General features: G+C 32.7%; 51 protein-coding genes and 1 tRNA gene (1 of these 52 only partly in view). 33 read left to right on the forward strand and 19 right to left on the reverse strand.

Annotated features, from left to right (window positions below; genetic code table 11):
• The first annotated feature begins 522 nt into the window (after positions 1 to 522).
• The gene (gene rpiB / locus M890_RS0105320) at positions 523 to 957 is read left to right on the forward strand and encodes a ribose 5-phosphate isomerase B (RefSeq protein ID WP_028282539.1); all 435 of its coding nucleotides are present in this window, start codon (positions 523 to 525) and stop codon (positions 955 to 957) included.
• 73 nt (positions 958 to 1,030) lie between these two features.
• Entirely contained in the window at positions 1,031 to 1,474 is a 444-nt protein-coding gene (locus M890_RS0105325) for a GNAT family N-acetyltransferase (RefSeq protein WP_028282540.1), read from the forward strand.
• Here M890_RS0105325 and M890_RS0105330 read toward each other — a convergent pair whose 3' ends face one another.
• The 9 genes from M890_RS0105330 to M890_RS0105370 all read right to left on the reverse strand — a co-directional run bounded on the left by M890_RS0105330 (position 1,475) and on the right by M890_RS0105370 (position 10,589).
• On the reverse strand, positions 1,475 to 2,341 hold the full coding sequence (locus M890_RS0105330; RefSeq protein WP_028282541.1) for an OmpA family protein: 867 nt from the start codon (positions 2,339 to 2,341) through the stop codon (positions 1,475 to 1,477). It abuts the gene before it with no gap.
• A 59-nt stretch (positions 2,342 to 2,400) separates the two neighbouring features.
• The gene (locus M890_RS0105335; protein ID WP_028282542.1) at positions 2,401 to 4,035 is read right to left on the reverse strand and encodes a S41 family peptidase; all 1,635 of its coding nucleotides are present in this window, start codon (positions 4,033 to 4,035) and stop codon (positions 2,401 to 2,403) included.
• A 49-nt stretch (positions 4,036 to 4,084) separates the two neighbouring features.
• Positions 4,085 to 4,450, reverse strand: coding sequence for a ribonuclease P protein component (rnpA, locus tag M890_RS0105340; protein WP_028282543.1), 366 nt, complete (start codon positions 4,448 to 4,450; stop codon positions 4,085 to 4,087).
• 2 nt (positions 4,451 to 4,452) lie between these two features.
• On the reverse strand, positions 4,453 to 5,268 hold the full coding sequence (locus M890_RS0105345) for a S24 family peptidase (protein WP_028282544.1): 816 nt from the start codon (positions 5,266 to 5,268) through the stop codon (positions 4,453 to 4,455).
• Positions 5,269 to 5,346: 78 nt separating this feature from the next.
• Positions 5,347 to 5,832, reverse strand: coding sequence for a hypothetical protein (locus M890_RS0105350; protein WP_028282545.1), 486 nt, complete (start codon positions 5,830 to 5,832; stop codon positions 5,347 to 5,349).
• Between the two features lie 101 nt (positions 5,833 to 5,933).
• Positions 5,934 to 7,760 (reverse strand): M1 family metallopeptidase, encoded by a 1,827-nt coding sequence (locus M890_RS0105355; RefSeq protein WP_028282546.1) that lies wholly within the window; start codon positions 7,758 to 7,760, stop codon positions 5,934 to 5,936.
• Positions 7,761 to 7,824: 64 nt separating this feature from the next.
• Positions 7,825 to 9,441: a S8 family peptidase gene (locus tag M890_RS0105360; protein WP_028282547.1), complete on the reverse strand. Its 1,617-nt coding sequence runs from the start codon at positions 9,439 to 9,441 to the stop codon at positions 7,825 to 7,827.
• Positions 9,442 to 9,460: 19 nt separating this feature from the next.
• Positions 9,461 to 10,321 carry an MBL fold metallo-hydrolase gene (locus tag M890_RS0105365; RefSeq protein WP_028282548.1) on the reverse strand — a complete coding sequence of 287 codons (861 nt, stop codon included), beginning with the start codon at positions 10,319 to 10,321 and terminating at the stop codon, positions 9,461 to 9,463.
• Between the two features lie 73 nt (positions 10,322 to 10,394).
• Complete coding sequence (locus tag M890_RS0105370) at positions 10,395 to 10,589, reverse strand: hypothetical protein (protein ID WP_028282549.1); 195 nt, start codon at positions 10,587 to 10,589, stop codon at positions 10,395 to 10,397.
• 254 nt (positions 10,590 to 10,843) lie between these two features.
• Between M890_RS0105370 and M890_RS0105375 the strand changes: the two genes are divergently transcribed.
• Positions 10,844 to 12,688 (forward strand): cation:proton antiporter, encoded by a 1,845-nt coding sequence (locus M890_RS0105375; RefSeq protein ID WP_028282550.1) that lies wholly within the window; start codon positions 10,844 to 10,846, stop codon positions 12,686 to 12,688.
• A gap of 64 nt (positions 12,689 to 12,752) precedes the next feature.
• Here the strand turns inward: M890_RS0105375 and lepA are convergent, their stop codons facing one another.
• Positions 12,753 to 14,549 carry a translation elongation factor 4 gene (gene lepA, locus M890_RS0105380; RefSeq protein WP_028282551.1) on the reverse strand — a complete coding sequence of 599 codons (1,797 nt, stop codon included), beginning with the start codon at positions 14,547 to 14,549 and terminating at the stop codon, positions 12,753 to 12,755.
• Positions 14,550 to 14,706: 157 nt separating this feature from the next.
• Between lepA and M890_RS0105385 the strand changes: the two genes are divergently transcribed.
• The 8 genes from M890_RS0105385 (at position 14,707) to M890_RS0105420 (ending at position 22,740) form a co-directional block, all read left to right on the forward strand.
• Positions 14,707 to 17,109, forward strand: coding sequence for a TonB-dependent receptor domain-containing protein (locus tag M890_RS0105385; protein ID WP_028282552.1), 2,403 nt, complete (start codon positions 14,707 to 14,709; stop codon positions 17,107 to 17,109).
• A gap of 85 nt (positions 17,110 to 17,194) precedes the next feature.
• The gene (locus M890_RS16395; protein ID WP_051437455.1) at positions 17,195 to 18,412 is read left to right on the forward strand and encodes a POT-type proton-dependent oligopeptide transporter; all 1,218 of its coding nucleotides are present in this window, start codon (positions 17,195 to 17,197) and stop codon (positions 18,410 to 18,412) included.
• Positions 18,413 to 18,484: 72 nt separating this feature from the next.
• Positions 18,485 to 19,006 carry a hypothetical protein gene (locus M890_RS0105395; protein ID WP_157243260.1) on the forward strand — a complete coding sequence of 174 codons (522 nt, stop codon included), beginning with the start codon at positions 18,485 to 18,487 and terminating at the stop codon, positions 19,004 to 19,006.
• Positions 19,007 to 19,138: 132 nt separating this feature from the next.
• Complete coding sequence (locus tag M890_RS0105400) at positions 19,139 to 20,089, forward strand: hypothetical protein (RefSeq protein ID WP_028282554.1); 951 nt, start codon at positions 19,139 to 19,141, stop codon at positions 20,087 to 20,089.
• 158 nt (positions 20,090 to 20,247) lie between these two features.
• Positions 20,248 to 20,691 (forward strand): lipocalin-like domain-containing protein, encoded by a 444-nt coding sequence (locus M890_RS0105405; protein WP_028282555.1) that lies wholly within the window; start codon positions 20,248 to 20,250, stop codon positions 20,689 to 20,691.
• Positions 20,692 to 20,861: 170 nt separating this feature from the next.
• A complete protein-coding gene (locus tag M890_RS0105410; protein ID WP_028282556.1) occupies positions 20,862 to 21,371 on the forward strand; it encodes a GNAT family N-acetyltransferase in 510 nt (169 codons plus the stop codon).
• Between the two features lie 155 nt (positions 21,372 to 21,526).
• Positions 21,527 to 22,066 carry a TPM domain-containing protein gene (locus M890_RS0105415; protein ID WP_028282557.1) on the forward strand — a complete coding sequence of 180 codons (540 nt, stop codon included), beginning with the start codon at positions 21,527 to 21,529 and terminating at the stop codon, positions 22,064 to 22,066.
• A 122-nt stretch (positions 22,067 to 22,188) separates the two neighbouring features.
• The gene (locus M890_RS0105420; protein WP_028282558.1) at positions 22,189 to 22,740 is read left to right on the forward strand and encodes a GRAM domain-containing protein; all 552 of its coding nucleotides are present in this window, start codon (positions 22,189 to 22,191) and stop codon (positions 22,738 to 22,740) included.
• 108 nt (positions 22,741 to 22,848) lie between these two features.
• Here M890_RS0105420 and M890_RS0105425 read toward each other — a convergent pair whose 3' ends face one another.
• A complete protein-coding gene (locus M890_RS0105425; protein WP_028282559.1) occupies positions 22,849 to 23,961 on the reverse strand; it encodes a TolB family protein in 1,113 nt (370 codons plus the stop codon).
• A 60-nt stretch (positions 23,962 to 24,021) separates the two neighbouring features.
• Between M890_RS0105425 and M890_RS0105430 the strand changes: the two genes are divergently transcribed.
• Together M890_RS0105430 and M890_RS0105435 are read left to right on the forward strand one after the other, a co-directional pair.
• Positions 24,022 to 25,248, forward strand: a complete 1,227-nt coding sequence (locus tag M890_RS0105430; protein ID WP_028282560.1) for a M28 family peptidase — start codon at positions 24,022 to 24,024, stop codon at positions 25,246 to 25,248.
• Positions 25,248 to 25,646 carry a DUF4345 domain-containing protein gene (locus M890_RS0105435; protein ID WP_028282561.1) on the forward strand — a complete coding sequence of 133 codons (399 nt, stop codon included), beginning with the start codon at positions 25,248 to 25,250 and terminating at the stop codon, positions 25,644 to 25,646. The genes M890_RS0105430 and M890_RS0105435 overlap by 1 nt, the downstream gene beginning before the upstream one ends.
• Here the strand turns inward: M890_RS0105435 and M890_RS0105440 are convergent.
• From M890_RS0105440 to M890_RS0105455, 4 genes are all read right to left on the reverse strand, one after another.
• Positions 25,617 to 25,835 (reverse strand): hypothetical protein, encoded by a 219-nt coding sequence (locus tag M890_RS0105440; RefSeq protein WP_051437456.1) that lies wholly within the window; start codon positions 25,833 to 25,835, stop codon positions 25,617 to 25,619. The genes M890_RS0105435 and M890_RS0105440 overlap by 30 nt on opposite strands.
• Positions 25,832 to 26,026, reverse strand: a complete 195-nt coding sequence (locus tag M890_RS0105445) for a hypothetical protein (protein ID WP_198018199.1) — start codon at positions 26,024 to 26,026, stop codon at positions 25,832 to 25,834. The genes M890_RS0105440 and M890_RS0105445 overlap by 4 nt, the downstream gene beginning before the upstream one ends.
• A 62-nt stretch (positions 26,027 to 26,088) precedes the next feature.
• Positions 26,089 to 27,480 (reverse strand): radical SAM protein, encoded by a 1,392-nt coding sequence (locus M890_RS0105450; RefSeq protein WP_028282564.1) that lies wholly within the window; start codon positions 27,478 to 27,480, stop codon positions 26,089 to 26,091.
• A 138-nt stretch (positions 27,481 to 27,618) separates the two neighbouring features.
• On the reverse strand, positions 27,619 to 28,368 hold the full coding sequence (locus M890_RS0105455; RefSeq protein ID WP_028282565.1) for a prolipoprotein diacylglyceryl transferase: 750 nt from the start codon (positions 28,366 to 28,368) through the stop codon (positions 27,619 to 27,621).
• 70 nt (positions 28,369 to 28,438) lie between these two features.
• On the opposite strand from M890_RS0105455, the gene dusB reads away from it, so the two are divergent.
• Positions 28,439 to 29,434, forward strand: coding sequence for a tRNA dihydrouridine synthase DusB (dusB, locus tag M890_RS0105460; RefSeq protein ID WP_028282566.1), 996 nt, complete (start codon positions 28,439 to 28,441; stop codon positions 29,432 to 29,434).
• A gap of 139 nt (positions 29,435 to 29,573) precedes the next feature.
• On the opposite strand, the gene M890_RS0105465 is transcribed toward dusB, so the two are convergent.
• Entirely contained in the window at positions 29,574 to 30,779 is a 1,206-nt protein-coding gene (locus M890_RS0105465; RefSeq protein WP_028282567.1) for an ABC transporter permease, read from the reverse strand.
• Positions 30,780 to 31,175: a 30S ribosome-binding factor RbfA gene (gene rbfA, locus M890_RS0105470; protein WP_028282568.1), complete on the reverse strand. Its 396-nt coding sequence runs from the start codon at positions 31,173 to 31,175 to the stop codon at positions 30,780 to 30,782. It abuts the gene before it with no gap.
• Between the two features lie 83 nt (positions 31,176 to 31,258).
• Between rbfA and mce the strand changes: the two genes are divergently transcribed.
• The 16 genes from mce to argH all read left to right on the forward strand — a co-directional run bounded on the left by mce (position 31,259) and on the right by argH (position 48,905).
• On the forward strand, positions 31,259 to 31,660 hold the full coding sequence (gene mce / locus M890_RS0105475) for a methylmalonyl-CoA epimerase (RefSeq protein ID WP_028282569.1): 402 nt from the start codon (positions 31,259 to 31,261) through the stop codon (positions 31,658 to 31,660).
• 56 nt (positions 31,661 to 31,716) lie between these two features.
• Positions 31,717 to 31,793 (forward strand) — tRNA-Ile (locus tag M890_RS0105480).
• 375 nt (positions 31,794 to 32,168) lie between these two features.
• Complete coding sequence (gene ilvD / locus M890_RS0105485; protein ID WP_028282570.1) at positions 32,169 to 33,848, forward strand: dihydroxy-acid dehydratase; 1,680 nt, start codon at positions 32,169 to 32,171, stop codon at positions 33,846 to 33,848.
• A gap of 30 nt (positions 33,849 to 33,878) precedes the next feature.
• On the forward strand, positions 33,879 to 35,612 hold the full coding sequence (ilvB, locus tag M890_RS0105490) for a biosynthetic-type acetolactate synthase large subunit (protein WP_028282571.1): 1,734 nt from the start codon (positions 33,879 to 33,881) through the stop codon (positions 35,610 to 35,612).
• Between the two features lies 1 nt (position 35,613).
• Positions 35,614 to 36,144: an acetolactate synthase small subunit gene (ilvN, locus tag M890_RS0105495; protein WP_028282572.1), complete on the forward strand. Its 531-nt coding sequence runs from the start codon at positions 35,614 to 35,616 to the stop codon at positions 36,142 to 36,144.
• A gap of 12 nt (positions 36,145 to 36,156) precedes the next feature.
• Positions 36,157 to 37,659 carry a ketol-acid reductoisomerase gene (gene ilvC / locus M890_RS0105500; RefSeq protein ID WP_028282573.1) on the forward strand — a complete coding sequence of 501 codons (1,503 nt, stop codon included), beginning with the start codon at positions 36,157 to 36,159 and terminating at the stop codon, positions 37,657 to 37,659.
• Positions 37,660 to 37,700: 41 nt separating this feature from the next.
• Positions 37,701 to 38,969 (forward strand): threonine ammonia-lyase IlvA, encoded by a 1,269-nt coding sequence (ilvA, locus tag M890_RS0105505; RefSeq protein WP_028282574.1) that lies wholly within the window; start codon positions 37,701 to 37,703, stop codon positions 38,967 to 38,969.
• Between the two features lie 431 nt (positions 38,970 to 39,400).
• The gene (locus M890_RS0105510) at positions 39,401 to 40,027 is read left to right on the forward strand and encodes a GNAT family N-acetyltransferase (RefSeq protein WP_028282575.1); all 627 of its coding nucleotides are present in this window, start codon (positions 39,401 to 39,403) and stop codon (positions 40,025 to 40,027) included.
• The gene (locus tag M890_RS0105515; protein ID WP_028282576.1) at positions 40,020 to 41,207 is read left to right on the forward strand and encodes an argininosuccinate synthase; all 1,188 of its coding nucleotides are present in this window, start codon (positions 40,020 to 40,022) and stop codon (positions 41,205 to 41,207) included. Before M890_RS0105510 ends, M890_RS0105515 begins: the two co-directional genes overlap by 8 nt.
• Positions 41,208 to 41,252: 45 nt before the next feature.
• A complete protein-coding gene (gene argC, locus M890_RS0105520; RefSeq protein WP_028282577.1) occupies positions 41,253 to 42,236 on the forward strand; it encodes an N-acetyl-gamma-glutamyl-phosphate reductase in 984 nt (327 codons plus the stop codon).
• A 156-nt stretch (positions 42,237 to 42,392) separates the two neighbouring features.
• On the forward strand, positions 42,393 to 43,193 hold the full coding sequence (gene proC, locus M890_RS0105525) for a pyrroline-5-carboxylate reductase (protein ID WP_028282578.1): 801 nt from the start codon (positions 42,393 to 42,395) through the stop codon (positions 43,191 to 43,193).
• Positions 43,190 to 44,317: an aspartate aminotransferase family protein gene (locus M890_RS0105530; protein ID WP_028282579.1), complete on the forward strand. Its 1,128-nt coding sequence runs from the start codon at positions 43,190 to 43,192 to the stop codon at positions 44,315 to 44,317. The genes proC and M890_RS0105530 overlap by 4 nt, the downstream gene beginning before the upstream one ends.
• A 238-nt stretch (positions 44,318 to 44,555) precedes the next feature.
• Positions 44,556 to 45,491: an N-acetylornithine carbamoyltransferase gene (locus tag M890_RS0105535; RefSeq protein ID WP_028282580.1), complete on the forward strand. Its 936-nt coding sequence runs from the start codon at positions 44,556 to 44,558 to the stop codon at positions 45,489 to 45,491.
• Positions 45,492 to 45,657: 166 nt separating this feature from the next.
• Positions 45,658 to 46,434, forward strand: coding sequence for an acetylglutamate kinase (gene argB / locus M890_RS0105540; RefSeq protein ID WP_028282581.1), 777 nt, complete (start codon positions 45,658 to 45,660; stop codon positions 46,432 to 46,434).
• Positions 46,431 to 47,492 carry a M20 family metallo-hydrolase gene (locus M890_RS0105545; protein ID WP_028282582.1) on the forward strand — a complete coding sequence of 354 codons (1,062 nt, stop codon included), beginning with the start codon at positions 46,431 to 46,433 and terminating at the stop codon, positions 47,490 to 47,492. The genes argB and M890_RS0105545 overlap by 4 nt, the downstream gene beginning before the upstream one ends.
• Before the next feature lie 138 nt (positions 47,493 to 47,630).
• A complete protein-coding gene (argH, locus tag M890_RS0105550) occupies positions 47,631 to 48,905 on the forward strand; it encodes an argininosuccinate lyase (RefSeq protein ID WP_028282583.1) in 1,275 nt (424 codons plus the stop codon).
• Positions 48,906 to 49,020: 115 nt separating this feature from the next.
• Here the strand turns inward: argH and M890_RS0105555 are convergent, their stop codons facing one another.
• Together M890_RS0105555 and gltB are read right to left on the reverse strand one after the other, a co-directional pair.
• Complete coding sequence (locus M890_RS0105555; protein WP_028282584.1) at positions 49,021 to 50,487, reverse strand: glutamate synthase subunit beta; 1,467 nt, start codon at positions 50,485 to 50,487, stop codon at positions 49,021 to 49,023.
• A gap of 3 nt (positions 50,488 to 50,490) precedes the next feature.
• On the reverse strand, positions 50,491 to 54,987 hold the full coding sequence (gltB, locus tag M890_RS0105560) for a glutamate synthase large subunit (protein ID WP_036597179.1): 4,497 nt from the start codon (positions 54,985 to 54,987) through the stop codon (positions 50,491 to 50,493).
• A 446-nt stretch (positions 54,988 to 55,433) separates the two neighbouring features.
• On the opposite strand from gltB, the gene M890_RS0105565 reads away from it, so the two are divergent.
• The 3 genes in view from M890_RS0105565 to M890_RS0105575 are tightly spaced (at most 12 nt apart) and all read left to right on the forward strand, a layout consistent with a single transcriptional unit that may run on beyond the window.
• Positions 55,434 to 56,420, forward strand: a complete 987-nt coding sequence (locus M890_RS0105565; RefSeq protein WP_028282586.1) for an outer membrane beta-barrel protein — start codon at positions 55,434 to 55,436, stop codon at positions 56,418 to 56,420.
• Positions 56,421 to 56,432: 12 nt separating this feature from the next.
• Positions 56,433 to 56,771 (forward strand): P-II family nitrogen regulator, encoded by a 339-nt coding sequence (locus tag M890_RS0105570; protein ID WP_028282587.1) that lies wholly within the window; start codon positions 56,433 to 56,435, stop codon positions 56,769 to 56,771.
• Between the two features lie 6 nt (positions 56,772 to 56,777).
• Positions 56,778 to 57,671, forward strand: the 5' portion of a protein-coding gene (locus M890_RS0105575) for an ammonium transporter (RefSeq protein ID WP_028282588.1). Its footprint extends 339 nt past the window's final position; 894 of the gene's 1,233 nt are visible here — the first part of the coding sequence; its start codon is at positions 56,778 to 56,780; the stop codon falls past the right edge of the window.

Below are 57,671 nucleotides of genomic sequence, written 5' to 3' on the forward strand. Positions count from 1 at the left end.
TTTTAAATTTTAAAAAAAAAATAGTGATTATTATAGCTTGTTAATAACGGTATAACTTTTTTATATTTTAATTTGATTTGGTTAATAATAGAGTCTATTAACAAGTTATTAGCTATCTAAAGTATTTGGTTTTAAAGTAAATACTTATGTTATTAACAACTGTTAATAACGACTGTTGACAATAGATTTTTAATAAGTATTTTTAAAATTGATGTTGGTATGTGTAAATTTTTTAATGATAAGTATCCAAAAAAAAAGGGTTAACTTTTTTGGTTGTTAATAACCAATTTTGGTTTGGAAAATTAACTGGATAATCCTAATAAAAGTTTTAAAAAACAATCACAAGATATTAACAAGTAATGAATACTAAATCATGAGAAGTTAACAATCCTTTAATACTATTTGATTTTTGAAATAAATACCAAGTTAATTTTTATGAATAAGTTAATACCTATTACTTATTAATACTTGTAATCAATTATTAACTTTGAAATCTAATAATACAATAACACAACTACTACTATGAAAATATCAATTGGTAACGATCATGCAGGCACAGACTATAAGTTTGCTATCGTTAAGCATTTAGAAGCAAAAGGCTACACTGTTAATAACTATGGTACAGACCAAATAGACAGCGTAGATTATCCAGATTTTGTACATCCTGTTGCAAACGATGTTGCAAATAATACTGTAGATTTTGGGATTTTAATTTGTGGTAGCGCAAATGGTGTGGCTATGACTGCTAATAAACACCAAAAAGTTAGAGCTGGTATTTGCTGGACTAAAGAGATTACAGAGTTAACAAGACAACATAATAATGCTAATATAATTTGTATTCCTGCACGTTATACAGCTGTACAGCAGGCAATAGCTATGGTAGATACATTTTTAGAAACTAAGTTTGAAGGTGGACGTCACCAAAACCGAGTAGATAAAATACCAGTTAATTGTTAATAACCCTATTTTAGACTACAAGCTTAATAAGCTTGTAGTCTAATTTATAATTTTACTTTAATTATTTACTATTATGTTAGACATACAAACTAAAACTTTTGACCAATTAACAACACAAGAGTTGTACGATATTTTACAATTACGAAGTGAAGTTTTTGTGGTTGAGCAAGATTGTGTGTATCAGGATATTGATGGTAAAGACCAAAAAGCATTGCATATTATAGGATTTAAAAATGGTAAAGTTGTGGCTTATACACGTGTTTTTAAACCAGGTGATTATTTTGAATTTTCTAGTATTGGTAGAGTAGTGGTTGCCCATAATGAGCGCCAACATAAATATGGTTTTGATATTATGAAAGCCTCAATTGATGCTATTAAAACACACCATAATGAGACTAAAATAAAAATATCTGCACAGTGTTATTTAAAACGTTTTTATAACAGTTTAGAATTTTTTGAAATAGGTGAGGAGTACCTAGAAGATGGTATACCACACGTAGCGATGATTAAAGGTTAATTACTCTGCTTTACCTACATAAGTTACTAAAATCTCTACACGTCTGTCTAGTTCTGGAGCTCCACCAAGTGGAAATTTACGACGCATACCAACGTATTTCATTCGTTTTTTATCAACCCCTTTTTTAGCTAAATAGTCATAAATATATTTGGCTCTGGCTACAGATAAATTACGTTTTTTTGTCTTTTTATCTACAGCATCACGACTCATTTGTGTGCAACATACATGACCTTGTATTGTAAAATAGATGTTTTTTTTAGCGACTAAAATTTTAGCCAAATCCTCTAAAGTCTTTTTAGACTCTGAGGTTACATAACTATAACTGGTTTTAAAATAAATTTTGTCAAGCGTTATTTTATCTCCTTTTTTTATAGTGCCTTTTGCTATATCATCTGTAGTTTTTTTACTGTTATCTGTTCTATTATCAGTGACTTCTTCAGGTTGAGTAATGGTCTTTTTTTCGGGAAGTTTTGGTGTTACAATGATTTCTACCTTACGGTTTAAACCTCTTATTTGGTGGACTTCTTCTTCGTTTAAAACCTTTAATAATATTTCGCCTTTACCGTTTACATTGGTAATTAAACTTTCGTCAATACCATAACCAGCAAATAGCTCTTTGATAGTATTTGCTCTGTTTTGTGATAACTCTAAATTATAGTCATTTGATCCTCTATCATCCGTAAAACCATAGATAGAAATTTTTTGAATTGCTATGGTATCTAGGTTAGAAATAAATAGTAAAATACGGTTTTCTTCAGTTAAAGGAACGTCGTATTCGTCTGTATTAAAATACACATCATGTGTTAATTCGCTTTGCGAAAAACCTAATGTTGTACTTAATAGTATTATTAAAAATAAATGCTTCATGATTTTAAACTAGCATTAAATATACCAAAAATTTAATATGTTAAAATGTGTAGGCTTAATTAGTTTAAATATCTATTATATTTAGATGGGTTTGATAATATATCTGTAGCTGTTTTAATCTCTTCGTTATGAGTTTTGTAGTACTCGTATAATCCTTCTCTGTAGACGTAACGTTTAACTATTTCGTCTGTTAATAAGTTGATCAATTGTTTTTTATTGTTCTCAACTGCTTTAGCTTTAGAATTGTCTAAATTAGTTATTAAGGTTTTGTAATCTTTACTAATATCATCATCTAAATTTTCTGATTTTGAAACTTCTAATGCTTTTTTAAGTGCTTTTTCTGTTTCGGTTTCAAACTCAAAACCTGATGTGTTTAAGTAATTTTTAAAGCTATTAAAGTCAGCATCTGTTAATTTAAATTTAGAAATATCTTCTACTTTATTGGTGTAATAGTATTTAGTAGCAAAATCAAAAATGCTTTGACTGTTTAAAATAGCATCTGTTATTGCTGTATTTTTAGTTACTTCTAAAGCTTCGTCAGGAAACACACCACCACCATCAAAAACCTTACGACCATTTTTAGTTTTAAATACATTATAATTTTCTTGTTTAACTCTAACAGCGTTACCGTTGTCATCTCTGTTCCAATAATCTAAAGCCTGTATACATCTTCCAGAAGGTGTATAATATCTTGATATTGTTACTTTAAGTTGCGTCCCATAGGTTAATTTTTTTGGACGTTGTACTAATCCTTTTCCAAAACTTCTAGAGCCTACTATTACAGCACGATCTAGGTCTTGTAATGTACCAGAAACAATCTCTGATGCTGATGCGCTACGACCATCAATTAAAACTACTACTGGAATGTTAACATCTATAGGATCTTTTTTAGTATAGTAAGTTTGATTGTATTTTGATACTTTGGATTTTGTGGTAACTACTAATTGTCCTTTAGGAACAAATAAGTTAACAATATTAACCGCTTCGTTTAATAAACCACCAGGATTACCTCTTAGATCTAAAATTATTTGTGTTGCACCTTGCGCTTTTAAATCCTTTAATGCATAACCTGTTTGTAAAGATGCTTTTTCGTTAAATTTTTGAAGTACTATATAGCCTGTTTGCGCATCTATCATAGAAAAATGAGGTACAGCATCTATTTCTATCTCAGATCGTGTTACAGTAGTGTTATTTGTTTTTCCTTGGCGTTTATAGGTAATTTCTAGTTTAGAGTTTGGTGTCCCTTTTAATAAATCTGAAGCATCACCTTCAAATCCATCAATTACTGTTCCATCTACAGCTATAATTTCGTCTCCTGCTTTTAATCCTGCTTTATCTGCTGGATAGTCTTTATAAGGCTCTATAACTAGTAACTTGTCTTTTAAGGTCTTAATTCTAGCTCCAACACCTGTATAATCTCCTGTACGACGTATGCGCTCTGCTTCCACATCTTGCTCGTTATAAAATTTTGTATATGGATCCAAGTCGTTAAGCATATTTTTAATGGCATTATCCATTAATTCTGCAGGATTAGTTTCGTCAACATAGTTCATATTTAGCTCTTTAAAAAGTGTTGTGAATATTTCTATTTGTTTAGCTATTTCAAAAAAATCACTTTTAAAAGCAGTTCCTGTAAACAGAATAGTAAGTGCTAATATTGGAATTATAAGACGTTTTTTTAATAAGTTTTTCATGATGTATATTTTGAACTAAATGCAATAAGAATTTAAAAAATAAAAGTCTTTATTGTTTAGAAATTTGGTCATTAAATTTAGATAATAACGTTTTCATTTTTTGATTAATTACCTCAAAATCTGGCATTTCTTTACTAAGATATAAAATCATAAGCGTGAAATGGTCATTATTATTGTCTATTAATAGATTTTTATTTAATCTGTAGCCTTCCCTAAGTAAGCGTTTAACACGAATCCTATCTACAGCTTTTTTAAAATTACGTTTACTTGCAGATACACCAACTTTTAAAGTAGTATCATTTTTTAAATATACCATACGTAATGGATAAGCAGACACTGATTTACCTTGTTCAAACAATTTTTCGATTGCTTTTTGGCTTTTAAGTTTTTCGTGTTTGTTATAAGTAAGACGCATTATTAATTATTTTTTAAACTTTTTTTTAATACAGAATCTTGAAGTTGTACTAATTTAGTTTCAAGTTCATGTAACCTATCATACACATCCACAGGTTGAGCTATTTGTTTGGATGCATACATTTTTACGTGCCAAATTTCCATAATATCTTCAATATTTATTGAAAAATCTGGATAATTTCCGTCTTTGTTATCACTTTTTAAAATTAGTTTTTTATCCTTTGTAGTGGTGTTAATAACACGCTTTAATACAATACCATCATTTTTGCTAATTACAACATAAATTTGATCGTTTTTAATATCTACTAATTGTTCTACATATTTAGCAAAAACTAAATCTCCATCAAAAAATGTACTAACCATAGAGTGACCTTGGACCTCAAAACATCTAAACGTACCATTGGTAAGATTAGGCATGTAAAATGAGGGAAGGGTTTGAATATACTGTGCATCTGCATATCCATTTAAATATCCAGCACGTGCTTTTATAGGTACATAAATAATATTTTCGGTATTATCCTGATTTACCGAAATGACTTGAGGTACACTAGAAAATGTTGGGTTATTTGGTAAATCTTGATTTAACATGATTTTACTTTTTCCAAATAGATAATTAGGATTGATATTAAAAACTTCAATAATGGCGTTTAATACATCATAACCAGGTTTGGTTTTTTTGCGTGTACCATCCTTTTGTAAACGTCCATTTATAATACTATCAATAGTTGTACCTGTGACACCTATACGTTTTGAAAACGCATAATTATTAAGATTAAAATGGTTGATTATTGTGGTGATTTTTTCATCAATCTGCTGCATAACTCAAGAGGTAATCCTATTTAAAATCAAATTAAAGGCTAATATACAAATTAATAAAAGTTAAACATTTTTACTACTTTAAAACAGGTATAATATACGTTCTTGGTTATCTGGTAATCCAATGATATTATTGGAATAGTCGTTTTGGTAAATTAGGTCTCCTTTTTTAATATAACCTTCTGCTTTTGGCATACAAGCATCCCAAGCATTAGAAGGTTTACAATCTTGTAAATTTAACTTGATTATAGTATGATCTTCTACAGTAATAACTGCATAGTCATGTTTTTTAGCTAAGTTTAAACTAGTTTTAAGATTGTCATTAGTTATATATATCACTTCTTTTGCTTCTGTTGTTGCAGATTTTTTAAAAGCCTCTATTGGATTAGTTGCAACATCCTTTTCTAAATTTTTTACATTAACAAGAAAAGCTAGCGTTGTATTAGGTCTAGTGTTTTTTTCATTATTGTTAGTGGTCTTGTTGCTGTTAGGTGTGATTGTTTCGTTAGAATTATTTTTACAAGATAGGACTACGACACATAGGGTAAGCAGTATAATTTTTTTCATAATAATGTATTGCTCAAAGTTTATCAAATATATCGTTTTAAAAACCAAAAAAGCTACAACCTAAGTTGTAGCTTTTATAAAATAGATTAATCTATATCTATTTACTGTTTTACAATATTATTTGTTTTATCTATATCTGCCATTAATTGATTTGGATCTATGGTAATAGATTTAATCATGCTTTTTGGCTTACTAATACTAAAGCTGTAGGTTGGATATGCCCAAGCCCAATCGTTTATAATTTTAGTGGTTGTTGCTACTGGTTTTTCACCACGCATCATTTGTAACGGAATGTAATATTGTTCTGTTGTTCCGTCTGTATATTCTACTTCTAAGTCTAAAGGCATTGGCATTAGCCCAATACGCTCTAAATTAACCGTTGTAATGCTATTGTTTTCTTCTAGAGATGTAATAGCATAGTCAATGGTATTTGTAGTCTGTGTCCAGTCCATTAAGTACCAATCAAGCTCTAGACCAGAAATCTTTTCAGCAGTTCTAATAATATCAAGTGGTCTGGGGTGTTTAAAAGAAAAATCATCAAAATATTTTTTAAGCGTTTTCTTTAGGTTATCCTCTCCAATAATATATCCTAATTGAGATAAAAATACAGACCCTTTATTGTAAGCAGTAATACCGTAAGCCATGTTTGTTTCATAACGATCTGCATGAGTTGACTGTGGTTTTTCTTTACCTGATTTTACTAAATAGTAATACCCATTATATGCTCCAGCAGCTGGATTTTTTAGGTTAGTGTTATTAATAGCGTCCATTGCATAATCACTAATATAACTTGTAAAACCTTCGTCCATCCATTCATGTTTAGCTTCATTAGAAGCTAATAAAAATTGAAACCAAGTATGTGCCAATTCGTGTGCAGTAACACCAACTAAACTACCAAAACTACGTTTTCCTGTAATTAAAGTACACATAGCATACTCCATTCCGCCATCTCCACCTTGTATAACAGAGTATTGATCGTATGGATATTGTCCTACGTTTTCAGAAAAATACTGCATTAATTGTACTGTTTTAGGCTGTAAATCTTTCCAAAACTGTAAGTTTTCCGCAGGTAAATCGTTTTTGTAATAAAAGTGCAACATAGGACCATTAGGAACTTGCATAGTATCGTGAATGTAATCAGGATCTGCAGCCCAAGTAAAGTCATGTACTCTAGGTGCTTTAAAACGTAACGTTTTTTTGTTTCCTTTTACTTCAGCTTCGCCTTGTTGGTAACCTGTACCACCAACAACGTAATTTTTATCAATAGTTAAATTTACTTCAAAATCTCCCCAAACACCATGAAACTCACGTCCAATGTATGGGTCAGCATGCCATCCTTCAAAATCATATTCTGCTAATTTAGGATACCATTGCGTCATAGATAAAGCAACACCTTCTGCATTATCACGACCAGAACGTCTAATTTGTTGTGGTACTTGTGCATCAAAGTCCATTGTAAAAGTTACACTTTCTCCTGGCTGAATAGGTTTTGCTAAGTCAACTTCTAGAACTGTTCCAACAGTTTCATGGCTTAATGTTTTACCATCTTGCTTTAAGCTTTTTACTTTAATGTAACCAATCTCGTTTGGAGCCAATTTACTAATACGATCTCCAACACGTCTATCTGGATCTTCAATAGTACGAGAACGTACATCCATCTCGCTACCAGGTTGGAAGGCATTAAAATATAAATGGTAATACACGCGATTTAAAACATCTGGCGAGTTGTTAGTATACACTAACGTTTGTTTACCATTGTATTGATAGGTGTTTACATCCATATCAATATCCATTTTATAATCTACATGTTGTTGCCAGTAGGTAGATTTGGAATCTGTTGCGTTACTAGATGAACTAGCAACTTGTTTGGTAGAATTACATGACGATAAAATACCAAAAGCGGAAATTAAAAGAAATAATTTTTTCATTGTTTTAAATTGAAATAAAAAAGCCTCAACATAATAGGTTGAGGCTTTTTTGAATTATTAATTGTTATTTAGAAATTTGTGAAGCCATAACTAAAGCGTTATATGCATTTACAATTTTAGCCGATTGACTTAGCTGAGAAAATGGTTGAATGTTTTTAGCATCTCCACCAACAATTACTTTTGATGGTACAGCTAAACCAGAATCCATAATAATTTGTTTTACTTGTGCTCCTGTTAGTTTTGGATATTGTGACCAAACTAGTGCTGCAACACCAGCAACTGCTGGAGCAGCCATACTTGTTCCTCCTTTGGTATCATATTCGTTTTCTGGTGTTGTAGAATATACTTGAGCTCCTGGAGCAAAAACATCTACGTTTTTCTTACCGTAGTTAGAAAAACCAGCAACCAATTTTGTACCATAACTTGGTGCTAATGCACCAACACGAATGTAAGTGTTTGATAACTCTACATAATCAATATTGTCATCAGGGAAGTTTGCTTCAACATCTACATCTTTACTATCGTTACCAGCAGCATGTACAAAAATTACACCTTTATCACTTGCATATTTAATCGCGTCTCTTACCCATTCTGGGTGCATAGAAAAGCTTTTACCAAAACTACCGTTAATTACTTTAGCGCCATTGTCTACAGCATATCTTATCGCTTTTGCAATATCTTTATCGTACTCGTCACCATTTGGTACTGCACGAAGCGCCATAATTTTTACGTTATTAGCAACACCATTTGCTCCTAAACCATTGTTACGCTCTGCAGCGATAATACCTGCAACGTGTGTACCATGACTTTCAGATTTTTTTACTGGCATAACGTTTCCGTTTCCGTAACCTGGCTTATCGTTAAAATCGTTTGGATTATCTCCTGTTTTACGACCATTAAAGTCTTTGTTTAAGTTAGCATTTAATTGGTCTGTAAAATACTCAACACCACCTTTAATTTGCTTTTCAGCTTCAGAAATAGATGTCATCCCGTTAGCATACATAAATTTAGCTGTAGCTACTGCTGTTGCTAATTCAGATCCTTCTTCTGCAGTGATTGCATTAACTTCTGCAGGTGTATAATCTTCTTTTTTAAAGTGTGCTGTTAATACTTTATTTGCGCTGCTTACTTGACCATATATTTGGTCGTAACGTTGCTTACCACTTAAGGCTTGTTGGTAATCTTTTTCTAGTTTTTCTGCTGCTTCAGCATATCTTGGGATACTTGTGTCTCCAGTTGCAACAATACGTGTCATTTCTAACTGCTCGTCATAACCATCACCTAAAAAGTTCCAACCATGGATATCGTCTACATAACCGTTACCATCATCATCTTTTCCGTTTCCTGCAATTTCTTTAGGGTTAGTCCAGATTACACCATCTAAATCTTCGTGTGTAATGTCTATACCAGAGTCAATAACAGCAACAATTATTTGCTGTCCTTTTTTACCTTTAATAATTTCGGCGTAAGCCTTATCAACACTCATACCTGGAATAGTATCTTTTACTAAATCTAAGTGTCCCCAATTGTGTGCTTCTGCTTCTGTTAAGGCAGACTCTTTCATTGGTGTGTTATCAATATTTTCTATAGGTGTAGATAATATTGGAGCACTTCCACCACAACTAGATAAAACTATCGCAGCAAAAGCCGAAAATAAAATTGGTTTATAGGTAATCTTCATTATAAATTGTTTTGAATTGTTAATTAAAAATATCGTTACAAGTAAAGGTGTCTTTTAATCGTACGCCTTTTTCTGTGTGTTGCACAGTAATTATTTCGTTGTGTGCATCGTGTTCCAAAAATAAGTAATAATTGTTATCTGCTGCTAGATTCAGGAATTTTTCTTTTTCGTCTAACGTCAACAATGGTCTTGTATCATAACCCATTACAAAGGGTAAAGGTAAATGCCCTACAGTTGGTAATAGGTCTGCCATAAAACAAATGGTTTTACCGTTGTAATTAATCATAGGTATCATTTGTTTATCTGTATGCCCATTAGCATAAAATATATCGAAACCTAAAGCTGAATTTTTTAAAATATCATCCTGCGGAAGGTCTGTAAATTTTAGTCGTCCACTTTGTTCCATTGGTAATATGTTTTCTTTTAAAAACGAAGCAACTTCACGTCTGTTAGGTTCTGTTGCCCATTTCCAATGGTCTTTATTGCTCCAAAAATGTGCGTTTTTAAAGGCAGATTCTAATTTTGTTCGGTCTTTATTATAATTAAAAGCACCTCCAGAATGATCAAAATGTAAGTGCGTTAAAAATACATCTGTAACATCGTCTGTAGAGAAGCCTACTGCTTTTAAAGATTTTTCAATGGTATCATCTCCATATAAGTTGTAATGGCCATAAAACTTTTCGCTTTGTTTGGTTCCCATTCCTGTGTCAATTAATGTCAAACGGTTTCCGTCTTCAATTAGTAAACAACGTGCAGCAATATCAATTAAATTATTTGCATCTGCTGGATTGGTTCTGGTCCATAATGATTTTGGGACAACACCAAACATGGCACCTCCATCTAGTTTAAAATGACCTGCTTGTATTGGGTATAATTTCATTATAAAATATAGGTTTTAAAACTACCTGCAAATTACTAAATAAGTGTTAAACACTTAAAATATTAAGGTTTTATTAAGAAATAACCGCTTTTAGGCGTTTACCAAAATCGTAAAGTGCTTTAATTTGTTTTATACTAGCTAATCGCTCTCGTCTAAAAACTAGTAAATCTTCACCATTAGACTCGATATGATAATATGGGTTACTTTCAAAAAAGTGTGTGATTTTATCTGTAAAAAACTGTTGTATAACTTGTGTAAGTTCACCCAATAAATAAAAGCGGTTGGAAAAATCGGTATGGTTTTTAATAGGAATATCTTTAAAACCTGCAAAAGCAAAGACTTTAAAATTTTATAGTTAGTGTATTAATTTTTGGATGAAAAATTATAAGTCACTGTTTTTTAAGTATAAAAATTAGGTTAAAGCTTGGTTTAAGATTAAAAATTTAACTTTTTAATCTAAATTTGGGTTAAATTATAGATGTAGAATTTTAGTATTACTATTTTTACCAAAACGATAATTGAATGATAGAATTAGGAGGAATCATTATTTTAGGAATACTAGCACAATGGGTTGCTTGGAAATTAAAAATACCAGCAATTTTACCTTTAATATTAATTGGCTTGTTGGTTGGTCCAATAGCTGCCGAGTTTTTAAGTGAAGATGGGACCAAATGGATAGAACCAATATGGAATGGCGACGAAGGTTTATTTCCTGGCGAAAGCTTATTTTATTTTGTCTCCTTAGCCATTAGTATTATTCTTTTTGAAGGTGGATTAACCTTAAAAATGAGCGAAATTAAAAATGTTGGACCTGTAATTACCAAGTTAATATCTGTTGGGTCTTTGGTTACCTTTTTTGGTGCTGGTATTGCAGCACATTACGTTTTTGGGTTAACATGGGAGATTTCATATTTATTTTCAGGATTAATTATTGTTACAGGTCCAACAGTAATTACACCTATTTTAAGAAACATTCCGCTTAAAAAAGACATTTCTGCTGTTTTAAAATGGGAAGGTATTTTAATTGACCCAATTGGTGCTTTAGTAGCTGTATTGGTTTTTGAGTTTATTAGTGTTGATGCAGGAGGAGAGTTTACTAAAACCGCATTAATTGAGTTTGGAAAAATTGTGTTATTTGGAGCTACCTTTGGATTTACTTTTGCACATGCTTTAAACTTTATAATTAATAAAAAATGGGTACCTCATTATTTATTAAATGTCTTTGCATTAGCTGCTGTATTAGGTGTTTTTGTATTGTCCGATGTATTTGCACACGAGTCTGGATTACTTGCAGTAGTGGTCATGGGAATGGTGTTAGGTAATTCAAACTCACCTTACTTAAAAGATTTATTGTATTTTAAAGAATCTTTAAGTGTATTATTAATTTCAATACTATTTATTTTACTAGCAGCTAATATTAATTACAGCGAGCTATTACTAATTTATAACTGGAATACAGTAGCGCTTTTTGCTATAATAATACTAGTTATTAGACCTATTGGTGTGTTTTTAAGTACCTATGGCTCTAAACTTAAATTAAACGAAAAATTATTTATTAGTTGGGTTGGACCACGTGGTATTGTTGCTGCTGGTATCGCTTCGCTTTTTGGTTTAAAATTAGCAAGTAAAGGTATTGAAGGAGCCGAGTATATTACACCTTTAGTATTTGTAATAGTTTTAGGGACAGTCCTTTTAAATGCGACAACAGCTAGACTTTTTGCTAAGCTAGTAGGTGTGTTTTTAACACAATCTAACGGAATATTAATTGTTGGTGCATCTAAAGTATCTAGACTAATTGGACATTACTTAGAGGCTCATGGTAGACATGTCGTTTTAATTGATAGTAACCAAAATAACATTAATAAAGCTAAAGAGCTTGGTCTTGAAGCTATAAATACTAACATATATTCTGAAACATTAACCGATAATATCGAGTTAAATGATGTTGGATATCTAATGGCACTTACAGGTAACAGCGATATAAATCAATACGCAATCAACAAGTTTTCAAAACAATTTGGAGAAAATGGTGCATTTAGATTAGTGTCTACCGAAGAAATGTTAGATGCAAATAATAATCCTCAGGAAGGTTTATTTTCTCATACAGACGATTTTAGCACTTTAACTGATGTGACTAGAAAGTTTCCTAGTATTCAAGAAATTGAAATTATTGATAAAGCACATTTAATGGATTTAATAAAAACCACTAACGAAGACAAAGAAATTGTCCCTTTATTTATAAAAGATGACGAGGGAGAATTACATATAATATCATCTTATAACACTAATTTTGAAGACGTAAGTGATGGTTATTATTTGGTCTATTTAGGAAAACCTTTAGATGTTGAAAAAGTAGACACAGTATAATTTTAAAGCATAAAAAAAACCTTCATTATTTAAATGAAGGTTTTTTTTATATCTAATAATGTAATTAATCGTTAAGCTTTAAAACAGCCATAAATGCTTGCTGAGGTATTTCTACATTACCTACTTGACGCATACGTTTTTTACCTTTTTTCTGCTTCTCTAAAAGTTTACGCTTACGCGAAATATCACCACCATAACATTTTGCAGTAACATCCTTACGTAAAGCTTTAACGGTTTCTCTAGCAATAATTTTTGCTCCAATTGCAGCTTGAATAGGAATATCAAATTGTTGACGCGGAATTAATTCTTTTAACTTTTCACACATCTTTTTACCTATGTTATGTGCGTTATCTGCGTGTATTAAAGCAGACAATGCATCTACAGGCTGAGCGTTTAATAACACGTCTAATCTAACCAATTTAGAAACTTTCATCCCTATTGGATGATAGTCAAAAGACGCATAACCTTTAGATACTGTTTTTAATCTATCATAAAAATCAAATACAATTTCTGCTAAAGGCATTTCAAAAGTTAACTCAACACGTTCTGGAGTTAAGTAGGTTTGATTAATAATCATCCCACGTTTTTCTATACATAAGCTCATAACGTTACCAACAAAGTCTGACTTTGTAATTATCGTTGCTTTAATATAAGGTTCTTCAACTCGATTTACGGTTGAAGGATCTGGTAAATCCGAAGGGTTATTAACTATAAAAGCGTCTTCTGGATTTTTGTTAGTATACGCATGGTACGATACGTTAGGTACAGTAGTAATTACAGTCATGTCAAACTCACGCTCTAAACGTTCTTGGATAATTTCCATGTGTAACATTCCTAAAAATCCACAACGAAAACCAAATCCTAATGCTGCAGAGCTTTCTGCCTGAAACACTAAGGAAGCATCATTAAGTTGTAGTTTTTCCATACTGTTTCTAAGCTCTTCATAATCCTCTGTATCTACTGGATAAATACCAGCAAAAACCATTGGTTTAACATCCTCAAAACCTTCGACAATATTAGTTGTTGGATTAGCAAAGTCTGTAATAGTATCTCCTACTTTTACTTCTTTAGCAGTTTTAATACCTGTAATTAGGTAACCAACATCTCCTGTTTTAACGCTTTGTTTTGCAACCTGAGTTAGTTTTAATGTACCAACCTCGTCTGCATTATACTCTTTATCTGTAGCGACAAATTTAATTTTTTGACCTTTTTTAATTTCTCCGTTAAACACTCTAAAGTAGGTTTCAATACCTCTAAAAGTATTATAAACCGAGTCAAAAATTAAAGCCTGTAAAGGTGCATCAGGATCCCCTTTTGGTGCAGGAATACGCTCAATAATTGCTTTTAAAATGTTTTCTACTCCAAAACCTGTTTTACCACTTGCGTGGATAACATCTTCTGGATTACAGCCTAATAAGTCAACAATATCATCTGTTACTTCTTCTGGATTAGCACTTGGTAAATCCACTTTATTTAAAACAGGAATAATCTCCAAATCATTCTCTAAGGCTAAATAAAGGTTAGATATAGTTTGCGCTTGTATACTTTGGGCAGCATCTACAATTAGTAAAGCACCTTCACAAGCTGCGATAGATCTTGAGACTTCGTAAGAAAAATCTACGTGACCAGGTGTGTCAATTAAGTTTAAAACAAATTTTTCGCCTTCATAGACATAGTCCATTTGGATAGCGTGCGACTTAATGGTAATACCACGTTCGCGTTCTAGATCCATACTATCTAATAATTGGGCTTGTTGTTCTCTTGCTGTTACAGAGCCAGTAGCATCTAATAATCGATCGGCAAGTGTACTTTTTCCGTGATCAATATGTGCAATGATGCAAAAATTTCTAATGTTCTTCATAGTCAAATCTCTTTATAAATAAAGATATTGCAAATATATAGTAATTATTGGGCTTTTTTTCTTTTTTCTTAGGAATACAAACACATGTAAAATTGTGGTTTTTCCCACAACAAAAAGTCTAATAGTATTATTATATTGCGAGCCTAAGTTATTTTAAATGAAGCACTTTATATTTTTATTTTTTTTATGTCTTTCTATTTCAGGTTTTAGTCAAGACCTATCCATTTCCGGAAAGGTAGTAGACCAGAGTAATCAACCTATGCCTTATGTAAACATTGTATTGTCTAACGTAGATGATGAAACGGATTTGAAAGGCGTTAGCACTAATGAAGAGGGAATGTTTTTATTTGCAGATTTAACTAAAAATGCAACATACCAACTTAAAGCTTCTTTTATGGGTTTTACCTCGTTTGAAAAGACGGTAGATTTAAATCAAAGCTTAACAGAAAATATAATATTAAATGAAGCTTTAGAAACATTAGACGAAGTAACCATTACAGCCAATAAACCAATTTTGAAAAAAGAAATTGATCGTCTAGTTTTTAATGTAGCCAATACTGCCTTAACGGAAGGTACGATGTTAGACGTTTTAAGAAGCACACCAAGCGTTTTAATTTTAGGAGAAGATATTGTAGTAAAAAGCACAACACCTACAGTTTATATTAACGATAGAAAAGTACATTTATCGTCTAGAGAATTAACACAGTTATTAAGCAGCTCAACCGCAAATGCAATTCAAAAAGTGGAAGTTATTACAAATCCTCCTGCAAAATATGACGCAGAAAGTGGTGTGGTTTTAAACATAATAATGAGCAAAAACCTTATAACAGGTTATAGAGGCAATGTGTTTACTAATTATACACAAGGTGTATTTCCTAGGTATAATGCTGGAATTAATCAGTTTTATAAAACTAATAAATTAAATATTAATTTAAATTATAGTTATAACCATAGTAAAATTAACAGAGACAACCATCAAGTTATAAATTATTTAAACAACGATGATATTTCTGAAATTTGGACCACAGATTTAAATCGAAACACCACGACAAAAACACATAACGCTAACCTTAATTTTGATTATTTTATAACAGATAATAGCACGTTAAGCTTAACCTCAAATCTGTTATATCTTCCTTATTTTAATTACCACACCAATGGATTTACAAATATTGAGGACTTACAAGCGAATAATGATTACTTTTTTAATTCTAGAAATCACTCACAAGACGATAAATATAATTTAGGAACAGATTTAGACTTTAAGCAGGTTTTTAAAAATGGTTCTAGATTATTGCTTAATGCGCATATAACTAAGTACGATTATAATAGAAACCAAGAAGTTAATTCCAACTACTTTTTTCCAGATAATACTTTAGATTATGGCACTGCGTTTAATACAGTTAACAATCAAGCTACAGACATTTTTACGTCACAAATAGACTATGAAGCGTTTTTAAGTGATACTGCTAATTTATCATTTGGGTTTAAAACATCAAAAGTATCTACCAATAGTGATATTGTACAATTGGACATAGATCAAGTTTCTGGTAATGCAACTATAAATACGTTTAATACAAATGCCTTTAATTATGACGAAGCTATTTATGCAGGTTACATATCCTATGATAAATCATGGGAAAAATGGGCTTTTACAGGAGGATTAAGAGTAGAACAAACTAATATAGATGGGCAATCTCCTATGACAAGCTTAAATAATACACAAGAGTATTTTGAGTGGTTTCCAACTATAAATTTAAGTTGGCAAGCGTTTAATAAAGCAAGTTTATATAGTAATTATAAACGTTATATAGCACGTCCAAATTATCAAGATTTAAACCCATTTAACTTCTTTTTAAACGACCAAACAATTGTTACTGGTAATCCAAACTTACAACCATCTTTTACCAACCACTATGTTGTTGGAACAGAGATAAGTCAGCGTTATACCATTGAAGCCTATTATAAAGCTATAACTAATCAAATTAACGAATTACCATTACAAGACAACACAAACACCGTATTAGTGTACTCACCAACTAATATTGGAAATACTAGAGAGTTTGGGTTTGATTTTATAACGTATTTTGATATGCTAGATAAGTGGTCCATTTATTTTGTGACGTCATTTTATAATATTCAAGACGACGCTTATTTTAATGATCAACAAATAAAAACTAATCAATGGAGTAATTACTCTGTTTTAAGTAACGATTTTTCATTATTAAAGGATAACAGTCTAAATGCAAATTTTACTTTAACATATGCTAGTAAAAACCAACAAGGATTTCAGATTGTAGATTCTCGACTAATTTCAGATTTATCATTTAGTAAAAAAATGTTTAAAAATAAAGCAACTTTATCTTTAGCATTTGCAGATCTATTTAATCAGCAAGATTTTGCAGTACGTTCTAAATACGCTAATCAAAACAGTCAAAACTTTAATAATCAAGATAACCGTTACGTTAAACTAGGCTTTAGTTATAAGTTTGGAAACACAACGTTACAAACTAATGAGCGTACTAAATCGCTAAAAGAACGTGACCGATTAGAAAAGTAGTATAACCAACTACTTTTTATTATGTTTATGGTTTCTAGGCATTTTATTTAATTGTTGTAGGTAATTTACCAATTCAAGAAACTGAATGGAAAAAATTCAAAATCAGAAACACACAAAAGAGACTTTCTACTACTCTATTTCACGAATGTTGGAAAGAGCATCTTATTATGGTTTTCGTGCTCTTGTGGCACTTTATATGGTTGGAGAAACGCTGAAAATGGAAAGAACTGAAGCATTAACTATTTATGGCTGGCTTGTAGGTTCTTTAGTTTTTTCTCAAATCATCGGTGGAATATTAGGGGACTTGCTTATTGGAAATAAAAAATCAATAATAATTGGTGGAATCATTCAAGCAATCGGAGCATTTAATTTATGTATACCTTCAACAACTGGACTTTATTTAGGATTATTTCTTGTGGTTTTAGGTAGCGGATTTTTCACACCAAATCTTATCTCAAATTTCGGAAAATTATATTTGAATAAAACTAAACTGTTAGATTCAGGGTTTACGATATTTTATCTTGCAATAAATTTAGGTTCGTTTCTTGGTATTTTACTAATTGGTTATTTAGGAGAAACATATGGTTACAATATTGGATTTGTCATATCTGGAATACTAATGCTATTATCAATAATTCCTATGCTTCTTTCAAAAGAAAAAACATTAAAAGAAATTGAAAAAAGTGAATTCCCAATAAGTAAAAGAGTTATAAGTATTTTAATTGCATTTATTGTTGTTGGTCTATTTTGGGGCATTTACGAAATATCAAACATTCGGATTTTTGATTTACAATTACAATTCAGCGAAATATCAACTTTGGGTATTCCAAAACATTTATGGCAATCTGTCAACGCTATCTTTATTTTACCAATTAGTATAATCGCAATTGTTTTATGGACATACTTTTATAGCTCTCAATTTTTTAAATTAATGCTTGGTTTCATTTTTGGAATAATATCATTTGGAATATTGTTTTTAATTCCAGACGTTCCAACCGATAAACACACAGTAATCTATTTGGTGTCCTTACTTTTTCTTGGGATTTCAGAAATTCATATTGCACCTATAATTCATTCAATATTAACAAAATATTCAAACCCGAAATATTTAGCAATCCTAATAAGTATAGCATTTATTCCGACAAGATTATTTTCTATGATTTTTGGATTGTTTAACGATAGATTTTATGACAATCCAATGTTAGGGCTGAAATTCGGAATTATTGCAATGACAGTTATTGGAATCGGACTTATAGGATATGTATTGTGGAATAAAAAAAACTACCTACAACAACGTGTATAATTAATGGCTGGTTCTCGCCTACTTACGAAAATCCTCGCGGATTTTCTATCTGTGATTTATTTGCTAAATTAGGTGCTTAAACACGCCACTAATCATACACAAAACCGTTGTACACAATTTGAAAAAACAATGAACATTAGAATTTTAATGATATTATTTTTAGTTTTTATCAGTTGCAAAAATGTGACTGAAAATAAAACTGAAGAAGCTCAAATTGTAGTTAATTCGACTGGATTGGAAATTAAAACTATCGAAAAACAAAAGGAATATTCAATTAGTAATGGAATTTGGATAAGCACCATAGATTCTTTATCGACTGTTGAGATTAAAGAGAATAAGTGGATATTTAAATATGAAAACGAGAAAACTGAATTAGATGACAATTATGTTTATCTGATTACTGAAAGTGTTTTTGATAATGAAAATTCTATTATTGATGGTGGTTTAATCCTAACCAATGAATCTGATACTTTGAAATACGGAATTGATTACATTTCTGATAAAAATATGACTCTGATTTATTTACCAAGAGGAAATTTTCATCACTATGTAAAAAAAAGAATAAAAACGTTGTACAACAACGTGTATAATTAATTGCTTTGGTCGTTGCTTATTTGGAAAATTCCTTCGGAATTTTCTCGCGCTCGTTTTTGTTTACTAAATTAGTTGCTTAAACACGCCACTAATCATACACAAACACGTTATACCTCATTTGAAAAAAACTGAATGAAAAAAATTGAAACCCAGAGACATCCATTAAAATTCTACGCAACAATAGTATTTGGTTTCCTTTTTTTATTTGCTTTAGGATCATTTACGATTTTCATTGGCTTGGAAAATGAAGCAAGTGACCAATCTAAACACAAACATATCGTTTTGCCAATTATGGGTAGTATTGTTTGTTTTTTAGCGATTTGGATGGTCTATTCATATTGGAAAAACTCACCGAAAATCATTATTGACAAGACTAATGTGAAAATTGGAAATGAAACTTTTAGATTAAACAGTATCAAAGATGTAATACTAACAGGTAAAATGCCTTTTCGCTTCATAATAAATTTTCCAATGGAAGGAACAGCAATTTTATTTGACAATGGTAGAGAAAAGATTTTGTTTGATGATATGTATTCAAATAGTTACGAAGTGAAATCATTTCTTGAACAAGTTATAATCAACAAACAAGAATTTAAAACCAACACAATAAAGAAAATTAACAAAAACGAACTTCGATTTGAAAACACAGAAAAATTTATAGGAAATCAGTTTACAAGTTTAAGAGGGATTTCACTTTGGGGATTAATAGGATTTTTTACTATTCTAATCATAGGCAAAGAAACAAGTATGAAATTAGGTGGTGTAATATTTTTTAGTCTTTTAGGTGCTTTTTGGTTTTTATTACATTATTGGTTAATGCATTATTTTGAACTGACAAGAAAATTCTTAATCGTTCGCAACCATATTTTTATTTGGAAAATGAAGATTTATGATTTATCAGATATAAAAGAAGTTGTATTCGAAACCCAAGGTAATCAACCAAACTGTATGAGAATTATAACAAATAATTTTAAAAATAAACTTTATCCAGCAGGAACATTAAGAAACAAAACTTGGTTGGAAATGAAAAAGAGATTAGAAACAAGAGGAGTGAAAGTAAGAAATGAATGTATTTACGAATAAATAACGTTGTACAACAACGTGTATAATTTATTGCTTGGTTCGAGCCTACTTACTAAAATCCTCGCGTATTTTCTATTCGGTTTTTATTTGCTAACTTACATGCTAAACCACGCAACAAACCATATACAAACCGTTGTACCTCATTTGAAAACTGAACTATGAAAAATAATTTTATCTTAATTTTATTATCAGCACTGCTAATATCTTGTGGTAATGATGATTCATCTGACTTAAACGAAATAATAAGTATAGTTGGTCAGTGGGAAATAACACAACGGACTATTGATGGAAATGAAAATTCTCTAGGAGAATGTGAACCATTCAGTATTTACACATATAACGAGAATGGAACTTATTCTGAATTACATTACGCTGCAGATGTTAATACAGAATGTTTAGATAACCCAAGTATTGAATTTAATGGAACTTGGCAAAAAAATAGTGGAACAAGTTATACTTTTACAAACTCTAATAACGAAACTTCACAATTTCTAATTGAATTTGATTCCAATAACACTTTTACAAAAACATTTTCCGCATCATCAAACCCAAATGACCCAATTGTTCAAACTATAGCCGAAAAATATACAAGAATAGATTAAAAACCGTTTTACAGCAACGTATGTAATCAATTGCTTGGATATCGTCTACTTTTAAATTCCTTCGGAATTTTCTAGGTTAGTATTTGTTTACTAAATTAGTTATTGTAACATCTAGCAAACCATACACAACAACGTTAGCAGTCAGCTAAAAAACCAACGTAAACAAAAAAATGAAAGCAGTTGAGTATATAGAAACGGAAAGAACTATTATGCGTAAACTGACAAAAGAAGATGCTATTGATTTCTACACTTTAAATCTTGACGAAGAAGTATTAAAATTTACAGGAGATAAGCCATTTAAAAATATACAGACTGCTGTTGACTTTTTGACTAACTATGACCAATATGAAAAGTACGGAGTTGGACGACTTGCTGTTATTGACAAAACAACTTTAAAATTTATTGGTTGGTGCGGACTTAAATATAGTCAAGACAAAAACCAATATGATATTGGATTTAGATTTTACAGAAATTATTGGAATAAAGGCTATGCGACTGAAACCGCAAAAAAATGTCTTGATTTTGGGTTTAGCAAACTTAAAATTGAAAAAATAGTTGGTAGAGTAATGAAAGAAAATATTGGATCAATTAAAGTTCTTGAGAAAATTGGAATGACATTTAAAGAAAATTTTGACTTTGATGGACAGCAAGGAGTAATTTACGAACTAATAAGAAGATAAATAAAGCCAGTTGCCAATAACACATAAAATTAATTGCTAAGTAAGAGCCAACTTACTAAATACTCGCTTACTTTCTATCTGTGATTTATTTGCTAACTTTAGTACTTAAATACGTAATAAAACCAGATAAAATCACGTTGCCAATAATACGAAAAATGAAAATCGGTACTAAAATATTAATCCTTTTCTTGACCTTCAATTTTCTTTCATGCAAAGGAATTTCTCAAGAAACGGAAACTGAAAAAACAAGAACAGAAATTCATTTTTCTGACACAGAAAAAAGCTCTATTCCAAAACCAATAGGAATTATAAATGATTACGGACAAATTTTCACGGAATTACAACGCACTGAATTATCCAAAATTCTGTATGATTACGATATTGAAACGTCAAGACAAATTGTGGTCGTTACAGTTGACAGTATAAAACCATATAACGACATCCAAAAATTTGCAACAGATTTAGGACAAACTTGGGGAGTTGGAACAGCCGAAAAAAATAACGGTTTAACAATAGTTGTGTGTAAGCCTTGTAGACAAATCGGAATTGCAACAGGAACTGGAACTGAATTGATTTTGACTAGTGAAATTTGCAAAAAAATAATTGAAGAAAAAATTATACCTGATTTTAAAAATGGAGAATTTTATAACGGAATTAAAATAGGCGTTATAGAATTAATAGAAAAGTGGAAATAAGTACAATTAGCAACACCATGTATAATTTATTGTTAGTGCTTGCCTATTTACTATAATCCTCAAAGATTTTCTATTCAGTTTGTATTTATTAAATTAGGTCTTTAACCACAAAACAGTCCATCATGGAAATAGGAACAAAATTAATTAAAATCAATTGGAAATATCGAGTGCTATTTGCAATAGGTACAGGTCTATTATACGCTTTTATACTCTGGCTTTTTGATTATTTTTCCGATGAAAAAATTTACACAACTAACAGCATTATTTTTCAAGGTGTTTTCTTTGGTTTATTTTTTGGTATCGGATTTCCGTATATAAATCAAAAGCTTGCTGGCAAGTTTTCTAATAAAATAGGACATTTAATTAAACCTGATTTATCACCAGACGAAACTGTTGAAGTAGAAGGTCCTGCTAATTTATTTCGTGGTATGGAAGGTGTAGGCGGAAAAATATTTTTAACTAATAAAAAGTTAATCTTTAAATCGCACAAAATTAATATCCAAACAGGACAAACAGATATTGCCTATGCTGATATTAATCAAATTATAAAACGTAAAACAGCAAAACTAATCGATAACGGAATTAGGATAATTACTAAAGACGGTAAGCAATTTGATTTTGTAGTTAATGAACGTGCAGTATGGTTGGACCACATTAACAATCACCTAAAATAAGATTTTAAGACATTTTAAATTGCCAATAATGTAAATGTGTACAACCTACATTATTAGTGCCTAAAATCACCTTAAAAATTAGTTTAAAACCGTTTTAAACAAAGTAGATTAATCTACCCATTCTGCAATAAACAAATTAGTATCGCGTCCACCACCATTATTTCGGTTAGACGAAAATGCTAACTTTTTACCATCGTTAGAAAACACCGGAAACGCATCAAAAGTTTCACTATGTGTCACACGTTCTAGGTTTTTACCATCAATATCAATTAAGTATAAATTAAACGGAAAACCACGTTCTGCTTCAAAGTTAGAAGAGAATAATACCTTTTTACCACTTGGGTGAAAAAACGGACTCCAATTGGCGTTTCCTAAATCTGTTAATTGGCGTAAATTACTACCATCTGCATTACAAATGTAAAGTTCCATATCTGTTGGTTCTACTAAACCTTCAGCTAATAAATCTTTATAGTCTTTAATTTCTTGTTCTGTTTTTGGTCTAGACGATCGGAAAATAATTTTTGTTCCATCAGGAGAGAAAAACGCACCTCCATCATAACCTAATTCATCTGTAATTTGTTTTACATCACTACCATCCAAATTCATGGTGTATAACTCTAAATCGCCACTTCTAGTAGATGTAAATACAATTTTATCTCCTTTTGGAGATACCGTTGGCTCAGCATCATAACCAACCTCATTGGTCAATTGCTTAACAATATTACCTTCTAAATCTGCTACAAAAATGTCAAATGTATCATAAACAGGCCAAATGTATTTTCCGTTTTTACGTAAAGGTGTATCTGGACAATCTTTGTCTGCTAAATGTGTTGACGCATAAATAATATGTTTATTATCTGGCATAAAGTAAGAGCATGTAGTACGTCCCATTCCTGTACTTACCATTGGTGGTGCAATACTATCAAAGGTTTGATTGGCGTCCATTAAAAACATTTGGTCACAACCAACATTCCATTTTTTGTAATTAGATTGAAACACTAATTTACTATCATCAAAACTCCAATAGGCTTCGGCATTATCTCCTCCAAAAGTCACTTGGCGTAAATTTTTAAAATGAGTTTCTTCTGGATAAATCAAAGGGTTTTTTACTTCAGTAACTTCAGGTTTTACAGTGGTATTAGTAACGTCAGTTTTAGTCTCATTTTTACAAGAAAAAAGAACAGCAGTAACTAGTAAAATTCCGAATAAGCGTGTTTTCATAATAGGTTTTATTAAATGGCTTTAATTGCCTAATTTTGAGTAAAATTAATACTTCTTATCATGAAATTAATAAAACTACTTGTTTTTTTACTTGTTTTTACCTCATGTAAACACGAAATTATTAAAGAAATAACCATTCAAGAGGATGTCCAGTTTTTAGCTGATGATGCTTTGGAAGGTCGTCAAACAGGTACTATTGGCGAGCAAAAAGCTGCAAAATACATTGCAGAGCGTTTTAAAAATTTAGGCTTAACACCAAAAGGAACCGATGGTTATTTTCAGGCGTTTTCGTTTAAACCAAAAACAGATCCACATCAAGAAGTAAAGTATAATGTAAAAGATGGTGACAGTACAATTACTGGTACAAACGTGCTTGGTTTTATTGATAACAAAGCCCAGAACACTGTAATTATTGGCGCACATTATGACCACTTAGGTTATGGTGCAGAAGGAAGTTTATTTAGAGGCGAAAAAAAAGAAATCCATAATGGAGCAGATGACAACGCAAGTGGAGTAGCAGTACTACTAAATTTAGCACAAAAGCTAAAGGCTAAAAACAAAAATAATAATTATTTATTTATCACATTTTCTGGCGAAGAAATGGGCTTATTAGGCTCTAATTATTACACAAAAAATCCAACAATAGATAACAAAAAAGCCAATTATATGATTAACATGGATATGGTTGGTCGTTTAAAAGCAGACAGTACATTGGCAGTTTATGGTGTTGGTACGTCACCAATTTTTAAGCAAACCTTACAAGCGCATAATAACCGTTTTAAGTTGGTACAAAAAGAGTCTGGAGTTGGACCAAGTGATCATACTAGTTTTTATAATTCTGACATACCTGTATTGCACTTTTTTACAGGTCAGCATGAAGATTACCACAAACCATCTGATGATACAGAGCGTTTACATTTTAATGGTATGCAAATCATTTCTAATTACATTTTTGAAATCATTACAGATTTAGATAATAACGGAAAACTACCTTTTAGAAAAACAAAAAATGAAAGCGAAGAAGTGCCTCGATTTAAAGTAGGACTTGGTGTAATACCAGATTATTTATTTGACGGAAAAGGCATGCGTATTGATGGTATTAGCGAAGACAAACCAGCACAAAAAGCAGGCCTACAAAAAGGTGATATAGTTGTTAAACTTGGTGATAGTACTGTTTTTGATATGATGAGTTATATGAAAGTTTTAGCAACCTTTAAAGCAGGTGATAAAACTAATGTTACAATAGATAGACAAGGGAAAATGGTTGATGCTGTAATCCAGTTTTAATGCAATTAACAAACAAGGACATAATAACAAAAATACACTTAATCATATCTGTGTGTATTGTTGTTCCTGTGTCCTTTTTTTATGGTTTTAATCAAAGCTCTCAGTTCGATATTCATTTAGACACTATTGACGAGCATAATTTTTTCAAAGCCATTATGGGTCTGTATTTAGGGTTTTCTATCCTCTGGATTTTAGGCGTTTTTAAAGCCAATTATCTTAAAATAGCATTAGTAACCAATATGATATTTATGCTGGGTTTAGGTTTTGGAAGGATGCTAAGTATGATATTAGATGGTGTGCCAACCTTTGGTTATCAATTCGGGACTTTTGCAGAGTTATTTTTAGGGTTTTATGGATTGTGGGTATTGCTAAGCCATCATACTACCACAAATACCTAAACTAACTATTACATAAACAGCAGCTAGTATAAATAATACTTTAGCTGCTTTTTTGTTTTTTTTAAGTAAAGCAAAACCAATAATAGCTAATAAAATAGCTGGTCCAAACATAATAGCAGCAAAAAATAAGACTATTCCGTCGTAATTTCCACCTCCTCCAGTAGCTTCTATTAAAAAAAATGTATTCATAAAATTCCGCAATAGCCTAAGCTAATTAATACATAAATAGCAGTTAAAATACCAATAACTTTAGCTGTTTTTCGCTTTTTGTTTCTTAAAGATAACGCAATAATTGTTGCAATTATTGGAACACCATAAAAGATAAAAAGCAGCAGTAATATAGTACTTCCGCTAATATTCAAAATCATTACTTGAAGCATATTTTATTTTTTATGATTAAAAATAGTAGTAGTATAACTCTATTTTTATTTGTACTTAGTAATTACATCTGGTTTCTAAGTTGTTCTAAGCGTGCTTTTTTATCATCACGATAAAACAAATTCATGGTTTCAAAAGGGATAATTTTATTGTCTTTATCTACAATATGCACACACGATTTTTTAATAGCTCTAACATCAAAGTTATAAGCATCAATAAACTGCATAACAATCACTCTAAATAAATTATCATACCCTAACTCTGGAGCATCAATATTAGGCAAGCAACACATGATAGATTTTAGGTTTTCTTCTGCTACCTCAACCGAGTTTCCTGTGCTAAATAACTCTATCATTTTACCTTGCAGTGCTTCATCTTGCTCGTAAATAATAGTGTTTTTGCTATTATCTAATAAATCGTTTGGATTAATATAACGCGTTAACGGAAACACTTCATCGCCTAGTTTAAGTGCGTAACCCATAACCAGAGCATCAGGATTACAAGGTACAGGAAGTAAATCGTCCGCATTAAAAATAGTGGTTTGTTCCATTATTTTTCGACGTACCTCAGTAATGGTCATCCGATCCGTTTCTGGATTAAAATTATCTAATCGACCAGCAATTTGAGTTGGTTGTAAGGTCACACCTCTAACACATTTTTGTTTTAAAGCGTAGTCAATAATTTTACCAATTTCGCCATCATTTAATCCCTTTTGTAGTGTGACCACTAAAGTTGTTGATAGGTTTAATTTGTTTAGGTTTTCAATAGCCTGTTTACGGATATCATTTAAATCGGCACCACGAAGCTCGCGCAGCACACTGTTTTCAAACGAATCAAATTGTAAATAAATTTCAAAGTCAGGAGCGTAGGTTTTTAGTCTTTCCGCGAAAGCAAAATCTTTAGCAATTTTAATCCCATTAGTATTCAACATTAAATGCCTAATCGGTAACGTTTTAGCATAGTCCATAATTTCCCAAAACTGAGGATGTATTGTTGGCTCTCCACCAGAAATTTGCACTACATCAGGTTCCTTTTCGTTTCTAACAATAGTATCCAACATAGCTTTAACCTCTTCTAAAGTACGATGCCTTCCATATGTCGGAGACGATCCTGCATAACAAGTTGGACACGTTAAATTACAACGATCCGTCACCTCAACAACCGTCAAACAACTGTGCTGCTCGTGGTCTGGACACAAACCACAATCGTAAGGACAACCATAATCCGTTTTAGTATTAAAAGTATAAGGTGTTTCGCTAGGCTTATTGTAGTTGCGTATGTTTTTATAATACTCAATATCATCAGCAATTAACACCTTGCTATTGCCATGTTCCTTGCAACGTTTTAACATGTAAACATTATCATTTTCAAAGACAATTTTAGCATCCACACGTTTTAAACACTCGGGACACAAGCTTAATGTAAAGTCGTAATAGGTATAATTTCTAACTGGCATTTTCTGTAATTTATGTTATTTGAGCGTTACCACAAGGGTCGCGCTATCCACTAAATCTTTTTTACTTGTTTTCGATACATTTTGCTCATGCTTCACAAAACACTCAAACTGACGTAAAAAAGGATACCGTTTCTATCGCTAACGCTGGTGTTTGCTAAGTAAAAGACTAGCAATAAACTTGCTGTAATACAACCAACAAATTACACATAATATTTGGATACTACTTAAACCAATAGTATAAAATACATTAGGTTTTAAAAACTCGATACAAAACCTAAAGCCAAAATAACTGAGCATAAAAATCTTAAACAAATCTCCGTTTTTTAACTGTAATCTATTGTTTACAGTTTTTAAAGCTATAAATAAAAAGATTAAAAAAAACAGTTCATATAAAGACGTTGGATGTCGCAGTAAGCCATCACCTAAATCCATTCCAAAAGCAGAAGTAGTGACCTTACCATAAGTAAACTCGTTAATACCAGATAAAAAACAACCAACACGACCAATAAAAATTCCTAAAATTATAGGGAAGACAAATAAATCTCCAGACGATTGCTTTTCGTTAATTATTTTCTTAGCCAATTCCACACCAAGTAAACCGCCAAATAAACCACCCATTATGGTTTTTGTGTTTAGTAATGTAATGGCATTTTTTAATGTAAATTCAATTAAAGGATTTTCCAAAAATCCAACCAATCTTGAGCCAACTAAAGCACCTAAAGCTGCACCTAAAATAATAGAGAGTCGGTTATTGGTGTTAATAATATCTGTATTGCGTCTTCTTAAAAACACATAATATCTATACGCTATAAAAAAGGCGAGATATTCTAATATAAGGTGAATATTTATGTTAACGCCAAAAAGCTCAGGGTTGAAGGGTAGGTCCAAATAATGATAGATTATTAGTTAAATATACACAATTACCTAAAAAACACTAATTTTGCACCAAAATTGTATCGTGGTAAAAATAGGTAATATAGAACTTCCAGACTTCCCGTTGTTGTTAGCACCAATGGAAGATGTGTCAGATCCACCATTTAGAGCGTTGTGTAAAGAGCAAGGAGCAGATGTGGTGTATACAGAGTTTGTAAGTAGCGAAGGTTTAATACGTAATGCAGCAAAAAGCGTTATGAAATTAGATATTTACGAAAAAGAACGTCCTGTAGGTATCCAAATCTTTGGAGCTAATTTGGATAGTATGTTACAAACCATTGATATAGTAGCAGAGTCTAAACCAGATATTATTGACATCAATTTTGGTTGTCCTGTTAAAAAGGTTGTTAGTAAAGGTGCAGGAGCAGGAATCTTAAAAGATGTCTGCTTAATGGAACAACTAACTGCAGAGATGGTTAAACGTACCAATATTCCAATTACTGTAAAAACACGTTTAGGTTGGGATCACGATTCTATTAGAATTGTTGAGGTGGCAGAACGACTTCAAGATGTAGGTTGTAAAGCTATTGCAATACATGGTCGTACCAGAGCACAAATGTATAAAGGTGAAGCAGACTGGAAACCAATTGCACAGGTAAAAAATAATCCACGTATGCATATTCCTGTTTTTGGAAATGGTGATGTCGATACACCAGAAAAAGCAATGTTAATGCGTGATCAATTTGGTTTAGATGGTTGTATGATTGGTCGTGCAACCATTGGTAATCCTTGGTTTTTTAAACAAGTAAAACACTTTTTTGAAACAGGAGCGCATTATAGACCAATTACTATGCAGGAGCGTGTGGAAGCAGCTAGAAGACACTTACAAATGTCTATAGATTGGAAAGGAGAAATCCTTGGTGTTTTTGAAACAAGACGTCATTATACAAACTACTTTAAAGGTATTCCGCATTTTAAAGAGCATCGTATGAAAATGGTAACTAGTGATGCATCTAAAGATGTATTTGCTGCTTTTGATGAGGTTTTAGAAAAGTTTGGTGACTTTGAGTTTACTGAGTAGTGAGCAAAATACTTAGTTAAGCAAAGCGCAACTATATACAACAATAAGCGCAAGAAGGATGAAGCAATATGTCTGAGCTCCTCGAAGAGAGCGAGTTGCGCGAGCCTGTTTGCCTGTTAAGGCAACTTGTCCAAATATTTTAATTAGTTTTTACTAAATCGCGTGTGATACGTGAGGCTGCTATTTTTGAAGCTATTATCCCTAAAACTGAAATAGTAAGCATTACTATTACAAAGTTTTTAAAATGAATGGCTACAGGATAAGGTAAGCTTGGTGTAATCATTATTAAGTCAAAGCTAGCTTGTAATTGTACGATTGCGTAACCTATAACTAATCCTAAAAAACCTCCAATAACAGTCATTAAAACGCCTTGATAAAAAAAGATGTTTCTTATGTCTTTTACTGTTGCTCCTATATTATATAATGTACTTAGGGTTTTCTTTTTATCCAAAATCATCATGATAATGGAGCCTATAACGTTAAATAATGCAATAATTAATACTAAAGTAAAGATTAGATAGACTGCTAAATTCTCTGTGTTTAGCATTTTGTATATCGCATCGTTTAATTGATCTTTATTTTTAATAATGACGTTTTGACCGATTATAGTTTTAATTTTATCTTTAACAGCGTCCTCATCTGCATCTTCTGTTAATTTAAATTCTAAGCTGGTAATTTGATTGGGTTGGTAATTTAATAATTGACGTGCAGTATCAATAGATGCAAAAATGTACTTATTGTTAAGTTCTTCGTTAATATCATAAATACCTACATTTATGGTGTTTACTTGGTTTAGTGCTTGGTTTTGAGAGGTGATTTGACCTTTTCCTGGTTTTGGAACAGATAAGGTGACTGTTTTACTGTAATCGTTTACAAATACAGATAATCTATTAGATATTGCCCAACCAACAACTATTTGTGGTGTGTCTTGGTACAGCCAATTACCATAAGGTATAACAGAGTCTATAGCTGTTATTTTGTTATAATTGTTGTCTACACCTTTGATGTAAGCTGGATGGTTATTACCATCTGACGAAGCAATAATACGCTCTTCTATTATTCTAGAAAAGTTGGCAATACCATCTATAGCGTGTAATTGTTTATTCTGACTATCGTTTAAAGTAAAAGATTTACCAATAGTAGTTTCAGCTTTCAGATCAGGATCAATAATACTTGAAAATTCTAGCGTAAAATCCCTTAAACCAGCAAAACCTGATAATACAATAAACAATGAAGCAGCACCTAAAACAATACCTACAATAGCAATTATTGTAATAAAGTTAATAGCATTATTACTGCTTTTACTGCGTATGTAGCGTTTTGCTATGTATAAAGAAAAATTCAATTAACCTTTACTGCGTTTATCTAATAAATCCGGATTTTGAATTGGATTATCTTCACCCTTAAGTGATTTTTCAATTTTATCAATGTGCTCTAAACTGTCATCAACATAAAACTCTAATACAGGCATTCTGCGTAGTTGGTTTTTTGTACGTTGTGCCAATTCATGTCTAATCATTGGTTTATTAGCTCTAATTCCTTCTAAAAGCTCTTTAGCTTTATTGTTAGGAAATATGCTTAAATATACTTTAGCATCTGTTAAATCGGCAGTTACTCTAACTTTAGATACAGATATAATTATACCTCTCATTCCACCTTGTGTAGCAGCTCCTTGAAGGATATCTACTAAATCACGTTGTAAAACCGAAGCTATTTTTTTTTGTCTTTGACTTTCTTCCATAGTGCAAAAATAGTTGTTATTACAAGAATATATTACTTTTAAGCCATAATTAAGCAAATATTATACCCTAAAATACATAAAAAATGAAAAAGATAGAACATATTGGTATAGCTGTTAAAAATTTAGAAGAATCTAACGCGCTTTTTGCGAAGCTTTTTGGCAAATCGCATTACAAAATAGAAGCTGTAGAGAGTGAAGGTGTAAACACTTCTTTTTTTAAAGTAGGTCCAAACAAGATAGAATTATTGGAAGCAACCAAGCCAGAAAGTCCAATTGCTAAGTTTTTAGAGAAAAAAGGAGAAGGGATTCATCACATTGCATTTGCAGTTGAGGATATAAAATCAGAAATTTTAAGATTAAAATCTGAAGGGTTTATAGTCCTTAATGAAACACCTAAAAAAGGGGCAGACAACAAGTTAGTCGCTTTTTTACACCCTAAATCATCAAACGGTGTGTTAATAGAGTTATGTCAAGACATCAAGTAATTAAAAAAAGGTTTGCAAGATTTTAAAAATAGTAGTAATATTGCAATCCGATTTCGGGTCCTATAACTCAGCTGGTTAGAGTATCTGACTCATAATCAGAAAGTCCCTGGTTCGAGCCCAGGTGGGACCACCATCAAAACCGATTCATTAATTTGAATCGGTTTTTTTGTTTAACAAATTAGGATAGTAAAAATAAAATTCTAATATTTGACCTTACAATGAGCAAACAAGTCATTATTATCATTTCTATTATTAGCATCGTGATTATTTCACGAAGCCAAGGAATGCTATGATGAATTTAAACATATAATTTATTTAAAGCCTTCCTTTTTCGGAAGGCTTTTTTTGTATAAAATATTATAGTATTGAGTATCATATAAATTAGCAGTTAAACAGTTGATAATCAATATTTTATTAAGTATTTTGCAGTATTGAGTTTAACTTGAAGTAAATAACAGTAATAGTCAAATAAAAGCAAATAAGTAATTTAGATTTAGTAGACATAAACATGAAACAACTAAACAAATACAGTAAAACAGTTACACAAGATCCAACACAACCAGCAGCACAAGCCATGTTGCATGCTATCGGGTTAACCAAAGAAGATTTTTTTAAACCTATTGTAGGTATAGCAAGTACAGGTTACGAAGGTAATCCATGTAATATGCACCTCAATGATTTAGCAAAATTGGTTAAAGAGGGTACAAAAAATGAAGACGTAGTCGGATTAATTTTTAATACTATTGGCGTAAGTGACGGAATTTCTATGGGAACTCCAGGTATGCGTTACTCATTACCATCTCGAGATATTATTGCAGATTCTATGGAAACTGTTGTGCAGGCTATGAGTTATGATGGTTTGATTACAGTTGTTGGATGCGACAAAAATATGCCAGGAGCCTTAATGGCAATGATTAGGTTAAACCGTCCAAGTATTTTAGTGTATGGAGGAACCATTGATTCTGGTTGCCATAACGGAAAAAAACTAGACGTGGTTTCTGCTTTTGAAGCTTGGGGAAGTAAAGTTGCTGGAACCATGGAAGAAACCGAATACCAAAACATTGTAGAAAAAGCATGTCCAGGAGCAGGAGCTTGTGGTGGTATGTATACCGCAAATACTATGGCTTCTGCAATTGAAGCTTTAGGGATGACTTTACCATTTAACTCATCTAATCCAGCATTAAGTGATGCTAAAAAAGAAGAGTCTGTTAAAGCAGGTGAAGCCATGCGTGTGTTGTTAGAAAACGACATTAAGCCTTCAGATATTATTACGCGTAAATCTCTAGAAAACGCTGTAAGATTAGTCACTATTTTAGGAGGTTCTACAAATGCAGTACTTCATTTTTTAGCAATTGCAAGAGCAGCAGATATCGATTTCACTTTAAAAGATTTTCAAGATATAAGCGATAATACACCATTTTTAGCCGACTTAAAACCTAGCGGAAAATATCTAATGGAAGATGTTCACGCTGTTGGCGGAATTCCTGCTGTTCTAAAATATTTATTGAAAAAAGGATTAATTCATGGCGATTGTTTAACCGTTACAGGAAAAACAATTGCAGAGAATTTATTGGATGTTGCAGATTTAACTGAAGGTCAAGATGTAATAAAGCCAATTGAAGAGCCAATAAAAATTTCAGGTCACTTAAGAATGCTTTATGGGAATTTGGCAACCGAAGGAAGTGTTGCTAAAATTACAGGAAAAGAAGGTTTAAAGTTTATTGGTAAAGCAAAAGTGTTTGAAGGAGAATATGCTGCAAATGATGGCATACGTGATGGATTAGTAGAAAAAGGAGATGTTGTCGTAATCCGTTATGAAGGTCCAAAAGGCGGACCAGGAATGCCAGAAATGCTAAAGCCAACTGCTGCAATAATGGGAGCAGGTTTAGGTAAAGATGTGGCATTAATTACAGACGGTCGCTTCTCTGGAGGAACGCATGGTTTTGTAGTTGGGCACATTACTCCAGAAGCTCAAGAAGGTGGTAATATAGCCTTAGTAAAAGATGGCGATATGATTACCATTGATGCCGAAACAAACTCCATTGTTTTGGAGGTTTCAGAAGAAGAATTGCAAAAAAGAAGACAGGACTGGAAAGCACCAGATTTAAAATTTAAACGAGGTGTGTTATACAAATATGCTAAAACCGTATCGTCTGCCTCAAAAGGATGTGTTACTGACGAGTTTTAAATAAATAATAATTATCCTAAGCAGATTAATATGGATACAAAAACAATAAAAAAAGAAACAAACACAACGCAAACCACAGAGCGTATTTCTGGTAGCGAAGCTATAATAAAATGTTTATTAGCCGAAGGAGTTGATATTCTTTATGGATATCCTGGAGGAGCAATAATGCCTGTCTATGACCAGCTTTATAAATACCAAGACAAAATTCATCATGTGTTAACACGTCATGAGCAAGGTGCAACACATTCTGCTCAAGGTTATGCACGTATTTCGGGTAAAGTTGGTGTTGCAATTGCAACGTCTGGACCAGGAGCAACTAACTTAATTACAGGTATTGCAGATGCACAAATAGATAGTACACCAATGGTTTGTATTACAGGTCAAGTAGCCTCGCATTTACTAGGTAGTGATGCTTTTCAGGAAACAGATATTGTTGGTATTTCTACTCCAGTTACAAAATGGAATTGTCAGGTTACCAAAGCTTCTCAGATTCCTGAAGCAATAGCTAAAGCATTTTACATTGCTAAAAGTGGTCGTCCAGGACCTGTTTTAGTAGATATTACAAAAGATGCACAGTTTGAAGAATTCGATTTTAAATACAAAAAATGTAAAGGCATCAGAAGTTATAATCCGATTCCAAAATTAGATCATAAAGCGCTTGAAGCTGCTGCAAAATTGATAAATAAAGCCAAAAAACCAATGATAGTTTGGGGTCAAGGCGTTATTTTGGGAGAAGCAGAAGCACAATTTAAGGCTGTAGTAGAGAAAGCAGGGATTCCGGCTGCATGGACTATTTTAGGTGCTTCAGCAATGCCAACTTCACATCCTTTAAATATTGGTATGGTTGGTATGCATGGTAATTATGCGCCAAACGTTTTAACCAACCAATGCGATGTTTTAATTGCAATTGGTATGCGTTTCGACGATCGTGTTACTGGTAATTTAGCAACGTATGCTAAGCAAGCAAAAGTGATTCATTTTGAAATTGATCCAGCCGAAATTGATAAAAACGTTAAAACAGATGTGGCAGTTTTAGGTGATGCAAAACAAAGTTTAGCTGCCTTACTTCCGCTTTTAGAAGAAAAAACACATCCAGAATGGCATCAACAGTTTAAAGATTTATATGCTATTGAATATGAAAAAGTAATAAAAAACGACATCCATCCTACAAAGGAAGGTTTAACAATGGGTGAAGTTTTACAAGAAATTAATAACCAAACTAAAGGTGATGCAGCAATTGTTACAGACGTTGGTCAACACCAAATGATAGCCTGTCGTTATGCCAATTTTAATAAAACAAGAAGCAATATCACTTCTGGTGGATTAGGTACCATGGGCTTTGGCTTACCTGCTGCAATTGGAGCAAAAATGGCTGCTCCAGATCGCGAGGTTATTTCCATTTCAGGAGATGGTGGTTACCAAATGACTATTCAGGAGTTAGGGACTATTTTTCAGCAAAAAACACCAGTTAAAATTGTGGTTTTAAATAACGAGTTTTTAGGAATGGTTAGACAGTGGCAAGAATTATTTTTTGATAAACGCTATGCTTCAACCGAAATGACAAATCCAGATTTTGTGGCTATTGCTAAAGGCTATTCTATTGCAGCACAAAAAGTAACAAAACGCGAAGAACTAAAAGATGCAGTAGCTAAAATGATAAACACAGATGGACCTTATTTTTTAGAAGTTTGTGTTGAAAAAGAAGGTAAGGTATTTCCAATGATAGAAACAGGAGCATCAGTTTCAGATATAAGATTAGAGTAATATGAATCAAGAAAACAAACTATACACAGTGACCATTTATACGGAAAATAATATCGGATTATTAAATCGTATTTCGGCAATTTTTCAACGTAGACATATTAATGTTGAAAGTATCAATTCTTCCGTTTCAGAAATTGAAAATGTAACCAAGTGGATTATGGTGGTAAAGCTTTCTGAAGAACAAATTAAAAAAATTATCGGTCAGATTGAAAAGCAAGTAGAAGTTATAAAAGCCTACTACCATACTGAAGATGAAATCATTTACCAAGAGTCTTGCATCTTTAAAATGAAATCGGATTTATTGTTTGGTGATAGCCAATTTCCGGATATTATTAAGGAGAATAACGCCAGAATTGTAATTGTAAACAAGCAATTTTTTGTGATAGAAAAATCTGGTAAAAAGGAAGAAATTGATGATTTGTATAAAGTGCTTAGCACATACGGAATCATGCAATTTACACGTTCGGGACGTATTGCAATTACTAAAGACGAGATGAAAATATCAACAATGCTAGAAGCATTTCAAAATTAAAAAACAAAAACAATGTCAAATTATTTTAACACATTACCATTAAGAGCACAATTAGAGCAATTAGGAAAATGTAGATTCATGGATGCTTCAGAGTTTGAAGATGGTGTTAATGCATTAAAAGACAAAAAAATTGTAATTATTGGTTGTGGCGCACAAGGTTTAAATCAAGGGTTAAATATGCGTGATTCAGGTTTAGATATTTCGTATGCATTAAGGCAGCAAGCTATTGATGAGAAACGTGCGTCTTACAAAAATGCTACCGATAACGAATTTAATGTTGGTACGTATGAAGCGTTAATTCCTACTGCAGATTTAGTATTAAACTTAACACCAGACAAGCAACACACAAACGTGGTAAAAGCAGTAATGCCTTTAATGAAAAAAGGGGCTACGCTAAGTTATTCTCACGGATTTAATATTGTTGAAGAAGGCACTAAAATAAGAGAAGATATAACTGTAATTATGGTTGCTCCAAAATGTCCAGGAACCGAAGTGCGTGAAGAATATAAACGTGGTTTTGGTGTACCAACATTAATTGCTGTACATCCAGAAAACGATCCAGAAAACAAAGGTTGGGCTCAGGCTAAAGCTTATGCAGCTGCAACTGGTGGTCATCGTGCAGGTGTTTTAGAATCGTCTTTTGTGGCTGAGGTAAAAAGTGATTTAATGGGTGAGCAAACCATTTTATGTGGTTTGTTACAAACAGGAGCAATTTTATCGTTCGATAAAATGGTCGCAGAAGGTATTGAGCCTGGTTATGCTGCAAAATTAATTCAGTTTGGTTGGGAAACCGTTACTGAAGCTTTAAAACATGGTGGAATTACTAATATGATGGACCGTTTATCCAATCCAGCAAAAATAAAAGCCTATCAATTATCTGAAGAATTAAAAGACATCATGCGTCCTTTATTCGAGAAGCATATGGACGATATTATTTCGGGTCACTTCTCTAAAACCATGATGGAAGATTGGGCAAATGATGATGTAAATCTTTTAAAATGGAGAGCAGAAACTGGTGAAACTGCTTTTGAAAAAACGACGTTAACAACAGAGCATATTTCTGAACAAGAATATTTTGACCATGGAACGTTATTGGTAGCTTTTGTAAAATCTGGTGTAGAACTAGCATACGAAACTATGGTAAGTGCAGGAATTATTGAAGATTCTGCCTATTACGAGTCGCTTCACGAATTACCATTAATAGCAAACACAATTGCCAGAAAAAAATTATTTGAAATGAATAGAGTAATTTCTGATACTGCAGAATATGGTTGCTATTTATTTGATCATGCTTGCAAGCCATTATTGACAGATTTCATGAAAACAGTGGAAACAGATATTATTGGTAAAGCATTTGCAACTACAAATGGAGTAGATAATGTGGAGTTAATAGCTGTAAACGATGCGATTAGAAATCATCCAATCGAAACAGTTGGTAAACGATTAAGAGCAGCAATGACTGCAATGAAAATTATAAAATCTGATGTAAAATCAGAAGAATCAGTTTTAGCTTAAATCTATTGTCATTCCGAATTAATTTCGGGATCTCATAAAACATGGAAAACACCACCACAACATACAGGCCTACATTAGAAGCTGTTGAAGCTGCTGCCAAAAAATTAAAAGGCGTTGCTGCTGTGACTCCTTTAATTTCAAACATGAGATATTCAAAGCAATTTGAAGCAAACATCATGTTTAAACGCGAAGACTTACAACAAGTACGCTCTTATAAAATTAGAGGAGCTTACAATAAAATGTCATCTTTAAATAAAGCTGAAGCTGAAAAAGGAATTGTATGCGCAAGTGCAGGAAACCATGCACAAGGCGTGGCGTTATCTTGTAAATTGTTAAAAATAAAAGGGACCATTTTCATGCCTTCTCCAACTCCTAATCAAAAGGTGGAACAGGTTAAAATGTTTGGAGAAGACTATATAGAAGTGGTGTTGGTAGGCGATACGTTTGATGATGCTTACCATGCAGCGATGGAAGATTGCAAGCGTTTAAACAAAGCGTTTATTCACCCATTTAACGATAAAAAAGTTATTGAGGGTCAAGCAACAGTAGGTTTAGAGATTATAAATCAAACGGAGTCTCACCCAATAGATTACGTTTTTGTACCTATTGGAGGAGGTGGTTTGTCTTCAGGGTTATCATCCGTTTTTAAGTTGTTATCACCACAGACAAAAATTATAGGTGTAGAGCCAAAAGGCGCACCTTCGATGTTAACTTCAATACGAAATAATAAAAACACGGAGTTAGATGAGATTGATAGTTTTGTAGATGGTGCAGCTGTTAAGCGTGTTGGTGATTTAAATTTTGCCATTTGTAAAGAGACATTACATCGTGTGGTTACTGTAGATGAAGGTAAAATTTGTCAAACTATTTTAGATTTATATAATAAAGAAGCAATTGTCGCAGAGCCTGCAGCAGTTTTAAGTTTATCGGCTTTAGATTATTTTAAAGAAGAAATTAAAGGTAAAAATATAGTTTGCGTTATAAGTGGAAGTAATAATGATATTACGCGTACTCCAGAAATTAAAGAACGCGCATTATTACATGCTAATTTAAAGCACTATTTTATAATTAAATTTCCGCAACGTGCAGGTGCTTTACGCGAATTTGTAGTGGATATTTTAGGTCCAACAGATGATATTACACACTTTGAATACACCAAAAAAGTAAACCGAGAAAATGATGTTGCTGTGGTTGGAATTGAGTTAAAATCTCCAAATAATTTAGAGCCTTTAATTACAAAAATGAAGTGTCATAATTTTTATGGAGATTATCTAAATGATAAACCAGATTTGTTTCAGTTTTTAGTATGATTTTGATAATTATGAGCTTAAAAACTTTCAAATTCGTAAAAATTCATTAAAAAACACAAAAATTAAATGTTTGTATTAAATTAAATTATACGTTTGCATCATGTTTACAACTCTAAATAAAAACGAAAGACCCACAAGTTTGCTATTACGCAGACGACGTCGCTAATACGCATACTTCAAGCTTTTAGTTAATAGTTTTTATTTTTTTTCAGACAGTGAACAATTCAACACAAATATTTCCTTTTTTAAATACAGTTATTAGAAATAATAACAGGATTGTTGTGCGTCCAATTTTACGTCGACGCCCTTAAGGGTGTGCTTCTATTTATAGAACTTAGGTGAGTCCGGTTCTCCATTCAAAACAAAATTCCTGCATAGACAGGAATCTCAAAATCAAAATATTACTTTTTTAATTATTAAAACCAATTACAATGGAAATTGTTATTGCTAATAAATCGCATAGTGTTTACGCAGATATTATTTGCCAAACCATTGCAGATGCTGCTCAAGTTAGAGGTACTGGTATTGCAAAACGTAAACCGGAATATATCATTACTAAAATGGAAAACGGTAATGCTGTTATCGCTTTAGAAGGCGATAAGTTTGCAGGATTTTGCTATATCGAACAATGGAGTCATGGTAAATTTGTGGCTAATTCAGGGTTAATTGTACATCCGGATTTTAGAAATATTGGCTTAGCTAAACAAATCAAACAGAAAATATTCGAGCATTCTAGAACCAAATTTCCGGATGCTAAAGTATTTAGTATCACCACAGGTTTAGCAGTTATGAAAATGAATAGCGATTTAGGCTATAAACCAGTGACGTTTTCAGAATTGACCACAGATCAAAGTTTTTGGAATGGTTGTCAAACATGTAAAAACTTTGATGTTTTGACCAGAACAGAACAGAAAATGTGTTTATGTACAGGCATGCTGTACGATCCTTCAAAAGAAGTAAAACAAACTCACCAACACAAATACGATAAAAAAGTGTGGACCAGATTAAAGAACATAAAACAGAGCATGTTCCTAAAAAAAGAAAAAAGAGATGAGTAAAAAATTAGTCATAGCATATAGTGGTGGATTAGACACATCCTATTGCGCAGTAAGTTTAAGTAAAGCAGGATATGATGTGCACGCAGTAAGTGTAAATACTGGTGGTTTTACTGTTGAAGAAATAAAAACTATTGAAGCGAATGCCTATAAAATGGGAGTATCAACCTATAAAAATATTGACGCAATTGCTTCGTATTACGATAAAGTGATCAAGTATTTAATCTTCGGAAATGTGCTGAAAAACAACACCTATCCATTATCAGTAAGTGCTGAACGTATTATACAAGCTATCGAAATTATTGAATATGCTAAAAGTATTGATGCCGAATATATCGCACACGGAAGCACAGGAGCAGGAAACGATCAAGTACGTTTTGATATGATTTTTCAAACCTTAGCACCACATATTAAAATTATTACACCAATTAGAGACGGAAGTTTAAGCAGACAACAAGAAATTGATTACTTAAAAGCAAACGGTATTGAAGTATCTTGGGAAAAGGCAAAATATTCTGTTAATAAAGGACTTTGGGGAACTAGTGTTGGTGGAGAAGAAACATTAACATCAGAAAAACCATTACCAGAATCGGCATTTCCATCTCAATTAAAACATGCGGAAGAAGAGAAAGTTACTTTAACTTTTTTAAAAGGAGAATTGGTTGCTATTAACGGAATTGAAAACGCATCAGAAGTAAATATTGAAGTACTAAACAACCTTGCGTCTGCCTACGCAATTGGTAGAGATATTCACGTAGGTGATACAATTGTTGGTATAAAAGGTCGTGTTGGTTTTGAAGCTGCAGCAGCTTTAATTACTATAAAAGCACACCATTTATTAGAAAAACATACGTTGACCAAATGGCAATTACAACATAAAGAATATTTAGCAAGTTTCTACGGAATGCATCTGCACGAAGGTCAATATTTAGATCCAGTAATGCGAGATATGGAAGCTTTTTTACAAAGCAGTCAAGACAAAGTCTCAGGAGATGTTTTTGTAACACTAAAACCATATCATTTCAATTTAGATGGTATTACATCAAAGCATGATTTAATGAACGCAAAATTTGGAAGTTATGGTGAAGAAAATAAAGGTTGGACTGCAGATGAAGCTAAAGGGTTTATCAAAATTGTAGGGAATCAGAACAAAATCTATCAACAAGTAAACTCTGGAATTTAGTCTTGCTGAACTTGTTTCAGTATCTCAAAAAATTAAGATTTAAACATGAAAAAAATAGAAATAGGAATCATTGGAGGCGCAGGTTACACAGCAGGAGAGTTAATTAGATTGTTGTTAAATCATCCAAAAGCAAACATCAATTTTATTTACAGTACCTCTAATACTGGAAATAAGATATATAAAGTACATCAAGATTTAATTGGTAGCACAGATTTGGAGTTTACCAATGAAATTAACGCAGAAGTGGATATGTTATTCTTGTGTTTAGGTCACGGAAATTCTAAAGCATTTTTAGAAAATAATTCATTTTCTGCAGAAACTAAAATCATCGATTTAAGTAATGATTTCAGATTAACTAAAGACGCCATTTTTGAAGGAAAAACGTTTGTTTATGGTTTGCCAGAATTAAATAAAGTAGCGATAAAAAAAGCGAATTACATTTCAAATCCAGGGTGTTTTGCATCTGCTATTCAGTTGGCATTATTGCCTTTAGCTAAAGCTGAAGTTTTGCAAAATGATGTACACGTTAATGCAGTTACAGGAGCAACAGGAGCAGGAACATCATTATCAGCAACTACGCATTTTACGTGGCGAGATAATAACTTTTCGCATTATAAGGCTTTTACACATCAACATTTGGGTGAGATTAATCAATCGGTGAAACTGTTGCAATCTAACTTCAATTCGGATATTAATTTCGTGCCAAATCGAGGTGATTTTTCTAGAGGGATTTTTGCAACTATGTACACTAATTTTAAAGGAAGCTTGGAAGACGCAAAAGCATTGTATTCCGATTTTTATAAAGATGCTGCTTTTACTGTAGTTTCGGATGATGAGATTCATTTAAAACAAGTGGTAAATACTAACAAATGCATCCTTCATTTACATAAACATGAAGACAAATTATTGGTCACAAGCATCATTGATAATTTACTAAAAGGCGCTTCGGGACAAGCTGTTCAAAACATGAACTTAATGTTTGGTTTTGATGAAACAGAAGGTTTAAAACTGAAAGCTACTTATTTTTAAAAGTACTGCTGCTGCGTTAGCGGTTGAAGTGGCATCCTTTTTTGACGTCAGTTCGAGTGAATTTGTGAAGCATGAGCAAATTTGTATCGAGAACAAGGCAAAAAAGATATAACGGAAGACGCGACCCTTGTCGTAACGCCAAAACAATATAAAATTATGAAAATAGCAATTATAGGAACAGGAAACTTAGGAAAGTCCATCGCAAAAGGATTGATAACCAACAACGCCATTACCAGTTTGTATTTAACCAAACGGAATTTGGAAGACATTCAAGAATTTGATGGTTATAAAAATGTGCATTTAACGACGGATAATACCGAAGCTGTAAGGCAATCTGATATCATCATTTTTGCAGTGCAACCAGCGCATTTTGAGCAAATATTGAATGACATTAAGCCGGAATTAACAGAGAAGCACGTCTTGATTTCGACCATTACTGGTTTTTTAATTCCTAAGATTGAAGCGCAAGTTGGAGCAGATAAATTTATCATTCGTGCGATGCCAAACACAGCAATTGCAGTTGGTAAATCCATGACGTGTTTGTGTAGTAATGTGCAAGGAGCAAAACGTATTAAAATCGCTGAGGCTATTTTTAACCGTTTAGGACATTCGTTGAGTATTCCGGAGAGCCAAATGCAGGCAGCAACTGTGGTTTGCGCAAGTGGTGTTGCGTTTTGGATGCGTTTAATTAGAGCGACAACACAAGCTGCTATTCAGTTAGGGTTTGATGCCAAAGAAGCACAAGAATTAGCGATGTATACCAGTGAAGGTGCTGCGAGCTTATTGATTACCAACGGGAATCATCCGGAAGAGGAAATAGACCGTGTAACGACTCCAAAAGGGTGTACGATTGAAGGTTTGAATGAGATGGAGCACAAAGGATTGAGTTCCTCTTTAATACAAGGTATGATTGCCTCGTTTAACAAGATTAGTAACATTAAAGAAGAGCAGATATGAGTTTATTTAACGTCTATCCATTATTCGATATCACACCAGTAAAAGCTGTAGATGTCTTTGTTTTTGATGAAAATAACACCAAATATCTAGATTTATATGGTGGACATGCAGTGATTTCTATTGGGCATTCTCATCCAAAATACGTGGCTGCCATTTCTGATCAAGTAGCCAAATTAGGATTTTATAGCAACTCGATTCAGAATCCATTACAAGTACAATTAGCGGACAAGTTAGAGCAGTTATCTGGTTGTAAAAACTACGAGTTGTTTTTATGTAATTCTGGTGCAGAAGCCAATGAAAATGCTTTAAAACTGGCGTCATTCCATAACGGAAAGAAAAAAGTAGTTGCTTTTAAAAATGGTTTTCATGGTCGTACATCAGCAGCAGTTGCGGCAACAGATAATACGAAGATTATTGCGCCAATTAATGCACAGCAAGAGGTTGAAATTCTAGAATTAGGAGACTTGGAAGATGCGGAAAAAGCACTAGCTAAAAACGATGTTTGTGCAGTAATTATTGAGTGTATTCAAGGTGTTGGAGGGTTAGACGAAAGTACTGCAGCGTTTTACGAAGGTGTCGATGCATTATGTAAAAAATACAATACGTGTTTTATTGCAGATGAGGTGCAATCTGGTTTTGGAAGAACTGGCGATTTCTTCGCGTTTCAGAAATATAATGTGACTCCAGATATTATTTCGATTGCCAAAGGTATGGGAAATGGGTTTCCGATTGGTGGTATTTTAATTCATCCAGACATTAAAGCATCTTTTGGTTTGTTAGGAACCACTTTTGGTGGAAATCATTTAGCATGTGTAGCTTCTTTGACGGTTTTAGAAGTTATTGAAGAAGAGCATTTGATGCAAAATGCTAAAGATATCTCAGCTTATTTTATTGAAAAAGCAAAAGGAATTTCGGCAATAAAAAACATCAAAGGAAGAGGATTAATGCTTGGTTTGGAATTTGATTTTCCAATAGCTGAACTGCGTAAAAAGCTAATTTTTGAACATAAGATATTTACAGGAAGCGCAAAGAATCCTAATTTATTAAGAATTCTTCCGCCTTTAACCATCAAAAAAGAACATATCGATTTGTTTTTTGATGCTTTAAAAAAGGAATTAAAATAGTAATGCGAGTAACGTCATTCTGAACTAGTTTAAGAATCACATAATAGTGAGAATCTGAAATAAATTCAGCTTGACGAGAGTTGTGGATACATGAAAATAAGTGTGTGTAATAGCGTTTATATTGAGTATTAAATGCTAAGAAATAAGAATTAAATAGCAACGTCATTCTGAACTAGTTTCAGAATCGCATAACAGTGAGAAGCTGAAATGAATTCAGTAAGATTAAAGTAATAAATAGATGAAAAAGTATACCAAAATAAAAGACATATCAAATCTTCAAGAAACTATAAAGGAAGCCATTTTATTAAAAATGAACCCTTTTGAATTCGAAGATTTAGGAAAACATAAAACGCTAGTCATGTTATTTTTTAATGCTAGTTTGCGTACACGATTAAGTACCGAAAAAGCTGCAAAAAATTTAGGAATGGAAGTCATGATTTTAAATGTAAATGATGCTTGGAATTTAGAGTTTGAAGATGGTACAGTCATGAATGCAAACACGTCTGAACATATTAAAGAAGCTGCGCAAGTGATATCGCAATATGCCGATGTTATCGCTATTAGAGCTTTTCCAAGTTTAACTGATAAGCAAAAAGACGAAAGTGAATTTGTAATGAACAGCTTTGTGAAATACGCAACTGTGCCAATAGTAAATATGGAGAGTGCAACTGCGCATCCTTTACAAGCATTGGCAGATGCAATTACTATTTCTGAATTTACCAAAAAAGAAAAACCAAAAGTAGTCTTGTCTTGGGCGCCACACCCAAAAGCATTGCCACAAGCGGTTGCGAATTCGTTTGTAGAAATGATGCAAAACTTGGATGTAGATTTAACCATTACGCATCCTGAAGGTTATGAGTTAAGCGAAGCAATCACCAAAAACACACCAATAAATCACAATCAAGAAGCTGCTTTAAAAGATGCCGATTTTGTCTATGTGAAAAACTGGAGTAATTATAAAGACTACGGAAAAGTATTAAATCAGGATGAAAATTGGATGATGACTAAAGCAAAGTTAGGCAATGCAAAATTTATGCATTGTTTACCTGTAAGACGAAATGTGGTTGTGGAAGATGCGGTTTTGGATGGCCAGCAATCAGTGGTTATTCAACAAGCAAATAATAGGACTTTTGCTGCGCAAATTGTCTTGAAGCAAATTTTGGGGAAATTGTAATGTTACGTCATGCTGAGTTTATTTCAGTATCACACAATTAGTAAATAATGAGAAGCTGAAACAAGTTCAGCTTGACGATTGAGGTTTTAAAGTAAGCAATAAGTTAATGTTAATCCGTCACGTCATACTGAATTCATTTCAGTATCACATCAAAAGAAGAATAAGCATGAAAACACTAAAAATTATAAAAATTGGAGGAAACATCATCGATGATGATAACGCCTTACAGCAATTCCTAAAAGCATTCGCGACTATAGATGCTCCTAAAATCCTAGTGCATGGTGGTGGGAAATTAGCAACCAAATTGGCGCAAAAAATGCAAGTTGAGGTTAAAATGATTGACGGAAGACGAGTAACCGATCAAGTGACTTTAGATATTATTACTATGGTCTATGCAGGTAAAATAAACAAAAATATAGTCGCGCAATTACAAGCAAATCATTGTAATGCTATTGGTTTTTCTGGAGCAGATGGTAATACAATAGTATCTAATAAACGACCTGTAAATGCTATAGATTATGGTTTTGTTGGTGATGTTAAACAGGTCAATACCGAAACTTTAGAGATTCTTTTAAATAATAATATTACTCCTGTTTTTTGTGCCATTTCTCATGATAAAAACGGACAATTATTAAATACAAATGCAGATACGATTGCTTCAGAATTAGCAATAGGCTTTGCGTCAAAATGGAATTCAGAATTATATTATTGTTTTGAAAAAAATGGGGTTTTAGAACATGTAGATGATGACAATTCTGTTATTGAAAACATTAACACAGCAACCTATAAAACATTAGTAGATAATAAAGTGATTTTTGAAGGCATGCTTCCTAAATTAAATAACTGTTTTCATGCCATAAATCATAACGTACAAAAAGTTTGTATAGGTAAAGCGCAAATGCTTTTTCAAAAAGACAATAAACACACAACCATTACAAAATGATAGAAAAACTAACAACCAGGGCAATTGCATTGTTAAAGCAATTGATAGAAACGCAGTCGTTTTCTTCAGAAGAAGGGCCTACTGCTGCGCATATTGAGCAATGGTTTAAGCAACAAGATATTGCGTTTCATCGTACACAACATAATGTTTGGTCTACTAACAAGCATTTTGATGAAAGTAAACCAACCTTATTATTAAATTCACATCACGACACAGTAAAACCAAATAATGGTTACACAAAAGATCCTTTTAAAGCTATTGTTGAAGATGGAAAATTATATGGTTTAGGAAGTAATGATGCAGGTGGTTGTTTGGTGAGTTTATTAGCAACCTACGCGTATTTTTACAATAGAGAAGATTTAAATTTTAATTTGGTTATTGTCGCTTCCGCTGAAGAAGAAAGCAGTGGAGAAAATGGATTAAATAGTATGTTACCTGTTATTCCAAAAGTAGACGTCGCTATTGTTGGAGAACCAACTTTAATGAATTTAGCTGTTGCCGAAAAAGGCTTGGTTGTGTTTGATGCAATCGTAAAAGGAACGCCAAGTCATGCTGCGCATCCAAATCATGATAATGCGATTTATAATACCATTCCAGTTTTAGAATGGTTTAGAAATTACACGTTCGATAAAAGTTCGGAAGCTTTGGGTGAAGTAAAATTAACCGTTACACAAATCAACGCAGGAAAGCAGCATAATGCAGTGCCAGCTGATGTAAAGTTAGTGGTAGATGTTAGAGTAAACGATAAATATTCCAATCAAGAAATTGTAGATATTTTACAAAAGGAAGCGCCTTGTGATAGTATTATTCCAAGAAGTATAAAATTAAATTCATCGTCTATTCCAATCGATCATCCATTGGTAATTGCAGGAATAGAAATTGGTAGAAGCACTTATGGTTCGCCAACATTATCAGATCAAGCGGTTTTGAGTTGTCCTTCCTTAAAATTAGGTCCAGGAGATAGCACACGATCGCATTCTGCAGATGAGTTTATTTATTTAAATGAAATTGAAGAAGGCATTAAAATATATATCGAATTATTAGAAAAAGTATTGTAAGATTTTCGTCAGTTTGAGTGTTTCGACTGTAAGGAGAAATGTATCGAAAACAAGAAAATACTTCTCGATATAATTCTGATAAAAAAATCAGAATCACTCGAAGTAACGAAGAACAAATCAACAGATAAACTAAAGATTATGAAACTCTGGGACAAAGGTATTAGTATTGATAAAAAAATAGAACAATTTACAGTTGGAAACGACAGAGAAATAGATCTTCATATTGCTAAGTACGATGTGCAAGCGTCATTAGCTCATGCTATTATGTTGGAGTCCATTGGAATCATTTCTTCAGAAGAATTGCAACAATTAAAAAATGGTTTAAACGCTATTGCGGAAACTATAAAAAACGGAACCTTCGTTATTGAAGAATCCTTTGAAGATGTACATTCTAAAATTGAATACGAACTAACAAAAACTTTAGGCGATGTTGGAAAAAAAATTCACACAGCACGTTCAAGAAACGATCAAGTTTTAGTTGCTCTTCAGTTATATTATAAAGAAAATTTAAAAGAAATTAACGAAAAAACAAATACGCTTTTTGAAACGCTTTTAGGCTTAGCCGAAACGCATAAAGAAGTTTTACTTCCAGGTTATACGCATTTACAAGTCGCAATGCCTTCTTCTTTCGGTTTGTGGTTTTCTGCTTATGCTGAGGTTTTAATAGATGATGTATACTTGCTAAATGCAGCATTAAAAACAGTAGATCAAAATCCGTTAGGTTCTGCTGCAGGTTACGGAAGTTCTTTTCCTATTGATAGAGAGTTAACAACAAAAGAATTAAACTTTGCGACCTTAAAATATAATGTGGTTGCTGCACAAATGAGTAGAGGGAAAAGCGAGAGAACTATCGCTTTAGCTTTAGGTAGTGTGTGTAATACATTGGCGCGTTTTGCAATGGATATTTGTGTGTATAATAGTCAGAATTTTGGCTTCATCGCTTTTCCTGATGAGCTTACTACAGGAAGCAGTATTATGCCACATAAAAAGAATCCAGATGTGTTTGAATTGATTAGAGGGAAAGCAAATAAAATTCAAGCCTTACATCATGAAATGGTTTTAATAACCAATAATTTACCAAGTGGTTACCATAGAGATTTTCAGTTGTTAAAAGAAAATATTATTGCAGCAATTGAAGATGTAAAGGACTTATTAGACATTTTTAATTACGCTATTCAGCAAGTCATTGTAAAAGAAATAGACTTAAACGATGCCAAATACCAATACCTATTTACAGTTGATAATATTAATACTTTAGTGGTTGAAGGAATGCCATTTAGAGAAGCCTATCAGAAAATTGGAGGTGAAGTAGAAAACGGAACGTACAAACCAGACACTTCAAAAAAACATACTCATATTGGTAGTATTGGTAATTTGTGTTTGGATGGGATTAGAGCGAAGTATCCTAAGTAAAATGATTATGTCATCTGCGTAGGTTTTGAAAACTTGTAGCATGAAGCCATAAAAAAAGCACCTTTTTCAAGGTGCTTTTTTTATTTAATAAGATACCTGCTTGCACAGTAATTTGTTATACTCTAGGCAAATCGCTATCATCCTTTAAAGGTAAACAAGACTCACCCATCAAATATGTGTCAATATGATGTGCAGCTTGTCTTCCTTCAGAGATTGCCCAAACAATTAACGATTGTCCACGACGCATATCTCCAGCAGCAAAAACACCAGGAACGTTAGTTGCGTAATCTTTGGTTGACGCTTCAATATTGGTTCTAAAATCCATATTTAAACCAAACTGGTCTGCTAATGTTTTTTCGGCTCCAGTAAATCCTAAAGCCAATAAGGCTAAGTCGCATTTCCATTCTTTTTCAGTGTTTGGAACCTCTTTAAGTTGTGGTCGTTCTCCTGGTTTGAAAATCCATTCAACTTCCACGGTTTTTAGTCCAATTAAATTTCCGTCCTTGTCTCCTAAAAATTCTTTTGTAGAAATACTAAAAAAACGTTCTACACCTTCTTGGTGTGATGAGGTTGTTTTTAACTTCATAGGCCAATAAGGCCAAGGTTGATGTGCTGGACGACCTTCGGTTGGTTTGCTTAAAATTTCAAAATTTGTCACCGAAGTTGCGCCATGACGATTAGAAGTACCAATACAATCGCTTCCTGTGTCTCCACCACCAATTACGATAACGTCTTTTCCTTTTGCAGAAATAATGTCTTTAAAGTCTACTAAACCATCTACATATTGATTGTTTAGCTTTAAAAAATCCATTGCTTGCGTGACACCTTTTAAGTCGGCTCCAGGAATTGGAATGCTTCTTCTTACTGTTGCACCACCACATAAAACTACTGCGTCAAAATCGTCTTTAAGTTGATTAGCATCTACATTAACACCAACATGTGCATTAGTTTTAAAGGTGATTCCTTCCTCTTCTAAAACAGCAACACGTCTATCAATAACATGTTTTTCCATTTTAAAATCTGGAATTCCGTAACGTAATAATCCACCAACTTTTTCATCGCGTTCAAAAACAGTAACGGTATGTCCTGCGCGATTTAATTGTTGTGCAGCAGCTAATCCAGCTGGTCCAGAGCCTATAACAGCAACTGTTTTTTTGGTTCTTACTTTTGGTGGTTGTGCTGTAATCCAACCTTCATTAAAGGCAGTTTCTACTATGTTTTTTTCAATATTTTCTATCGTTACTGGGTCTTCATTAATACCTAAAACACAAGCTTCTTCGCATGGTGCTGGACATAAGCGTCCTGTAAACTCTGGGAAGTTGTTGGTTTTGTGTAAAATTTCAGCAGCTTCTTTCCATTTTCCTTTGTAGACTTTATCATTAAAATCTGGAATTAAATTCCCAAGTGGACAACCACTATGGCAAAACGGAATTCCGCAATCCATACAACGAGCACCTTGATCTTTTAGGTGATTCTCTGGTAATGTAATCGTAAATTCTTTGTAATTCTCTATGCGTTTTTCTGGCGCTATATAACTTTCGTTTTCACGCTTAAACTCTAAAAATCCTGTTATCTTTCCCATAATTTACGCTAATTCTAGTTGTTCTTGTTCTAATCTCACTAAGGCTTGTCTGTACTCTTCTGGTAACACTTTTTTAAACTTAGAAAGGTAATTGTTCCAGTCCTTTAAAATACGTGCTGCTAATGGGCTTCCTGTTGCTCCAAAATGATTTTCGATTAATTGTTTTAACTGAAGACGATCTGCTTCGTTATCAATTGGATCGATATTTAAATCCTCAGTATTACAGTGTTGTTTAAACGTTCCTTTTTCATCTAAAACATATGCAACTCCTCCACTCATTCCTGCTCCAAAGTTTCGACCTACAGTACCAAGAATAACAGCAACTCCACCAGTCATGTATTCACAACCATGATCTCCAATACCTTCAACCACTGCTTTTGCACCAGAATTTCTTACACAAAAACGTTCTCCAGCTTTACCATTTATATAAACTTCTCCAGAGGTTGCGCCATACAGTGTCACGTTTCCTGTGATGATATTATCTTCCGGAACGATGGTACATTTTTCTGGTACTTTAATAATTAATTTCGCTCCAGATAATCCTTTTCCTAGGTAATCATTGGTGTTTCCGTGCACTGTAAATCTTAGACCTTTAGTAGCAAAGGCTCCAAAACTTTGTCCTGCAGAACCTGTAAAATCAATATTTATAGTGTCTTCTGGTAAACCATCTGCTCCGTAAATTTTAGAAATCTCGTTACTTATAACTGCTCCAACTGCTCTATCTATATTTGTGATAGGCATAGCTAAGTTTGTTTTTTGTCTTCTAAATAAAGCTTGATGTGCTTGTTTTATGATTTTAAAATCTAAGTGCACATTTAAGTTATGGTCTTGACAATACGTGTTGTATAGTTGTACATCTTCTGCGACTTCTACTTTGTGTAAAATTGGTGTTAAATCAATTCCTGAAGATTTATAATGGTCTATGGCTTTGTTTCTGTTTAGTTTTTGAGATTGTCCAACCATTTCATTTATGGTTCTAAATCCTAATTTTGCCATAATCTCACGTAATTCTTGTGCCACAAAATACATGTAGTTAACGACGTGTTCTGGTTTGCCTTTAAACTTTTTACGTAATTCTGGATTCTGGGTTGCAATACCAACTGGACAGGTGTTTAGGTGACATACACGCATCATAATACAACCAGAAGCGACTAAAGGCGCTGTTGCAAAACCAAATTCTTCTGCTCCTAATAAACAGGCAATCGCGACATCACGTCCTGTTTTTAACTGACCGTCGCACTCTAAAACCACACGATTTCTAAGATCGTTCATGACTAAAGTTTGTTGCGCTTCTGCAATACCAAGTTCCCAAGGTAATCCTGTGTGACGTAATGATGTTAAAGGTGACGCTCCTGTACCACCATCAAAACCAGAGACTAAAATAACATCTGCTTTAGCTTTAGCAACTCCTGCTGCTACTGTACCAACACCAATTTCTGATACCAATTTTACATTAATTCTGGCTTCTCTATTTGCTGATTTTACATCGTAAATTAATTGCGATAAATCTTCAATAGAATAAATATCGTGATGTGGTGGTGGCGAAATTAACCCTACATAAGGTGTCGAGTTTCTTGTTTTTGCAATTTCTGGATTTACTTTAGGTCCAGGTAATTGTCCACCCTCACCAGGTTTTGCGCCTTGTGCTATTTTTATTTGAATTTCGCTTGCGCTTGTTAAGTAATTTGAAGTTACTCCGAAACGTCCAGAAGCGACTTGCTTGATTGCTGAGTTTTTCCAGTCTCCTTGAGAGCTTTTGTAAAATCGTTCTTGGTCTTCTCCACCTTCACCAGAATTGGATTTCCCTCCAATTCTATTCATGGCAACTGCTAAATTTTCATGTGCTTCTTTACTAATTGAACCATAAGACATGGCTCCAGTTTTAAATCGCTTAACAATTTCTGTCCAAGGTTCTACTTCTTCTAATGGTATTGGGTCAAATTGATCAAATTCAAACAGACCTCTTATAGTCATTAAGTTTTTAGATTGATTGTTTACCAGTTCTGAAAACTCTTTGAAAGTAGATGCTTTATTGTTTTTTACCGATTCTTGAAGTTTAGCAATTGTTAGAGGATTAAACATGTGTTTTTCTTGTCCTCGTCTCCATCTGTAATCTCCACCAACTTCAATTTGTGGTTCTGTGTTTTTATGAAAAGCTTTTTTGTGACGTTTAACAATTTCTTGTTCAATTTCTCTTAAGCCAATACCTTGAATTCGTGTTGGTGTGTTTGGGAAGTATTTTTCGACTGTCGAGGTTTTAATTCCGATACATTCAAATAATTGAGAGCCACGATACGAGTTTAAGGTGGAGATTCCGATTTTGTTCATCACCTTTAAAATTCCTTTTCCAATTGCTTTATTATAGTTTTTAATTGCTGTTAAATATTCTAAATCTGTAAGGTCTTCATTGTTGATTTGTTCTTGAACAATTTCATTTACAATATATGGGTTTACAGCACTTGCGCCATAACCAAATAGTAAGGCAAAGTGGTGGACTTCACGAGGTTCTGCAGATTCAATAATTAAACTAATTCTTGAGCGTTTTTTTAATTTGTGTAAGGCGTGATTAACGTAAGAACAGGCTAAAAGTGCAGGAATTGGAGCGTGGTTCTCGTCTACAAATCTATCGGATAAAATAATGATGTTTGCACCTTTATCTATTGCTTTTGATGCTTTGGTTACTAAGTTTTCAAGAGCGACTTCCAATTCATTTAGGCCACGATTTACTTCGTATAACATTGAAATAGATTCGACTTTAAAATCAGGATTAGTATCATAATCTCTAATTTTATCTAAATCATGTTTTGAAATAACAGGATTCTGGATTTTTAATTTTTTACAATGTTCGGCATTGATATTAAAAATATTAACATCGCTTCCAAGCGTTAAACTTATGTCTGTAATTAACTCTTCTCTAATTCCGTCTAAAGGCGGATTGGTAACTTGAGCAAACAATTGTTTAAAATAATTGTAAATTAATTGTGGTCTTTCTGATAAAATAGCAATTGGAGTATCGCTTCCCATAGATCCAATAGGCTCTTTTCCTAATTGAGCCATAGGTCGAATAATGGTGTTTAAATCTTCTTCGGTATAACCAAAGACAACTTCGCGTTTTTTAAGATCTATTTCATCATACTTAATTGGTCCTTTTTTGGCTTCAATATCTCTGAGGTGTACTAAATTTTCGTTTAACCATTGTCTGTAAGGATGTTTGGCTGCTATTTCTTCTTTAATTTCTTCATCATTAACAATACGACCTTCGCTCATGTTAACTAAAAACATTTTTCCTGGTTCTAAACGACCATGGAATTCTATGTTTTCTGGAGCAATATCTACAACTCCAGTCTCAGAAGACATGATAACATTTCCTTGTTTTGTTACGGTATACCTTGAAGGACGTAAACCATTTCGGTCTAAAACTGCTCCAATAAAATTACCATCTGTAAATGGGATTGAAGCTGGTCCATCCCAAGGCTCCATTAAGCAAGAATTAAATTCGTAAAAAGCACGTTTTGAATCAGACATATTTGGGTTTTTCTCCCAAGCTTCAGGCACCAACATCATCATAGCTTCAGGAAGTGAGCGACCAGTCATTAATAACAATTCTACAACCATATCTAGTGTGGCAGAGTCTGATTTTCCTTTTAAAACTGTTGGGATAATTTTTTTAATATCGTCACAAAATAATGGACTTTCCATAATTTCTTCACGAGAAAACATGCGTGACACATTACCTCTAACAGTGTTTATTTCTCCATTATGACAGATATATCTAAATGGTTGGGCTAAATCCCAAGTTGGAAATGTATTGGTAGAAAAACGTTGGTGTACTAATGCTAATCGTGTATCTAACGCTGAATTAAATAAATCTAAATAATATTCATTAATATGTTCAGGCATTAATAAGCCTTTAAATATTATAATTTTAGTAGATAAACTTGGCAGGTAAAAAAATTGTGCTTCAGATAATTTAGAATCATAAATAGTATGTTCTGCTATTTTACGTGCAGCATATAATTTGATATTGAATTCTCTTTCGGTTTGGGTATCGCTAGCTTTTCCTATAAAAATTTGTTTTACAAATGGTTCTGTAACTTTTGCAATTTCGCCTAACACATCACTATTAACTGGCACATCTCTCCAGCCAATTAATTTAAGGCCTTGATTTTGGATTTCTTTTTCAAAAACATCAATACAATATTGACGTTGGTTTTCTTTTTTAGGAAGAAATACATTACTAACCGCATATTCTCCAGCTTCTGGTAAATCAAACTCGCAGAAAATTTTGAAAAACTTATGTGGAATATCAATTAAAATACCTGCTCCATCACCTGTAACTCCATCCGAACTTACTGCACCACGATGCTCTAATTTTACTAAAATTTCTAGTGCTTTATGTATGATATCGTTAGATCGTTTTCCTGTTAAACTACAGATAAATCCTGCACCACAATTATCGTGTTCAAATTCTGGTAAATACAATCCTTGTTTTTTAAGCATAATAAGTCAATTTAAAAGGCTTTTTTGGGCCTTATTTAATACCCAAGATACACGCTATCAACTGAATTTGAAAAAAGTAGAAACACTTTTTCGAAATTCTGATTTAGACTATTATTTAATGCGCTATAAATAATTTTTCATCACTTATTCTGATAAATTGTTAAAATAAAAAACACAATAAATAGGATTGTTTGTTGCGAAAACGATTGCGTAAAATATAAAAAACTGAATATTATATAAGTAAAACATGTTTTTTGTAAGAATTACTCATTATCAACAATGTGAGATTATTAAAATATGTACATGTATTTTGTGATACCCTATAAAAAATAGGGTTAAAAATAAAATTATAATAAAAATGAGTTTGTAACCCTGTGTTTTTTGGGGGTTAAATTTTTTTTAACATAGATTTGGGATATTAACCAACCAATTTAACACCAATTATTATGAAACAATTACTGACCTTGTCGCTTCTTTTGGTTGCAACAACATTGTTTGCTCAAGAGGATGCTAATACACCAGAAAAAAAGTTTGCATTTGAAGGTAGTGTGGATGCGTATTACAGAACCAATTTAACTGCACCAAATGATGAAAATCAAATTGCACCTGAAACATCTTTTGCTGATACAGGTGGATTTTCTTTAGGAATGGGAAATATTATTGCATCCTATGAAAAAGGACGTGTTGGAGCAGTTGCGGATTTAGTCTTTGGGCCAAGAGGTGAAGCTGCAAGTGCAACAGTATTAAATCAGTTGTTTGCTTTTTATAATATTAGCGAAAACACCAAATTAACCTTAGGAAAGTTTAATACGTTTTTAGGATACGAAGTTATTGCACCAGCTGGAAACTTTAATTATAGTACGTCTTATTTGTTTTCTAATGGACCATTCTCTCATACGGGTTTGAAAGCAGACTTTACTTTGTCAGAAGATTTTAGCTTAATGTTAGGAGTGTTTAATCAAACGGATGTTACAGAGTTTAATCCAGACGGAAGTTATGCAGTAGGTGCGCAATTAGGATATGATGGGCAGTATTTAAACGTATTATATGATGCTGCAGGTTTAGGTTTTGAAGTAGACTATACTGGAGGTTTTGATATGTCAGAAGATTTTTTTGTTGGTATTAATGCTGCGTATGCGGATAATGATGGTGAAGGATTTTATGGCGTTGATTTGTATCCTCAATATGGTCTTAGTGAAACCTTTACTATAGGATTAAGAGGGGAATATTTTCAAACGCAAAGTGAATTAGTAGATGATGATCCAAGTGTTATTGGATTAACACTTACTGGGAGCTTGGTTATTGACGAAGACTTAATTGTTAAACCAGAATTTAGATTTGATAGTAGTTCTGATGATGCGTTTATTGATACAGATTTAATGGCTACAAAAACCTTGGGTTCTTTTGTTTTGGCAGCGATATATAAATTTTAATACAATCTAATTATGAAAAAAGTAGAAGCAATAATCAGGAAATCTAAATTTTCTGCAGTTAAAAAAGCATTGCATGAAGTTGGAGTAAATTTTTTCTCCTATTGGGATGTTACTGGTTTAGGTAACGAAAAAGAGGGTCATGTTTATAGAGGGGTTTCTTATAGTACAAGTGATATACAAAGACGCTATTTATCAATAGTTGTTAATGATGATTTTGAAGAAGTAACCATAAAAGCCATTTTAGAATCAGGTTCTACCGGAGAAGTTGGTGATGGTAAAATATTTGTCTCACAAATTGATGAGGTCTATAGAATACGAACAGGAGCAAAAGGAGGAAATACTTTAAAATAAAAAACCATGGAATTACTTACAATTAACAATGTATGGATGATGATCTGTACAGCCTTAGTTTTCTTTATGCATTTAGGATTTGCATTTTTAGAGATCGGGTTAACACGACAAAAGAACACATTAAACATTTTATTTAAAAACATATTTATTATTACGGTAGGTCTATTACTTTACTGTTTAGTAGGATTTAATTTAATGTACCCAGGTGAATTTAATGGGTTTATAGGATTTGCTGGTTTTGGATTAGATGCACCAGTAACAGCAGAAGGTGCTTTAGATTTGGCATATAATGAAGGGTATACGTATTGGACAGATTTCTTATTTCAAGGGATGTTTGCTGCAACAGCAGCAACTATTGTGTCTGGTGCAGTAGCAGAACGTATGAAGATTGGACCATTTATGGTTTTTACAATAATATATGTTGGATTAATATATCCAATTGCTGGTTCTTGGAAATGGGGTGGCGGATTTTTACAAACACTAGAAACTCCTTTTTATGACTTTGCAGGATCGACATTAGTGCATTCTGTTGGAGGTTGGGCAGCTTTAGTGGCTGTATGCTTATTAGGCTCAAGAATAGGTAAATTTAAAGATGGTAAAATACAAGCTATTCCTGGACATAATATTCCATTAGCAACTGCAGGAGTTTTAATACTATGGTTAGGATGGTTTGGTTTTAATGGAGGATCTGTATTATCTGCAGACCCATCGTTAACGTCATTAACTTTAGTAACAACTTGTTTGGCAGCAGCTGCTGGGGGAGTTGTTTCGGCTTTTGTGTCTTTACTTAAGTTTAAAAACTTGGATTTAACGATGTTTTTAAACGGAATTCTTGGAGGGTTAGTTGGGATTACTGCGGGAGCAGATCAAATGAGTCCTACTGATGCTATAATTATTGGC

The sequence above is a fragment of the Olleya marilimosa CAM030 genome (assembly GCF_000518485.1).
In the GTDB taxonomy this organism is placed as follows: Bacteria; Bacteroidota; Bacteroidia; order Flavobacteriales; family Flavobacteriaceae; genus Olleya; species Olleya marilimosa.

Bases quoted from the DNA above. Each gene is read 5' to 3' on its own strand.
- rpiB (WP_028282539.1), top strand. From the start codon at position 523: ATGAAAATATCAATTGGTAACGATCATGCAGGCACAGACTATAAGTTT.
- M890_RS0105325 (WP_028282540.1), top strand. From the start codon at position 1,031: ATGTTAGACATACAAACTAAAACTTTTGACCAATTAACAACACAAGAG.
- M890_RS0105330 (WP_028282541.1), bottom strand. From the start codon at position 2,341: ATGAAGCATTTATTTTTAATAATACTATTAAGTACAACATTAGGTTTT.
- M890_RS0105335 (WP_028282542.1), bottom strand. From the start codon at position 4,035: ATGAAAAACTTATTAAAAAAACGTCTTATAATTCCAATATTAGCACTT.
- rnpA (WP_028282543.1), bottom strand. From the start codon at position 4,450: ATGCGTCTTACTTATAACAAACACGAAAAACTTAAAAGCCAAAAAGCA.
- M890_RS0105345 (WP_028282544.1), bottom strand. From the start codon at position 5,268: ATGCAGCAGATTGATGAAAAAATCACCACAATAATCAACCATTTTAAT.
- M890_RS0105350 (WP_028282545.1), bottom strand. From the start codon at position 5,832: ATGAAAAAAATTATACTGCTTACCCTATGTGTCGTAGTCCTATCTTGT.
- M890_RS0105355 (WP_028282546.1), bottom strand. From the start codon at position 7,760: ATGAAAAAATTATTTCTTTTAATTTCCGCTTTTGGTATTTTATCGTCA.
- M890_RS0105360 (WP_028282547.1), bottom strand. From the start codon at position 9,441: ATGAAGATTACCTATAAACCAATTTTATTTTCGGCTTTTGCTGCGATA.
- M890_RS0105365 (WP_028282548.1), bottom strand. From the start codon at position 10,321: ATGAAATTATACCCAATACAAGCAGGTCATTTTAAACTAGATGGAGGT.
- M890_RS0105375 (WP_028282550.1), top strand. From the start codon at position 10,844: ATGATAGAATTAGGAGGAATCATTATTTTAGGAATACTAGCACAATGG.
- lepA (WP_028282551.1), bottom strand. From the start codon at position 14,549: ATGAAGAACATTAGAAATTTTTGCATCATTGCACATATTGATCACGGA.
- M890_RS0105385 (WP_028282552.1), top strand. From the start codon at position 14,707: ATGAAGCACTTTATATTTTTATTTTTTTTATGTCTTTCTATTTCAGGT.
- M890_RS16395 (WP_051437455.1), top strand. From the start codon at position 17,195: ATGGAAAAAATTCAAAATCAGAAACACACAAAAGAGACTTTCTACTAC.
- M890_RS0105400 (WP_028282554.1), top strand. From the start codon at position 19,139: ATGAAAAAAATTGAAACCCAGAGACATCCATTAAAATTCTACGCAACA.
- M890_RS0105405 (WP_028282555.1), top strand. From the start codon at position 20,248: ATGAAAAATAATTTTATCTTAATTTTATTATCAGCACTGCTAATATCT.
- M890_RS0105410 (WP_028282556.1), top strand. From the start codon at position 20,862: ATGAAAGCAGTTGAGTATATAGAAACGGAAAGAACTATTATGCGTAAA.
- M890_RS0105415 (WP_028282557.1), top strand. From the start codon at position 21,527: ATGAAAATCGGTACTAAAATATTAATCCTTTTCTTGACCTTCAATTTT.
- M890_RS0105420 (WP_028282558.1), top strand. From the start codon at position 22,189: ATGGAAATAGGAACAAAATTAATTAAAATCAATTGGAAATATCGAGTG.
- M890_RS0105425 (WP_028282559.1), bottom strand. From the start codon at position 23,961: ATGAAAACACGCTTATTCGGAATTTTACTAGTTACTGCTGTTCTTTTT.
- M890_RS0105430 (WP_028282560.1), top strand. From the start codon at position 24,022: ATGAAATTAATAAAACTACTTGTTTTTTTACTTGTTTTTACCTCATGT.
- M890_RS0105435 (WP_028282561.1), top strand. From the start codon at position 25,248: ATGCAATTAACAAACAAGGACATAATAACAAAAATACACTTAATCATA.
- M890_RS0105440 (WP_051437456.1), bottom strand. From the start codon at position 25,835: ATGAATACATTTTTTTTAATAGAAGCTACTGGAGGAGGTGGAAATTAC.
- M890_RS0105445 (WP_198018199.1), bottom strand. From the start codon at position 26,026: ATGCTTCAAGTAATGATTTTGAATATTAGCGGAAGTACTATATTACTG.
- M890_RS0105450 (WP_028282564.1), bottom strand. From the start codon at position 27,480: ATGCCAGTTAGAAATTATACCTATTACGACTTTACATTAAGCTTGTGT.
- rbfA (WP_028282568.1), bottom strand. From the start codon at position 31,175: ATGGAAGAAAGTCAAAGACAAAAAAAAATAGCTTCGGTTTTACAACGT.
- mce (WP_028282569.1), top strand. From the start codon at position 31,259: ATGAAAAAGATAGAACATATTGGTATAGCTGTTAAAAATTTAGAAGAA.
- ilvD (WP_028282570.1), top strand. From the start codon at position 32,169: ATGAAACAACTAAACAAATACAGTAAAACAGTTACACAAGATCCAACA.
- ilvB (WP_028282571.1), top strand. From the start codon at position 33,879: ATGGATACAAAAACAATAAAAAAAGAAACAAACACAACGCAAACCACA.
- ilvN (WP_028282572.1), top strand. From the start codon at position 35,614: ATGAATCAAGAAAACAAACTATACACAGTGACCATTTATACGGAAAAT.
- ilvC (WP_028282573.1), top strand. From the start codon at position 36,157: ATGTCAAATTATTTTAACACATTACCATTAAGAGCACAATTAGAGCAA.
- ilvA (WP_028282574.1), top strand. From the start codon at position 37,701: ATGGAAAACACCACCACAACATACAGGCCTACATTAGAAGCTGTTGAA.
- M890_RS0105510 (WP_028282575.1), top strand. From the start codon at position 39,401: ATGGAAATTGTTATTGCTAATAAATCGCATAGTGTTTACGCAGATATT.
- M890_RS0105515 (WP_028282576.1), top strand. From the start codon at position 40,020: ATGAGTAAAAAATTAGTCATAGCATATAGTGGTGGATTAGACACATCC.
- argC (WP_028282577.1), top strand. From the start codon at position 41,253: ATGAAAAAAATAGAAATAGGAATCATTGGAGGCGCAGGTTACACAGCA.
- proC (WP_028282578.1), top strand. From the start codon at position 42,393: ATGAAAATAGCAATTATAGGAACAGGAAACTTAGGAAAGTCCATCGCA.
- M890_RS0105530 (WP_028282579.1), top strand. From the start codon at position 43,190: ATGAGTTTATTTAACGTCTATCCATTATTCGATATCACACCAGTAAAA.
- M890_RS0105535 (WP_028282580.1), top strand. From the start codon at position 44,556: ATGAAAAAGTATACCAAAATAAAAGACATATCAAATCTTCAAGAAACT.
- argB (WP_028282581.1), top strand. From the start codon at position 45,658: ATGAAAACACTAAAAATTATAAAAATTGGAGGAAACATCATCGATGAT.
- M890_RS0105545 (WP_028282582.1), top strand. From the start codon at position 46,431: ATGATAGAAAAACTAACAACCAGGGCAATTGCATTGTTAAAGCAATTG.
- argH (WP_028282583.1), top strand. From the start codon at position 47,631: ATGAAACTCTGGGACAAAGGTATTAGTATTGATAAAAAAATAGAACAA.
- M890_RS0105555 (WP_028282584.1), bottom strand. From the start codon at position 50,487: ATGGGAAAGATAACAGGATTTTTAGAGTTTAAGCGTGAAAACGAAAGT.
- gltB (WP_036597179.1), bottom strand. From the start codon at position 54,987: ATGCTTAAAAAACAAGGATTGTATTTACCAGAATTTGAACACGATAAT.
- M890_RS0105565 (WP_028282586.1), top strand. From the start codon at position 55,434: ATGAAACAATTACTGACCTTGTCGCTTCTTTTGGTTGCAACAACATTG.
- M890_RS0105570 (WP_028282587.1), top strand. From the start codon at position 56,433: ATGAAAAAAGTAGAAGCAATAATCAGGAAATCTAAATTTTCTGCAGTT.